The organism is Arthrobacter globiformis NBRC 12137 (genome assembly GCF_000238915.1).
In the GTDB taxonomy this organism is placed as follows: Bacteria; Actinomycetota; Actinomycetes; order Actinomycetales; family Micrococcaceae; genus Arthrobacter; species Arthrobacter globiformis.
The window spans coordinates 1-57498 of sequence record NZ_BAEG01000039.1; the positions used below are offsets into that span (position 1 = coordinate 1).

52 protein-coding genes and 2 pseudogenes (1 of these 54 only partly in view) are annotated in these 57498 nt (G+C 67.1%); 37 read left to right on the top strand and 17 right to left on the bottom strand.

Features of this window, described 5'->3' with window-relative positions; translation table 11 throughout:
• Positions 1-621 (top strand): lipoate--protein ligase family protein (locus ARGLB_RS07245; protein WP_003800640.1); only part of this gene is annotated, 621 nt, incomplete at its 5' end.
• A 78-nt stretch (positions 622-699) separates the two neighbouring features.
• Here the strand turns inward: ARGLB_RS07245 and ARGLB_RS07250 are convergent.
• Complete coding sequence (locus ARGLB_RS07250) at positions 700-1062, bottom strand: VOC family protein (protein ID WP_003800642.1); 363 nt, start codon at positions 1060-1062, stop codon at positions 700-702.
• Between the two features lie 277 nt (positions 1063-1339).
• Between ARGLB_RS07250 and ARGLB_RS23570 the strand changes: the two genes are divergently transcribed.
• A complete protein-coding gene (locus tag ARGLB_RS23570; protein WP_175304973.1) occupies positions 1340-1489 on the top strand; it encodes a hypothetical protein in 150 nt (49 codons plus the stop codon).
• Between the two features lie 87 nt (positions 1490-1576).
• Here ARGLB_RS23570 and ARGLB_RS07260 read toward each other — a convergent pair whose 3' ends face one another.
• Positions 1577-1834 (bottom strand): mycoredoxin, encoded by a 258-nt coding sequence (locus tag ARGLB_RS07260; RefSeq protein WP_003800646.1) that lies wholly within the window; start codon positions 1832-1834, stop codon positions 1577-1579.
• 102 nt (positions 1835-1936) lie between these two features.
• Between ARGLB_RS07260 and ARGLB_RS07265 the strand changes: the two genes are divergently transcribed.
• On the top strand, positions 1937-2686 hold the full coding sequence (locus ARGLB_RS07265) for an SOS response-associated peptidase (RefSeq protein ID WP_083839618.1): 750 nt from the start codon (positions 1937-1939) through the stop codon (positions 2684-2686).
• Positions 2687-2754: 68 nt separating this feature from the next.
• Here ARGLB_RS07265 and ARGLB_RS07270 read toward each other — a convergent pair whose 3' ends face one another.
• The gene (locus ARGLB_RS07270) at positions 2755-3177 is read right to left on the bottom strand and encodes a VOC family protein (protein ID WP_043418322.1); all 423 of its coding nucleotides are present in this window, start codon (positions 3175-3177) and stop codon (positions 2755-2757) included.
• 14 nt (positions 3178-3191) lie between these two features.
• Here ARGLB_RS07270 and ARGLB_RS07275 point away from each other — a divergent pair, with 14 nt between their 5' ends.
• Positions 3192-3518, top strand: a complete 327-nt coding sequence (locus ARGLB_RS07275) for a chorismate mutase (RefSeq protein WP_003800652.1) — start codon at positions 3192-3194, stop codon at positions 3516-3518.
• Between the two features lie 99 nt (positions 3519-3617).
• Here ARGLB_RS07275 and ARGLB_RS07280 read toward each other — a convergent pair whose 3' ends face one another.
• Positions 3618-4004, bottom strand: coding sequence for a hypothetical protein (locus ARGLB_RS07280; protein WP_003800653.1), 387 nt, complete (start codon positions 4002-4004; stop codon positions 3618-3620).
• 143 nt (positions 4005-4147) lie between these two features.
• Here ARGLB_RS07280 and ARGLB_RS07285 point away from each other — a divergent pair, with 143 nt between their 5' ends.
• From ARGLB_RS07285 to pdxS, 6 genes are all read left to right on the top strand, one after another.
• Positions 4148-4513: a hypothetical protein gene (locus ARGLB_RS07285; protein ID WP_003800655.1), complete on the top strand. Its 366-nt coding sequence runs from the start codon at positions 4148-4150 to the stop codon at positions 4511-4513.
• Complete coding sequence (locus ARGLB_RS07290; protein WP_003800656.1) at positions 4510-8136, top strand: DNA polymerase III subunit alpha; 3627 nt, start codon at positions 4510-4512, stop codon at positions 8134-8136. Before ARGLB_RS07285 ends, ARGLB_RS07290 begins: the two co-directional genes overlap by 4 nt.
• 193 nt (positions 8137-8329) lie before the next feature.
• Positions 8330-10294, top strand: coding sequence for a threonine--tRNA ligase (gene thrS / locus ARGLB_RS07295; RefSeq protein WP_373279098.1), 1965 nt, complete (start codon positions 8330-8332; stop codon positions 10292-10294).
• Between the two features lie 19 nt (positions 10295-10313).
• Positions 10314-10901 carry an HIT family protein gene (locus ARGLB_RS07300; protein ID WP_003800660.1) on the top strand — a complete coding sequence of 196 codons (588 nt, stop codon included), beginning with the start codon at positions 10314-10316 and terminating at the stop codon, positions 10899-10901.
• Positions 10891-11511 (top strand): phosphatidylinositol phosphate synthase, encoded by a 621-nt coding sequence (pgsA, locus tag ARGLB_RS07305; protein WP_003800662.1) that lies wholly within the window; start codon positions 10891-10893, stop codon positions 11509-11511. The genes ARGLB_RS07300 and pgsA overlap by 11 nt, the downstream gene beginning before the upstream one ends.
• Before the next feature lie 138 nt (positions 11512-11649).
• Positions 11650-12576 (top strand): pyridoxal 5'-phosphate synthase lyase subunit PdxS, encoded by a 927-nt coding sequence (pdxS, locus tag ARGLB_RS07310; RefSeq protein ID WP_003800663.1) that lies wholly within the window; start codon positions 11650-11652, stop codon positions 12574-12576.
• A gap of 68 nt (positions 12577-12644) precedes the next feature.
• Here pdxS and ARGLB_RS07315 read toward each other — a convergent pair whose 3' ends face one another.
• Positions 12645-14657 carry a M3 family metallopeptidase gene (locus ARGLB_RS07315; protein WP_003800666.1) on the bottom strand — a complete coding sequence of 671 codons (2013 nt, stop codon included), beginning with the start codon at positions 14655-14657 and terminating at the stop codon, positions 12645-12647.
• A gap of 99 nt (positions 14658-14756) precedes the next feature.
• Here ARGLB_RS07315 and ARGLB_RS07320 point away from each other — a divergent pair, with 99 nt between their 5' ends.
• On the top strand, positions 14757-16049 hold the full coding sequence (locus ARGLB_RS07320; RefSeq protein WP_003800668.1) for a CapA family protein: 1293 nt from the start codon (positions 14757-14759) through the stop codon (positions 16047-16049).
• Between the two features lie 16 nt (positions 16050-16065).
• Here the strand turns inward: ARGLB_RS07320 and ARGLB_RS07325 are convergent, their stop codons facing one another.
• Both ARGLB_RS07325 and ARGLB_RS07330 read right to left on the bottom strand, forming a co-directional pair.
• A complete protein-coding gene (locus ARGLB_RS07325; protein ID WP_003800669.1) occupies positions 16066-16818 on the bottom strand; it encodes a type 1 glutamine amidotransferase in 753 nt (250 codons plus the stop codon).
• Positions 16815-18104: a Mur ligase family protein gene (locus ARGLB_RS07330; RefSeq protein ID WP_003800671.1), complete on the bottom strand. Its 1290-nt coding sequence runs from the start codon at positions 18102-18104 to the stop codon at positions 16815-16817. The genes ARGLB_RS07325 and ARGLB_RS07330 overlap by 4 nt, the downstream gene beginning before the upstream one ends.
• 91 nt (positions 18105-18195) lie before the next feature.
• Here ARGLB_RS07330 and pdxT point away from each other — a divergent pair, with 91 nt between their 5' ends.
• The 9 genes from pdxT to ARGLB_RS07375 all read left to right on the top strand — a co-directional run bounded on the left by pdxT (position 18196) and on the right by ARGLB_RS07375 (position 28250).
• On the top strand, positions 18196-18927 hold the full coding sequence (gene pdxT, locus ARGLB_RS07335; RefSeq protein WP_003800673.1) for a pyridoxal 5'-phosphate synthase glutaminase subunit PdxT: 732 nt from the start codon (positions 18196-18198) through the stop codon (positions 18925-18927).
• Between the two features lie 3 nt (positions 18928-18930).
• Positions 18931-19686 (top strand): YebC/PmpR family DNA-binding transcriptional regulator, encoded by a 756-nt coding sequence (locus ARGLB_RS07340; RefSeq protein ID WP_003800675.1) that lies wholly within the window; start codon positions 18931-18933, stop codon positions 19684-19686.
• A 31-nt stretch (positions 19687-19717) separates the two neighbouring features.
• Positions 19718-20296, top strand: coding sequence for a crossover junction endodeoxyribonuclease RuvC (gene ruvC / locus ARGLB_RS07345; RefSeq protein ID WP_003800677.1), 579 nt, complete (start codon positions 19718-19720; stop codon positions 20294-20296).
• An 80-nt stretch (positions 20297-20376) separates the two neighbouring features.
• The gene (ruvA, locus tag ARGLB_RS07350) at positions 20377-21024 is read left to right on the top strand and encodes a Holliday junction branch migration protein RuvA (protein ID WP_003800678.1); all 648 of its coding nucleotides are present in this window, start codon (positions 20377-20379) and stop codon (positions 21022-21024) included.
• Positions 21017-22105 carry a Holliday junction branch migration DNA helicase RuvB gene (ruvB, locus tag ARGLB_RS07355; protein WP_003800680.1) on the top strand — a complete coding sequence of 363 codons (1089 nt, stop codon included), beginning with the start codon at positions 21017-21019 and terminating at the stop codon, positions 22103-22105. The genes ruvA and ruvB overlap by 8 nt, the downstream gene beginning before the upstream one ends.
• A gap of 234 nt (positions 22106-22339) precedes the next feature.
• Positions 22340-22735 (top strand): preprotein translocase subunit YajC, encoded by a 396-nt coding sequence (yajC, locus tag ARGLB_RS07360; RefSeq protein ID WP_043418359.1) that lies wholly within the window; start codon positions 22340-22342, stop codon positions 22733-22735.
• A 100-nt stretch (positions 22736-22835) separates the two neighbouring features.
• A complete protein-coding gene (gene secD / locus ARGLB_RS07365; RefSeq protein ID WP_003800685.1) occupies positions 22836-24593 on the top strand; it encodes a protein translocase subunit SecD in 1758 nt (585 codons plus the stop codon).
• Positions 24593-25609: a protein translocase subunit SecF gene (gene secF / locus ARGLB_RS07370; protein WP_003800686.1), complete on the top strand. Its 1017-nt coding sequence runs from the start codon at positions 24593-24595 to the stop codon at positions 25607-25609. The genes secD and secF overlap by 1 nt, the downstream gene beginning before the upstream one ends.
• Before the next feature lie 247 nt (positions 25610-25856).
• The gene (locus ARGLB_RS07375) at positions 25857-28250 is read left to right on the top strand and encodes a RelA/SpoT family protein (protein ID WP_043418325.1); all 2394 of its coding nucleotides are present in this window, start codon (positions 25857-25859) and stop codon (positions 28248-28250) included.
• On the opposite strand, the gene ARGLB_RS22725 is transcribed toward ARGLB_RS07375, so the two are convergent.
• From ARGLB_RS22725 to ARGLB_RS07385, 3 genes are all read right to left on the bottom strand, one after another.
• On the bottom strand, positions 28131-28910 hold the full coding sequence (locus tag ARGLB_RS22725; RefSeq protein WP_003800689.1) for a type IV toxin-antitoxin system AbiEi family antitoxin: 780 nt from the start codon (positions 28908-28910) through the stop codon (positions 28131-28133). The genes ARGLB_RS07375 and ARGLB_RS22725 overlap by 120 nt on opposite strands.
• A 106-nt stretch (positions 28911-29016) precedes the next feature.
• Positions 29017-30666, bottom strand: a complete 1650-nt coding sequence (locus tag ARGLB_RS07380) for a DUF349 domain-containing protein (protein WP_003800691.1) — start codon at positions 30664-30666, stop codon at positions 29017-29019.
• A gap of 72 nt (positions 30667-30738) precedes the next feature.
• Positions 30739-31557 carry a peptidylprolyl isomerase gene (locus ARGLB_RS07385; RefSeq protein ID WP_003800692.1) on the bottom strand — a complete coding sequence of 273 codons (819 nt, stop codon included), beginning with the start codon at positions 31555-31557 and terminating at the stop codon, positions 30739-30741.
• A gap of 273 nt (positions 31558-31830) precedes the next feature.
• On the opposite strand from ARGLB_RS07385, the gene hisS reads away from it, so the two are divergent.
• A complete protein-coding gene (gene hisS / locus ARGLB_RS07390) occupies positions 31831-33183 on the top strand; it encodes a histidine--tRNA ligase (RefSeq protein ID WP_003800694.1) in 1353 nt (450 codons plus the stop codon).
• 16 nt (positions 33184-33199) lie between these two features.
• Here the strand turns inward: hisS and ARGLB_RS07395 are convergent, their stop codons facing one another.
• Entirely contained in the window at positions 33200-34471 is a 1272-nt protein-coding gene (locus ARGLB_RS07395; protein WP_003800696.1) for an APC family permease, read from the bottom strand.
• Positions 34472-34571: 100 nt separating this feature from the next.
• Here ARGLB_RS07395 and aspS point away from each other — a divergent pair, with 100 nt between their 5' ends.
• Together aspS and ARGLB_RS07405 are read left to right on the top strand one after the other, a co-directional pair.
• On the top strand, positions 34572-36377 hold the full coding sequence (gene aspS, locus ARGLB_RS07400) for an aspartate--tRNA ligase (protein WP_003800698.1): 1806 nt from the start codon (positions 34572-34574) through the stop codon (positions 36375-36377).
• 75 nt (positions 36378-36452) lie between these two features.
• Positions 36453-37298, top strand: coding sequence for a GNAT family N-acetyltransferase (locus ARGLB_RS07405; RefSeq protein ID WP_003800700.1), 846 nt, complete (start codon positions 36453-36455; stop codon positions 37296-37298).
• Between the two features lie 36 nt (positions 37299-37334).
• Here ARGLB_RS07405 and ARGLB_RS07410 read toward each other — a convergent pair whose 3' ends face one another.
• From ARGLB_RS07410 to ARGLB_RS07430, 5 genes are all read right to left on the bottom strand, one after another.
• A complete protein-coding gene (locus ARGLB_RS07410; RefSeq protein ID WP_003800702.1) occupies positions 37335-38717 on the bottom strand; it encodes an MFS transporter in 1383 nt (460 codons plus the stop codon).
• A gap of 10 nt (positions 38718-38727) precedes the next feature.
• On the bottom strand, positions 38728-39057 hold the full coding sequence (locus tag ARGLB_RS07415) for a Dabb family protein (protein ID WP_043418329.1): 330 nt from the start codon (positions 39055-39057) through the stop codon (positions 38728-38730).
• A gap of 1 nt (position 39058) precedes the next feature.
• Positions 39059-40738 carry a 4-oxocyclohexanecarboxylate 2-dehydrogenase gene (chcC1, locus tag ARGLB_RS07420; protein WP_003800705.1) on the bottom strand — a complete coding sequence of 560 codons (1680 nt, stop codon included), beginning with the start codon at positions 40736-40738 and terminating at the stop codon, positions 39059-39061.
• Positions 40739-40808: 70 nt separating this feature from the next.
• Positions 40809-41570: an SDR family NAD(P)-dependent oxidoreductase gene (locus ARGLB_RS07425; RefSeq protein ID WP_003800707.1), complete on the bottom strand. Its 762-nt coding sequence runs from the start codon at positions 41568-41570 to the stop codon at positions 40809-40811.
• Positions 41571-41649: 79 nt separating this feature from the next.
• On the bottom strand, positions 41650-42462 hold the full coding sequence (locus tag ARGLB_RS07430) for an IclR family transcriptional regulator (RefSeq protein WP_003800709.1): 813 nt from the start codon (positions 42460-42462) through the stop codon (positions 41650-41652).
• Between the two features lie 133 nt (positions 42463-42595).
• Here ARGLB_RS07430 and chcC2 point away from each other — a divergent pair, with 133 nt between their 5' ends.
• The 6 genes and pseudogenes from chcC2 to ARGLB_RS07455 all read left to right on the top strand — a co-directional run bounded on the left by chcC2 (position 42596) and on the right by ARGLB_RS07455 (position 48236).
• A complete protein-coding gene (gene chcC2, locus ARGLB_RS07435) occupies positions 42596-44332 on the top strand; it encodes a 4-oxocyclohex-2-ene-1-carboxylate 5-dehydrogenase (RefSeq protein WP_003800711.1) in 1737 nt (578 codons plus the stop codon).
• A 20-nt stretch (positions 44333-44352) separates the two neighbouring features.
• Positions 44353-44520, top strand: a pseudogene (locus ARGLB_RS24420) (helix-turn-helix domain-containing protein); the annotation flags it as partial.
• 42 nt (positions 44521-44562) lie between these two features.
• Positions 44563-45072: pseudogene (locus tag ARGLB_RS24425) on the top strand (IclR family transcriptional regulator); the annotation flags it as partial.
• A 177-nt stretch (positions 45073-45249) separates the two neighbouring features.
• Positions 45250-46548, top strand: a complete 1299-nt coding sequence (locus ARGLB_RS07445; protein WP_003800715.1) for a cytochrome P450 — start codon at positions 45250-45252, stop codon at positions 46546-46548.
• Entirely contained in the window at positions 46541-47875 is a 1335-nt protein-coding gene (locus ARGLB_RS07450) for an NAD(P)/FAD-dependent oxidoreductase (RefSeq protein ID WP_003800717.1), read from the top strand. Before ARGLB_RS07445 ends, ARGLB_RS07450 begins: the two co-directional genes overlap by 8 nt.
• A gap of 10 nt (positions 47876-47885) precedes the next feature.
• Entirely contained in the window at positions 47886-48236 is a 351-nt protein-coding gene (locus tag ARGLB_RS07455) for a 2Fe-2S iron-sulfur cluster-binding protein (protein WP_003800719.1), read from the top strand.
• A 27-nt stretch (positions 48237-48263) separates the two neighbouring features.
• Here the strand turns inward: ARGLB_RS07455 and ARGLB_RS07460 are convergent, their stop codons facing one another.
• On the bottom strand, positions 48264-48938 hold the full coding sequence (locus ARGLB_RS07460) for an acVLRF1 family peptidyl-tRNA hydrolase (protein WP_003800721.1): 675 nt from the start codon (positions 48936-48938) through the stop codon (positions 48264-48266).
• Positions 48939-48999: 61 nt separating this feature from the next.
• Between ARGLB_RS07460 and ARGLB_RS07465 the strand changes: the two genes are divergently transcribed.
• The 8 genes from ARGLB_RS07465 to ARGLB_RS07500 form a co-directional block, all read left to right on the top strand.
• A complete protein-coding gene (locus ARGLB_RS07465; RefSeq protein WP_003800722.1) occupies positions 49000-50499 on the top strand; it encodes a replication-associated recombination protein A in 1500 nt (499 codons plus the stop codon).
• A 171-nt stretch (positions 50500-50670) separates the two neighbouring features.
• Positions 50671-51297 (top strand): 30S ribosomal protein S4, encoded by a 627-nt coding sequence (rpsD, locus tag ARGLB_RS07470; RefSeq protein WP_003800725.1) that lies wholly within the window; start codon positions 50671-50673, stop codon positions 51295-51297.
• A 145-nt stretch (positions 51298-51442) separates the two neighbouring features.
• On the top strand, positions 51443-51817 hold the full coding sequence (locus ARGLB_RS07475; protein WP_003800727.1) for a DUF948 domain-containing protein: 375 nt from the start codon (positions 51443-51445) through the stop codon (positions 51815-51817).
• Between the two features lie 19 nt (positions 51818-51836).
• Positions 51837-52067, top strand: a complete 231-nt coding sequence (locus ARGLB_RS07480; protein WP_003800729.1) for a DUF6167 family protein — start codon at positions 51837-51839, stop codon at positions 52065-52067.
• 106 nt (positions 52068-52173) lie between these two features.
• Positions 52174-54852 (top strand): alanine--tRNA ligase, encoded by a 2679-nt coding sequence (gene alaS / locus ARGLB_RS07485; protein ID WP_003800731.1) that lies wholly within the window; start codon positions 52174-52176, stop codon positions 54850-54852.
• Between the two features lie 6 nt (positions 54853-54858).
• Positions 54859-55458, top strand: a complete 600-nt coding sequence (ruvX, locus tag ARGLB_RS07490; RefSeq protein WP_003800732.1) for a Holliday junction resolvase RuvX — start codon at positions 54859-54861, stop codon at positions 55456-55458.
• Positions 55455-57167 (top strand): endolytic transglycosylase MltG, encoded by a 1713-nt coding sequence (mltG, locus tag ARGLB_RS07495; protein WP_043418334.1) that lies wholly within the window; start codon positions 55455-55457, stop codon positions 57165-57167. The genes ruvX and mltG overlap by 4 nt, the downstream gene beginning before the upstream one ends.
• On the top strand, positions 57164-57498 hold the start of the coding sequence (locus ARGLB_RS07500; RefSeq protein WP_003800740.1) for a shikimate dehydrogenase. Its footprint extends 526 nt past the window's final position; the window shows 335 of its 861 coding nt (coding positions 1-335); it begins with the start codon at positions 57164-57166; its stop codon lies off the right edge, out of view. The genes mltG and ARGLB_RS07500 overlap by 4 nt, the downstream gene beginning before the upstream one ends.

Genomic DNA, 57498 nt, shown 5'->3' on the forward strand with positions numbered 1-57498 from the left:
ACCCTTCGGCTGTACCGGCCCGCACCGACTGTGGCCTTCGGCCAGCGCGACACCCGCCTGCCCGGCTTCGGCGCCGCCGCCCAGGCCTGCCGCGACCTGGGGTTCGAACCGCTGATCCGCAAGGCCGGAGGCCGCGCCGCCGCCTACCATGAGGGCACCTTGATCATCGATCACGTGGAGCCGCACAGTGACGCGATCGCCGGAGCCAAGGGCCGTTTCGCATTTTTCGGCGAGATGCTCGCGGGGGCACTCCAAAGCGTTGGCGTGCACGCCGCCGTCGGCGAGATCCCGGGGGAGTACTGCCCGGGTGAATACAGCGTCCACGGCTTCGCGGATGAGGCTCCGGGCCGCCGGGTCAAGCTGGTGGGTACAGCCCAGCGCGTGGTGTCCGGCGCCTGGCTGTTCAGCTCCGTCGTCGTGGTGGAGGACTCGGCGCCGATCCGCGAGGTGCTGACGGCCAGCTATGCGGCCCTGGGGCTGGACTGGGATCCGGCGACTGCCGGCGCGGTCAACGACCTTGTGCCCGGCCTTGACGTGCAGGCCATCGAGGAGGCTGTGGTCCGCACCTACGCGGAGTACGCCACGCTGGGCCAGGCGGACTTCAGCAGTCTCCGCGCCTGACTCTGCGCTGTGACACCGGCGCCGCCAAGCTTCGGTCCGCCGGGGTGCGGCTCTTCGGCCCGTTCTGTTGAGTGGCTGCTATTCGGTGGCCGGGGGGATTTGGCAGATCATGAGGACGTTTCCGTCCGGGTCCCGGAAGTTGAACCACTGGTCATCGTTGACGTCGGTGAGTTCCACGCCCCGGGTTTTCATGAACACGTGGGCCGCATGGATGTCGGCGGTGTTGAAGTGGAACGCAGGAACCTGGAAAACCGCGCCAGGGGAGTAGATCCTGCTGTCCAGGACGAGGCCGGCCCCCTCCATGGGGAGTATGTACAGATGGTCCAGCAGGACCTTGTCGTCTGCGGGCACGCCCAGCATGCCGCAGTACCAGTCGCGGGCTTCCTCGATATCGCTGACGGGGACGAAGACGGTGCCGATCTGCGGGGAAACTGGATTCACAGCAATCCTTTGGAACGCGGGAAGGAACTCGAACTGTAACGCGCCGGACTGGCAATCGCCAGATGCGTCGCCGGGTCCGGAATTTTCGTACCCAGACCTGTCGATTTCAAACGCAGACGAGAGGACGATTAAGGGACAGCCGCTGAGAAGGAGGTCGGTGATGTGCTATTCATCGCGGGCGGATTTTGGCTGGGACACCCGAAAGGATACCGTCCGAACGCCTGAGGCGCACCGGGCCCCGGTACCGACGGAAGCTGCGCCCGGGAACCCGCTGCCTGTGGACCATCCGCAACCCCGGACCCACGCGGACGACACCAGGCTGTGGGCCTTCCTGGCCCGCCGCAAGGAACCCCGCCGCCAGGAAGCCCGCCGCCAGGAAGCCCGCGCGCCCAGGCCGATCCAGGACCGGATCGGCGAAAAGGTCTGATCCTGGGGACCAGAAACAGCAAATGGAAACAGTAAAGGCACCGGTCTTCCGGTGCCTTTACTGTTTGAACGTAGTGCGGCGTCAGCCTTAAGCGGCGAGCCTGTTCTTGACCTCTGCTGCGGACGGGTTCGTGGCAGCCGTGCCGTCCGGGAAGAGGACGGTGGGGACGGTGCGGTTGCCGCCGTTGATCTGCTCCACGAGCTCGGCCGTGCCGTCGACCTCTTCGATGTTGATCTCGGTGTAGCCGATGCCCTGGGCGTCCAGCTGCTTCTTCAGCCGGTTGCAGTAGCCGCACCAGGTGGTCGAGAACATGGTGATGGTGCCGTCTTCGGGGGTAAAGTCCACGGGCTCTCCTCTGATTGATATGGTCCTGTCGGTTTCCCTCCCCACAACCGTAACCCGGGCACCGGTATTCCCCAGCCTCTGTTGCAATGGCATGCTGGTGCCATGTGTGGACGTTACGTCATGGCCCGGGCAGTGGGGGATCTGCTGGCCGAATTCGACGCCGAACTTGAGAACGAAACCGAAATCCCGCCGTCGTGGAACGTTGCGCCCACCGACGGCGCGCCCATTGTGCTTGAACGGCTGATCGACGGCGACACGGTCCGCCAGCTGCACGTCGCCCGCTGGGGTCTGGTGCCATCCTGGGCGAAAAGCCCGGGCATCGGAGCGAAGATGATCAATGCCCGGAGTGAGTCGGTCCTTGAGAAGCCGGCGTTCCGCAAGGCCGTGCAGTCGAGGCGCTGCGCGGTCCCTGCGGACGGATACTACGAGTGGAAGCAGGGCGAGGGCCGCAGCAAGCAGCCCTATTACGTCCACCCCCGGGACGAGTCCGCCATGGCCTTCGCCGGACTCTACGAGTGGTGGAAGGATCCGACCCTGCCGCCGGGCGAACCCGCGCAGTGGATGCTGTCGATGTCCATCATGACGGCGGACTCGCCGCCGGCGGGAACTGAAGGCACGGTGTTCGCCGAACTCACAGCGCTCCACGACCGCGTCCCGCTGCCCATGAGCCGCGACACCATGGCTGCCTGGCTCGACCCCCAGGCGGACGACGCCGCCGGCCTGGTGGACCTCGTCCGGTCAGGCGTCAAGGACGTAGCCGCCGGCTGGCGGGTGGATTCCGTGGGCAAGGCGGTGGGCAACGTCCGCAACAACTCCCCGGAGCTCATCGAGCCTGTGGAGGCACTCTTCTGAGTTAGCCTCCTGGATAAGCGGACCCGGGCCGAACCAGACCCAAGCCCGCAATCGGACGGGTCCTGCAATCAGACGGTGACCTGGCCGCCGTCGTCCACTGTCCAGGTGGGGTTGAACGCAATTTCCCAGCGGAAGCCGTCCGGATCGGCGAAGTATCCGGTGTAGCCGCCCCAGGGCTGGGTCTTGGCAGGGGCCACGACGGCGGCGCCGGCAGACTCTGCCTGCGCCATCACCTGGTCCACCTGCTCGGCGCTGCCGACGTTGTGGCTGAGCGTGATGCAGGGAACGGCAGCGGGAGCGTCGACGGCGGCTTCGGCCTGCATCTGCCCGGCATCCCACAAGGAGAGAATCAGGCCGTGGTTGGCCTGGATGAAGACCACCTCGTCGGGAACCTCCCGGTGGACCGGCCAGCCCAGGCCGTCCACGTAGAAGCGCCGGGAGGCGGCCACGCTGCGCACTCCCAATGAAATAAAATCGACTCTGGGCTGCATGGTTCGATACTGTCATGACCATGCCCACAAATCACGGAGACGAGAAAAACGCCCAGGCTGACCGGGAACAGCTCGCTGCCGTGCGGGTTGCGGTGGATGAGGTGGACGAGCAGATCGTCACGCTGATCGCCCGGCGCGAGCGCCTGATCCGCATCGCGGGAACCCTGAAGGGTGACGACGCCGAAGTGCGGGCGCCGGGGCGCGTGGAGCGGGTCATCGAGCATGTGCGCTCGGCCGCCGAGAAAAAAGAAATAGACCCGGACATCGTGGAAAGCACGTACCGGGCCATGATCTCGAAGTTCATCGAGCTTGAGATGAAAATCCACAACGACAACAGCTGAGCTGTTGTTAGGCACGCCCGGCTGTTGTCAGGCGCGCCGCGGCGCAGGGTCGGCTGTCCCGGGCTGGTGCCCGGTGCAGCTCGCGGGGGCGCTGACCCTTTAAAGCTTCTCCTCGACGGGCACGCCGGACTGGAATTCCCGCCCGTCGGCCTCACTGAACGCAGACATGAGGTGGCTCTTGTCCAGTCCCAGTACCGTGCTCATGGGGAAGTTGCCCGTGATGGTGTTGCCCGAGTGTTCAACGCTGCTGAGGTCGAAATTCTCCTCCGTGCCGTCATGGCTGAAGGAGTAGATCGAAACCGCCTCGCCGTTCATGAACTCGATTCCCAGCCTCCGTTGATGTGAATAATCCGGAGTGGCAGCCACGAGCCCCACAACAAAGGCGCCCGATGCTGGAATGTTGCCGTCGATATCGAACTTGGCCACCAATGTGCTTTCTTTGGCGGCGATGCTTACCTGCTTCAGGAGCGCGTCATTGGAACTCATGGGACCATCCTGCCCTGTGAGCCGCCGTCCGTCCACACCCATCTAGGTTTTGTCGCCCGCCCGGCGTAAACTGGAATCATTCGAATACATATTCGAATGACTGCGGATTTTCTGCAGAATCAGATTGGTATCCGGAGGCACCCATGGGAACGTTCAGCGAGTCTGTTGACGTCGTCTGCGCACCTGCCGGTGAGCCGGCGGAGCTTCGGTGGGGCGGCAGGGACTACCTGGTCTGCGCTGAACCCCTGCGCTGGTACGAACGCCGCCAGTGGTGGGCCGAAGAGCGGCGTGCTCCGCTCGGAAGCGGCCCCGGGCTTGTGGACCATGAGATCTGGCGGGTGCAGGTCCTGCCTGCCGGCCGAAGCAGTCCGCCGGAAACTCCGGCTGCAGAACCGACTGAACCTCTAACCCTTGACCTGGTGCGGCACGCCGGCAGCGGACGCTGGCGGCTGATCCGGATCCACGACGCCCTCCGGCCCAAAGACGCACTCCAGCACAAATCAGCATGAGCTTCACTCACCTTCACGTGTCCACCGCCTTCAGCGCCCACTATGGTGTCTCCTGGCCGGATGAACTCGCCCAGGCAGCCGCTGCCCAGGGGGCAACCGCCCTCGGCTGCACGGACCGCGACGGCCTGTACGGCACCGTAAAACACCTCAAGGCCTGCATGGCTGCCGGAATTGATCCTGTGGTCGGCGTGGATCTGTCAGTGTTCGACGACGAGGGGGACCACGATCCCGGGGTGGCCGGTGCACGGGTTTCCAAAACCCGGTTTTCTGCTTCCCGCGTCACCGGGCGCGTCGTGATCCTTGCGCATGGCCACAACAACGGTGCGGGATACAAAGCACTGTGCCGGCTGATCTCCGACGCGCATGCCCGCACCACGGGCAAGGCCGGGGGAACGGTGCCCGTTGCTGTCACCAGGGCTGAACTGGCCTCACGCGTCCTGGATCCGGAAACCCTGAAACCGGTGCTCACCGTGCTGTTGGGCCCGGATTCCGACGTCGGCACCGCGCTGGGCGGGCGGCGGTACCTTCGGCCCCGCACCCTTTTCAAGGCCTGGCTGGACGCCATGCCGGCCGGAAGCGTCGCGGCAGAGATCGTCACCCACCTCAGTGCTCCGGGGGAGCCGTTAAGCACCGCCCATGCGGTCCGCATGCTCAAGCTGGCGCAGGAATACGGCGTGCCGGCGGTGCTCACCAACGCAGTACGCTACTGCGAGGAGGACGGGGCGGCCACCGCCGATGTCCTGGATTCGGCCCGCACCCTGAAGTCGCTTCCCGAACTGTCCGCCGCCCCGCTGCTTCAGCCCAACGGGCAGGGCTGGCTGAAAACCCCGGACCAAATGGTGGAACTGGGCAAGGAAGTCATCCATGCTGCCGGTTACGGGGCCGCAGATCTCCAGGTGCTGCTCGCGCAGACCGAGGCGCTCGCGGACCGTTGCCGCATGGATCCCGTGTCTGACATGGGCTGGAAGCAGCCGGTGGTGCCTGAAGCTGCCGTCATCGGCATTGAAGGGGATCCGCTGGCGGAACTGGCCCAGCGCTGCGAAGCCGGAATCACGCGGCGGTTCCCCGGCATCTCCGGGCAGGCGGAAGCGGACATGCGGGCACGGCTGCAGCATGAACTGAAGATCATTGCCCGCCTCGGCTTTGCCTCCTACTTCCTCACCGTGGCCGAGGTTTCCCGCATGATCCTGGACATGGGGGTGAGGGCGGCAGCCCGGGGATCGGGGGCTTCCAGCCTGGTGAACTACCTGATCGACATCAGCCAGGTGAACCCCCTCCAGCATGACCTGATCTTCGAACGGTTCCTCTCCGGCGACCGGTCAACGCTGCCTGACATCGACATCGACGTTGAAAGCGCTGAGCGGCACAACGTCTACCGGAAGATCTTTGACCGGTTCGGCTCCCAGCGCGTCACGCTGATGAGCATGCAGAACGGCTACCGCGCTCGCGGTGCGGTGCGGGACGCCGGCATGGCATTGGGGATGGACGACGGCGATGTCGGCGAGATTGCCAAGCAGCTGTGGCGCTTTTCGGCACGGAAGTTCCGGGAGGCACTGGAGGAAAAGCCGGAACTTCGCGAGTTCGCCGGACGGGTGGAACAGCGGAACTTCTCGGAGAACCAGCAGCTGGACCTGCTGGTGGACCTCACCGAACGGCTGGACCGGCTTCCGCGCCACATCTCCATGCACCCCTGCGGGGTGATCCTCGGTGATGCCACCCTGCTGGACCGGACACCCGTCCAGCCCAGCGGCCTTGGCCTGCCCATGAGCCAGTTCGACAAACACGACATGGACCCCATGGGCATGCTGAAGCTGGATGTCCTGGGAGTCAGGATGCAAAGCGCCATGGCCTTTGCCGTGCGGGAGATCATCCGCATCCATCCCTCCAAGGCTGAAGTGGTGGCAGCCGGAGCCCACCCCGTTGCCACAGATGGCAGCGGTCCGGACTACATTGCCGAGGACGGCCTGATCGATCTCAATGCCGTGCCCCTGGATGATGAGCCGACGTATGAGCTGATCAGAAGCACCCACACACTGGGGTGCTTCCAGATCGAATCACCGGGCCAGCGGGAGCTGGTGGGCAAGATGGCCCCGCGCGAATTCAACGACCTCATCATCGACATCTCACTGTTCCGTCCGGGGCCCATGAAATCTGACATGGTCAGGCCCTTCCTGGAACACCGGCACGGCTTCGCGCCAGAAACTTATCCGCACCCGGACCTGAAGCCGGTACTTCAGGAAACCCACGGGGTGACGGTCTTCCATGAGCAGATCCTGCGGACCTTTGACGTGATGACCGGCTGCGGGCTGGCAAAGGCCGACGAATTCCGCAGGGCGTTGAGCAATGACGTCTTGGAAGGGCAGGTTGAGGAGTTTTTCCGCCGCGAGGCCAAAGCCAGGGGATATCAGCCGGACGTTGTGGACAAGGTGTGGGGCACCCTGAAATCGTTCGCCAGTTTCGGGTTCTGCAAAGCCCACGGCGCAGCCTTTGCCGTGCCCACGTACCAGTCGGCCTGGCTGAAGGCCCACCATCCGGAAGCGTTCCTCGCCGGCCTGTGGGAACACGATCCCGGAATGTACCCCAAGCGCCTCCTTGTGGCCGAAGCACGTCGCATGGGCATCCCCATTCTTCCGCTGGACATCAACCGCAGCGGCGCGGAGTACCGGGTGGAGCGCGTCGCGGAAGGCCCGGACCGGGGAAAGCTGGGCATCCGGCTGAGCCTCAACGGCATCTTCGGGCTTTCCGGTGCTGAGCTGAAGCGGATCGTTGCAGGCCAGCCCTATGACTCGCTGGCGGATCTGAGGGCACGCTCCAGGCTGAGCAAGCCCAGCATCAAGCGGCTCGCCCAACTGGGTGCCTTTGACACCCTGCACCGGGAATCCGGCGGGACAGCGAACCGGGCAGACCTTGTCCACCACCTGCAAAGCCTGCAGAGCAAGCCGGCAAAGAAAGGCGCCGACATCATTGAGGGGCAGCTCGCGTTGCCGCTGGGGGATGTCGAGTTGCGGAATGTCAAGGCCGGGCTGCCGGAGCCCACCATGGTGGAGAACGTCCGGGCGGAACTTGACCTGATGGCTGTTGATGTCAGTGAACACCTGATGTCCAGCCACCGCCCGCTCCTGGACCGGCTTGGCGTCACCACGGCGGACAAGCTGCTAGGGCTGCGCAACGGCACGGAGGTCCTGGTTGCCGGTGTCCGCATCGCCACCCAGACCCCGCCCATGCGCGGCGGCAGGCGGGTGGTCTTCATCAGCATCGATGACGGCACCGGGTGCGTGGATTCCGTGTTCTTCCACGAGGCGCAGGAGCACGCCGGCCCGCTGCTGTTCGGCACCCGGCTGCTGCTTATCCGGGGAACCACCCGGCGGACCGGCCCGCGCGGCATCAGCCTCAGCGCCAGCATGGCCTGGGACCTCAGCCGGGTGGACACCCTGCCGTTCCCTGAACGGGATGCCGCTGAACGGGATACCGCTGAACGGGATACCGCTGAACGGGGCAACGGCGAAGCGGGAAACCGTGACCCGGGGACCGGCGAACCAGGAAGCATCGAACTGGAGTTCAGGCAGCCGGGGCCGCTGGAAGGCATCAGCAGGAACCTGGCCATCACCGGCCTGGGGAGCTGACCCGCCCCATCTGTTTTCCAATCGTTCCGGCTGGGTGCCGCCGTGGCGCTTTGGCTCGCCTCTTCCGCAACAGATAACATTGACGAGGCTGGCTGTGGTCCCCGTACGCCACAAGCTACGAAGCCTGAACTTTGAATAGGAGACACCCGTGTCAGATGCCCAGCAGATCACCCTCATCGTCGATGGCGAAGAAATGAAGGTGACTACCGGGACCACCGGCGCGGAACTCTTCTTTGAGCGCCGCGACGTCGTTGTGGCCCGTGTCGACGGCGAGCTCAAGGACCTGGACCAGCCACTTCCCGAGGGTGCCGAGGTTGAGGGCGTCACCATCGATTCCCCCGACGGGCTCAATGTGCTGCGCCACTCCACCGCCCACGTCATGGCCCAGGCCGTGCAGCAGTTGCGCCCGGACGCCAAGCTTGGCATCGGTCCGTACATCACGGACGGGTTCTACTTCGACTTCGACGTCGCCGAGCCCTTCACCCCGGAAGACCTGAAGACCCTGGAAAAGATGATGCTCAAGATCATCAACCAGAACCAGAAGTTCGTCCGCCGCGTCGTCTCCGAGGACGAGGCCCGCGAGGCCATGAAGAACGAGCCCTACAAGCTCGAACTGCTGGGCAAGAAGAACGACGCCGCGGACGCCGGCGAAGGCGTCAACGTCGAAGTCGGCGCCGGGGACATCACCATCTACGACAACGTCGACCGAAAGAGCGGGGACAGCGTCTGGTGCGACCTGTGCCGCGGCCCCCACCTGCCCAACACCAAGCTCATCTCCAACGCCTTTGCCCTGACCCGGTCCTCGGCCGCGTACTGGCTGGGCAACCAGAACAACCAGCAGCTGCAGCGCATCTACGGCACCGCGTGGCCCACCAAGGATGCCCTGAAGGCGTACCAGGAACGCATCGCCGAGGCCGAGCGCCGCGACCACCGGAAGCTTGGCGCCGAGCTTGACCTGTTCTCCTTCCCTGACGAGCTGGGATCGGGCCTGCCCGTGTTCCACCCCAAGGGCGGCATCATCCGCAAGGCCATGGAGGACTACTCCCGGCAGCGCCACGTGGACGCCGGCTACGAGTTCGTCTACACCCCCCACATCACCAAGGGGCACTTGTACGAGGTCTCCGGCCACCTGGACTGGTACAAGGACGGCATGTTCCCCGCGATGCACATCGACGCGGAACTGAACGAGGACGGCACCGTCCGCAAGCCCGGCCAGGACTACTACCTGAAGCCGATGAACTGCCCCATGCACAACCTCATCTTCCGCTCGCGCGGCCGGTCCTACCGTGAACTGCCGCTGCGGCTCTTCGAATTCGGCTCGGTCTACCGCTACGAAAAGTCCGGCGTGGTCCACGGACTGACCCGCGTGCGGGGCATGACACAGGACGATGCCCACATCTACTGCACTCGCGAGCAGATGAAGGACGAGCTCACCACCACACTGAACTTCGTCCTCGGCCTGCTCAAGGACTACGGCCTGGACGACTTCTACCTCGAGCTGTCCACCAAGAACGAGGACAAGTTCGTCGGCGACGACGCCACCTGGGAGGAAGCCACCCGCACCCTGGCCGAAGTTGCCGAGGCCTCCGGGCTGGAGCTCGTTCCGGACCCGGGCGGAGCTGCGTTCTACGGGCCCAAGATCTCGGTCCAGGCAAAGGATGCCCTGGGCCGCACCTGGCAGATGTCCACGATCCAGCTGGACTTCAACCTGCCTGAGCGTTTCGAACTCGAGTTCCAGGCCGCCGACGGCACCCGCCAGCGTCCCGTCATGATCCACCGGGCCCTGTTCGGCTCGGTGGAGCGGTTCATGGGCGTCCTCACTGAGCACTACGCCGGCGCCTTCCCGGCCTGGCTCGCTCCCGTGCAGGTGGTGGGCATCCCCGTCGCGGAGGCCTTCAACGACTACATGTTCGACGTCGTCGACAAGCTCAAGGCTGCCGGTATCCGCGCCGAGGTGGACATCTCCTCGGACCGATTCCCGAAGAAGATCCGCACGGCCAGCAAGGACAAGATCCCGTTCGTGCTGATTGCCGGCGGTGAGGACGCGGAGGCGGGCGCTGTCTCCTTCCGGTTCCGGGACGGCAGCCAGGACAACGGCGTGCCCGTGGCCGAGGCTGTCCAGCGGATCGTGGACGCCGTCCGCAACCGGACCAGCTAGCCGCGGCGGAGGGGAACACGTGCAGGACAACACAGGGTCGGGCTATCCGGGCGACGCGGAAGTGACGGACGATTTCGGCCTCGCCGGAGTTCCGGATGCCTTCCAGCGGCTGTGGACTCCGCACCGCATGGCCTACATCAAGGGCGGCCAGCACCAGTTCAAGAACGCGGACGACTGCCCGTTCTGCATCGCGCCGGCGCGCACCGATGAGGAGTCGCTCATCGTGTACCGGGGGCGCACGAGCTACGTGGTGCTCAACCTGTTCCCCTACAACCCCGGCCACCTGCTGGTGTGCCCCTACCGCCACGTCCCCGATTACACGGACCTGACGGTGGAGGAGACCGCCGAATTCGCCGACCTGACGCAGACCGCCATGCGCGTGCTGCGGAAGGTGGCCAATCCCGGCGGCTTCAACCTGGGCATGAACCAGGGTGTCGTCGGCGGGGCCGGCATCGCGGGGCACCTGCATCAGCACATCGTTCCGCGCTGGGGCGGGGACGGAAACTTCTTCCCGATCATCGCCCAGACCAAGGCGATCACGCAGACGCTCGACGAGGTCCGCCAGCAGGTTGCCGACGCCTGGCCCGGGGAGACGCATGCTGAATAGGCATGCCCGCGGGTTCTTCACCGCGCTGTTTACCCCGCTTGCACGCTGGCTGCTGAAAATTGGCGTTTCGCCGGACGCCATCACCATTGTGGGGACTGCCGGCGTGGTGGTCGGGGCCCTGGTGTTCTATCCGCTGGGCCAGCTGTTCTGGGGGACCGTCTTCATCACGGCGTTCATCTTTTCCGACGTCATCGACGGCATCATGGCCCGGATGCAGAACCTCGGCGGCCGCTGGGGCAATTTCCTGGACTCCAGCCTGGACCGGCTGGCTGACGGTGCCCTCTTTGCCGGCCTGGCCATCTGGTTTTTCACCGGCGGAGCAGACACACCCATAGCCATTGCCGCCGTCGTCTGCCTGGTTCTTGGCATGGTGGTTTCCTATGTCCGGGCGAAGGCCGAATCCCTTGGTTTCCAGGCGAACGTGGGCATAGCCGAGCGTGCTGAACGGCTGGTTTCGGTCCTGGTGATTACCGGCCTGACCGGTGTTGGGCTGCCGCCCGTGGTGCTGCTGGCGACTCTGGTGCTGCTGGCCGCGGCGAGCCTTGTCACGGTGGTCCAGCGCGTCCTGGCCGTGCGCGTCCAGTCGCTGGAAGACTCCGAACAAACCTGATTAAGCCGGGCTGCCGCGGTGGGACTAGTATTAGGACTGCCCGGTCAATGGATCCGGTAATCCGGTGTGTGCAAAAACGGCATGTCCTTGCCGCCTGCACTGCCGGCGAAGGTCATCTAGCTACCCATAGGGGTTTTTGTGTCTACACCTGATGTAAGCAACGAAGCCGGCTCGTCCGCCAACAGCGTGACGGGCAGCAACCGCGTGAAGCGCGGCATGGCAGAGATGCTCAAGGGCGGCGTCATCATGGACGTCGTCAACGTCGAGCAGGCCCGCATCGCCGAAGATGCCGGTGCTGTTGCCGTTATGGCGCTCGAGCGCGTCCCGGCCGACATCCGCGCCCAGGGCGGCGTGTCCCGCATGTCCGATCCGGACATGATCGACCAGATCATCGACGCCGTGTCCATCCCGGTCATGGCCAAGGCCCGCATCGGGCACTTCGTCGAGGCCCAGGTCCTGCAGTCCCTCGGGGTGGACTACATCGACGAGTCCGAGGTCCTGACCCCGGCCGACTACACCAACCACATCGACAAGTGGAACTTCACCGTTCCCTTCGTCTGCGGTTCCACCAACCTCGGTGAGGCGCTGCGCCGCATCAACGAGGGTGCGGCCATGATCCGTTCCAAGGGCGAGGCCGGCACCGGCGACGTCTCCAACGCCACCACGCACATGCGCCAGATCCGCGCCGAGATCAAGAAGCTTGCCTCGCTGCCCGAGGACGAGCTGTACGTCGCGGCCAAGGAACTGCAGGCCCCGTACGAACTGGTCAAGGAAGTTGCCGCCACCGGCAAGCTTCCGGTGGTGCTGTTCACCGCCGGCGGCATCGCCACCCCGGCCGACGCCGCGATGATGATGCAGCTCGGTGCCGACGGCGTGTTCGTGGGCTCCGGTATCTTCAAGTCCGGCAACCCGGCCCAGCGTGCGGCCGCCGTCGTGAAGGCCACCACCTTCTTCGACGACCCGGACGTCATCGCCAAGGCCTCCCGCGGCCTGGGCGAGGCCATGGTCGGCATCAACGTCGACGAGATCCCGCAGCCGCACCGCCTCGCCGAGCGCGGCTGGTAACAGCTCCAAAGCAGTTCGACGCCGGCCGGTCACCTTTTGGTGACCGGCCGGCGTCGTCGTTTTTTGGGTTACTCCAGGCCGCGGCGCTTGAGCAGGGGCTCGAGGGCGGCGTCGCGGCCGCGCAGCGTGCGGAATGACTCGAGCGGGTCCCGGCTGTTGCCGCGGGAGAGGAGTTCGGCGCGGAAACGCTCGCCGTTGGCCCGGCTGAGCCCGCCGTTCTCGGTGAACCAGTCCACGGTCTCGGCGTCCAGCACTTCGCTCCAGATGTAGGAGTAGTAGCCCGCAGCGTAGCCGTCGCCTGCGAAGATGTGCTGGAAGTAGCCCGTCCGGTACCGCGGGGGAATGAGGGGATGTGCCACTCCTGCGGCGGCCAGTGCTTTCGCCTCGAACTCGAGGACGTCCTCCGGAACGCCGTCGGCTTCCAGGACATGCCAGGCCAGATCCAGCAGCGCGGCGCCGAGGTACTCCGCGGTGGCGAACCCCTCGCCCCACAGGCGGGACTCGTTGAGCCGGTCGACGACGTCCTGGGCCAGGGGCTCCCCGGTGGCGTGGTGGCGGGCATAGTTGGCCAGCACCTCCGGCCACATGATCCACATCTCGTTGACCTGGGACGGGTACTCCACGAAGTCCCGCGGCACAGACGTGCCCGAGAACCGCGGGTAGGTGACATTGGAAAACAGGCCGTGCAGTGCGTGGCCGAACTCGTGGAACGCGGTGCGCACCTCATCGAGCGTGAGCAGCGTGGGCTCACCTGCGGGCGGCTTGGAGATGTTCAGGTTGTTGATGACCACCGGCCTGGTGCCCAGGAGCGCCGACTGGTCCACGAGCGAGTTCATCCATGCGCCGCCCCGTTTGGTTTCGCGGGTGTAGTAGTCGCCCAGGAACAGGCCCAGCCCGGTTCCGTCAGCGTCCCGGACCTCCCAGACCCGGACGTCCTCGTGGTAGCCGGCCAGGTCCTTGCGCTCATGGAAGGTGATGCCGAAGAGCGACGTGGCGGCAAAGAACACGCCGTCCGCCAGTACCCGGTCCAGCTCGAAGTACGGCCTGAGCGCCTGCTCGTCCACGGTGTAGCGTTCCCGCCGCACCTTGGCGGAGTAGTAGGCCCAGTCCCAGGCCTCCAGCGGGTGGCCGGCGCTCTCGGCCAGGGCGGCCGCCTCCGCGTCCGCGTTCCGCACGGCGGCGGGCGCCAGCCGGTTCAGCATGGTCCGCACGGCGCCGAGGTCCGGGGCCGTCTGCCGGTCCACCACGAGTTCGGCATAGTTGGCGAAGCCCAGCAGGGCGGCCTTTTCGGCGCGGAGCCGGACCATGGATTTCACGAGGTCGAGGACGTCGAGGTCTCCGCCGGAGCTGCCGCGGGCCACGGACGCCTCAAAGAGCCGCCGGCGCACGTCCCTGTTGTCCAGTGACGCCAGGGCGGGCTGGTTGCTGGGCTGGATGAGCGTCAGGAGGAACTTGCCCTCATGTCCGGCAACGCGGGCTGCTTCCGCGGCGCTGGCGACCTCGTCCCCGGGAAGGCCGGCGAGGTCATCGGCGCTGTCCAGCAGCAGGGCGGCGGACTTCATCGCTTCCTTGACGCGCTGGCCGAATTCCGTGCCCAGCCGGGACAGCTCGGCGTTCAGGGAACGGAGCCGGTCCTGGCCGGCGTCGTCCAGCTGAACGCCTGACTGGCGGAACTCTTTGAGGTACTCCTCGACGAGCCTGGCCGATTCGGCGTCCAGGCCCCCGGTATCCACGGCGTCGAACCGCTCATAGAGCGCCCGGTTAAGATAGACGGCGTCCTGATGGGCGGCGAAGCGGGGCGACAGTTCGGTTTCGAGCTTCCTGATTGCCTCGGAGGCGTCGGCGGATACCAGCGTGAAGAACGAGGCGGCGGCGCGATCCAGCAGGCGGCCGGACCTTTCCATGGCCATTGCGGTGTTCTCGAACGTGGCCGGCTCGGGGTTGTCCACGATGGCCTGGATCTCGGCCAGGTGTTCGGCGAGCCCGGCGTCAACCGCCCCGGCATAGTGGGCGTCGTCGATGTCGGCAAACGGCGGCAGTCCGAAGGGCAGGGCGCTGGGGGACAGGAGGGGATTGGTCATGAAGCAACCCTTTCATGCAGCTCTGCGGCGCACAATGTTTTGGCGGGCTCTGCGCACCGGTTGCCTGCCGTCGGCGAGCCCCGGACTTAGGCTGGGGTCATGGGGAACAAGAACGTGTCCGGCCGTGTGCGACCGATGGCCGCCGCCGCACTGCTGATGGTTGCGCTGACGTCCTGCGGCGTGATCGCCGAGCAGGCCCAGCCACAATCCGGCGGCCAGCCTTCGAGTGCGGCCGGCCAGCCGTCCGCCCCGGCGGCGCAGCCGGGCGCCGGTGACACTGCAGGCCAAACGCCGACGGCGGCCCCCACCCCGAGCGCCGAAATGACGCCCACGCCGGGTGCCGGCCCCGCGTGCAAGGCGGTCCGCTGCACGTCCGTCCTGGTCACCGGTGACATGCTGGTCCACACCCAGCTGTGGCAGCAGGCCCACGAGGACGCTGTGGCCGGCGGCGTCAAGGGACTCGACTTCGGTCCGCTGCTGGAAGGCCAGCGGCGCTACATCGAACAGAGCGACCTCGCCATTTGCCACCAGGAAACGCCGGTGGCCCTGCCCGGTGGCCCCTTCTCCGCGTATCCTTCCTTCAACGTCCCGCCGCAGATCGCCGCTGCCGCCAAGGCGGTCGGCTACCGGGCCTGCACCACGGCCAGCAACCACACCGTCGACCAGGGCCCTGAGGGCCTCGCCCGGACACTGGATGTGCTGGATGCCGCAGGGCTGGAGCACACCGGCTCCTACCGGACGCAGGCCGAGTCCCGGGGCATCCTCATCCTGCAGACGGACGCCGCCCGGATAGCGGTCATTGCAGGCACCTACGGACTCAACGGGCAGGTCCCGGAACAGCCGTGGCAGGTGGACATGCTCGACGCCCCCGCCATGATCGCCAAAGCCAAGGCGGCCAGGGAGCAGGGCGCGGACATCGTGCTGGCCGCCATGCACGCGGGGGACGAATACTCCAGCGCCCCCAACGCCCAGCAGCTGGAGGTGGCACACGCGTTGGCGGACAGCGGGGAGTTCACCATGATCTATGGACACCACACGCATTCGGTCCTCCCCATGGAAAAGTACAAGGGGACCTGGATTGCCTACGGGCTGGGCAACGGCGTGACGGAACTGTCGCCCACGTACGTCGTCAACAACGAGGGCCTGCTGCTCCGGGCCCAGTTCAGCCAGGACAGCACCGGCACATGGACTGCAGCCGACGTCGCCTGGGCGCCGTCAGTCATCGTCAGCGGCCCCTACCGCTGGTGCTCCGTGGCCGCGGACGCCCCGCAGGGCGTCTGCACCAGTCCCGCGGCCGACGCCGACACCCGGCTGCGGACCGAACAGGTGGTGGAGTCCATGAGTGCGGCGCAGGCCGGAGCCCACGAGCTGCTGGTCACCAAGGAGCGGTGATCTGGTCCGTTCGCTTCTAGCGCGGCCGGCGGGCCGCGTGCTCGCGGGCCAGGACGGCGTAGCGGTCATCCGGTTCGCCGGGAGTGAAGGTTCCGTACTTGCGTTCGACGGCGGTCCGGATCAGGAAGTCGGCGATCGCCGGGTTCTTGGGCAGCAGGGAACCATGCAGGTAGCTGGCCACGATATTGCGGTACCGGGCGCCCTCCTGGCCGTCGCTGCTGTTGTTGCCAGTGCCCTTCGCCACCGTCCCCAACGGTGCAACGCCGGGGCCAAGTGTGGTCTGGCCGCTGTGGTTTTCGTACCCCAGCACCTCGCCGAATTCGGCGGTGGTGACCTTGACGTTGCCGATCAGCCGCTCATCCGTGCCGTGGGTCTCCACGTCCAGAACACCAATGCCGGGAATGACCGGGCCCGAGCGGGTCTTGAAGAAGCGGCCGAACAGCTGGTAAAGCCCACAGATGAGCAGCATGGGGGTGCCGTCCTCGGCCATCCCCTTGAGGAGGCTGGCCCGTGACTGGAGGTCGTCCTGGATGACGAGCTGGCCGCTGTCCTGCCCGCCGCCGCCCAGGATGATGTCCACGCCCTCCGGGAACTCGTCGCCCACGTTGTACTCGAGCAGTTCCGGCGTGTAACCGTGCCATTTCAGGCGCTGCTGCAGCACCAGGGCATTGCCCCAGTCGCCGTAGATGTTCATCTCCCGCGGGTACAGCTGCAGGACCCGGATGGTCCCCTTTGACGCGCTGGTACCGGTGCCTGAATCGGGGGTCAAGAGACCACCTCCACTGTGGTGATTTTGGACAGCTCACGGCGGATGGCGAGCATCGCGGTGTAGGTGCAGAAGACCCGCTTCGGCTTGCCATTGCCCTTGCGGATGAAGTCGGCCAGGGCGGCCGGGATGTCAGTGCCCACCGCCCCGATCTGCACTTCGTCGTACTGGAGGCGCAGGGCCATGTCATACGCGCGGGAGCCGGTGACCTGGTCCACGCCTTCCGCGCGCAGGGAGTCAAAATCAACGTCCCACAGCCAGGACATGTCGCGGCCGTCGGCGTAGTTGTCGTTGATGGCAATCATGGTGGCGTAGCCGCCCGAGGGGAACGACTTGAGGCCCAGCCGGAAGCCGCTCGGGTTCTTGACCAGGACCAGATCCAGCGGGAGCCCGTCCACCGTGAGGCTTTCGCCGCGCCCGAACGCCGGGGCCACCTCGGACAGGGCCTTCAGCAGGGTGCTGTGGTCCGCCGTGGCGGCGCCGCTGCCACAGATGCTGCGGGCCAGGGCCAGCGCAGCCGCGGCGTTGAAGATGTTGTAGACGCCGCGGAGCTTCATCCCGGTGGTGACAGTGGCGCCGTCGTACTCAAAATCGGCGTCATCGGCACCCACCCGGCGAAGGACGACGTCGGCCTGCGGCCGGTCCGGCACCGCAGGCACGGGGCTGCCCGGCCCGGCCCGGAGTTCATCGTCGCTGGGGAAGGTGCCCAGCAGGGAGTCGTCCAGGCCGAAGTAGAGGACCTCGGGACCATGCAGCGTGTCGGCGATCCGGGCCACCCGCGGGTCCTCGCGGTTTAGCACCACAGTCCCCGTGGTCTTGGAAGCGATGTGCTGCAGGAGCTGGGCGGTCTTGTCGATCTCACCGAAACGGTCCAGCTGGTCGCGGAGGACGTTCAGCAGCAGACTGTAGCGCGGCGGGACGCGGTTGACGAAGTGCACGGCGTGGGCCTCGTCGAGTTCCAGCACGGCGATATCGGCATCGAGCCGTCCGCGCCAGTCGACGTCGCCGAGCAGTGCAGCGGCCACGCCCCGGGTGAAGTTGCTTCCGGTGCGGTTGGTGAACACCTTCAAACCCTGGCTTTCCAGCAGTTCCACCACCATCTTCGTGGTGGTGGTTTTGCCGTTGGTGCCGCTGACCACGGCGACGCCATGGGGGAGGGTGGACAGGGTCCGCTGCATGAAGCCGGGGTCGATTTTTTCGACCACCAGGCCGGGTAGTGCAGAGCCTCCGCCCCTGAGCCGGGAAACCCGGCGAACAAATTTGCCGAGCGGAACGCTGAGGGAAAACATGCTCTGTAATATATCCCAGCAACGGCATGCAATGTGGCGGACGGCCGGCGGCGGGAGCGGCTGCCCGTTGTCGGGACACTATGCTGTTTAGATGACCAATTCCCTTTCCAGCGCCCTTCCGCGCCCGGCCGGCGTGCCCCAAAAGCCCGGCACTGGGCTGCGCATCGGCGTTCTGGCGCTGCAGGGCGACTTCCGTGAGCACCTCCGGGCCGTCGAGACGGCAGGCGCCGCGGGCGTGGGTGTCCGCCGCCCCGCCGAGCTCGAAGGACTCGACGGACTCATCATCCCCGGCGGCGAGTCGACGGCCATCGACAAGCTTGCGCGCGCCTTCGACCTCGCCGGGCCGCTGCGCCAGCGGATCGCCGACGGCCTCCCGGTGTATGGCTCCTGCGCGGGCATGATCCTGCTGGCGCACGACATCGCCGACCCGGCCGCAGACCTCGCCGGCAACCCCCAGCAGACGTTCGGCGGCCTGGACATCACGGTGCGCCGCAACGCCTTCGGCCGGCAGCGCGAGTCCTTCGAGACCGACCTCGACTTCAAGGGCCTGGAGTTCAGCGCCACCGAAGACGGCGTCGCGCCGGTTCACGCGGTGTTCATCCGCGGCCCCTGGGTGGAGCGCGTCGGGCCCGGCGTTGAAGTCCTGGCGCAGGTGGAGCCGGCCGACCAGGAGCACGCCTCCCACGCGGCCGATCTGCAGGGGACAGCTAGAATTGTTGCAGTGCGTTCCGGCCAATTGCTGGCCACCTCCTTCCATCCGGAAGTGACAGGGGAGAAGCGCGTGCATGAACTTTTTATCCGCATGATCAGAGGAGAAGCGTAAAGCATGTCAGGCCACTCCAAATGGGCAACGACCAAGCACAAGAAGGCCATCATTGATAGCCGCCGGGCAAAGTCGTTCGCCAAGCTGATCAAGAACATCGAAGTCGCGGCCCGCATGGGCGGCCCGGACCTCGCGGGCAACCCCGGCCTCGAACTCGCCGTCACCAAGGCCAAGAAGACGTCGGTTCCGAATGACAACATCGACCGCGCCATCAAGCGCGGCGCCGGGCTCACCGGCGAGGTCGTGGACTACACGGAGATCATGTACGAATGCCGCGGCCCGCAGGGCTCCGCGCTGCTGATCGAGTGCCTCACCGACAACAAGAACCGGGCCGCATCCGAGGTCCGGCTGGCCATCTCCCGCAACGGCGGCACCATTGCCGACCCCGGTTCCGTGAGCTACCTCTTCACCCGCAAGGGCGTTGTCACCCTGCCCAAGAACGACCTTACCGAGGACGACGTCCTCATGGCCGTGCTGGATGCCGGCGCTGAGGAAGTCAAGGACAACGGGGACACCTTCGAGATCCACTCGGACCCGAAGGACCTGCAGGCTGTCCGCGATGCGCTCAAGGAAGCCGGCATTGACTACGACACCGACGAGGCCGAGTTCGTGCCCTCCATGGAGGTGCCGCTGGACCTTGACGCCGCCAAGAAGTTCATGAAGCTCGTTGACGCCCTCGAGGACCTCGACGACGTCCAGAACGTCTACAGCAACGCCGACCTCAGCGACGAAGTTCAGGCAGCCCTGGAAGCCGAGTGATATTCCGCGTGGCGGACCCGGGCGGTTGCACGTGACGCTGCGCGTACTGGGAATCGACCCCGGGCTGACCCGCTGCGGCATCGGCGTAGTGGACGTCGAAAAGAACCGCCGGGCCACCATGGTTGCCGTCGGCGTGGTGGGAACGTCCCCCGAGGAAACGCTCGACCAGCGGCTGCTGGTGATCGCCCTCGCCATCGACGACTGGCTCGACCGCTACGAGCCGCACGTGCTCGCGGTGGAACGGGTCTTCTCGCAGCTCAATGTCAGCACGGTCATGGGCGTTGCCCAGGCCTCCGGCGTCGTGATTGCCGCAGCGGCGAGGCGCGGCATTCCCGTGGCTTTGCACACGCCGTCGGAGGTCAAGGCGGCGGTGACGGGCAGCGGATCCTCGAACAAGGAAGCCGTCACCAAGCTGGTCACCAAGATTCTCCGGCTCGATGCTCCGCCGCGTCCCGCGGACGCGGCGGACGCCCTGGCCCTCGCCATCACGCACGCGTGGCGGGCAGGCAGCGGCGCGAGCGTAGCCACCACCGGTCCCGGCAGCCAGTCACTGACCCCGGCCCAGCGCGCCTGGGCCGAGGCTGAGGCGAAGGCGCGCCGCGCACGCTGAATGTCCCCCGGCCTTGCTAGGGTATTCGTAGATATGTTCGGATAGTCGGTTTTTGCCGGCGCAAGTTCAGGAGCCCGGCCTTGATTAGTTTTCTCCGCGGAACCGTGGCGCACGTCGGACTGTCCACCGCCGTCATCGACCTCAACGGCGCGGGCATGAGCGTCTACGCGACGCCCCAGACGCTCAGCAAGCTGCGGACCGGCGAAGAGGGGAAGCTTTTCACCTCCCTGATCGTCCGCGAGGACTCCCTGACCCTCTTCGGCTTCGCGAGCGACGACGAGCGGGAAGTTTTCGACGTTCTGCTCAGTGTCAGCGGTGTGGGACCGCGGCTCGCCCTCGCCGTCCTCGCGGTGCACGATCCCGAGGCCATCCGGGTCGCGGCGCACACCGGCGACAGCAAGACGTTCACCAAGGTCCCGGGCATCGGCCCGAAGGTTGCCGGGCGCATCGTGCTGGAACTCGCCGGAAAACTGGTTCCGCACGGCACGGCGGCGCCCGCGGGAGCGCCTGCTGCGTCATCGGAAGGCGTCTGGAAGCCGCAGGTTGTGGCCGCCATGACCAGCCTGGGCTGGTCCGAAAAGGACGCCACGGGCAGCATCGACAAGGCCTTGGCAGATGCGCCGGAACTTGCCGGCGAAGGCAACGTTGCCGAGATCCTGCGCACCACGCTGCGCTGGCTGGGGCAGGACGGCGCCCGGGCGGGCAACAGGGTAGGCAGCCGTGGCTGAGCCGTCCCTTGTCGCCGGGGGAGAAGAGCCGGAGGAGCGGGCCATCGAGGCGGCGCTCCGGCCCAAGAACCTCGACGACTTCGTGGGCCAGCACAGGGTCCGCAAACAGCTCTCCCTCGTGTTGAAGGCATCCCGGATGCGCGGGCGCAGCGCAGACCACGTCCTTTTTTCCGGACCCCCCGGCCTCGGCAAAACCACGCTCGCCATGATTGTCGCGGCCGAGATGAATGCGCCACTGCGGATCAGCAGCGGCCCGGCCATCCAGCACGCCGGCGATCTCGCCGCCATACTTTCCTCGCTGTCCGAGGGTGAAGTCCTCTTCCTGGACGAAATCCACCGGATGTCCCGTCCGGCCGAGGAAATGCTCTACATGGCCATGGAGGACTTCCGCGTTGACATCGTGGTGGGCAAGGGCGCCGGCGCCACGGCCATTCCGCTGGAGCTGCCGCCCTTCACGCTGGTGGGTGCCACCACGCGTGCCGGACTCCTGCCCGGTCCGCTCCGGGACCGGTTCGGGTTCACGGGCCACCTGGAGTTTTATTCGGTGGAGGAACTGGAGCTGGTGCTGCGCAGGTCCGCCGGCCTCCTGGACCTGAAGGTGAACTCGGCCGGATTCACCGAGATCGCCGGACGGTCACGCGGCACCCCCCGCATCGCCAACCGGCTGCTGCGGCGGGTCCGGGACTGGGCGCTGGTCCACGGGATCGACCAGATTGACGCCCGTTCGGCCTCCGCCGCGCTGGACATGTACGAAGTGGACAAGCGCGGGCTGGACCGGCTGGACCGGTCAGTGCTGGAGGCGCTGATTACCAAATTCGGCGGCGGCCCCGTGGGCCTGTCAACCCTGGCCATCGCCGTGGGGGAGGAACCGGAGACCGTGGAGACGGTCGCCGAGCCGTACCTGGTCCGGGAGGGGCTGCTGGGCAGGACGCCGAGGGGCCGGATCGCCATGGCACCGGCCTGGACCCACCTGGGGCTGGCCGTACCGGCGGGGGTCTTTGGCCAGGAAACCCTGGACCTTTTCGAGGCCGGGCCGGACGACGAAGAAACGTCATCCGAATGGGTTTCCAGCACCCAATAGCAGCGCCTTCCCAGCTTTTCCCTCTAGACTGGAAAGACGCTCGGCACGTCCGGGCTTTGTTTCCGTGTCCCGCTACGGCGGGCCGCCTGCGGCCGGTCTCCCGCGTCTGGGCGGGCAGCGCGGCGCAAAGCGGACGTCGCTGTCAACCAGCTACGCAAGTACAGAACGGAACTTCACTTGTTCGGACATATTAGTGCCCAGGCCCAGCCGCAGGCCGGCGGCGGCATCGACATCATGACCATTCTGCTGTTCGTCATGCTCGGCGTTTTCATCTTCATGATGTTCCGCCGCAACAAGAAGACCCAGCAGCAGCAGGCCAAGCTGCAGTCGGAGTTCGCTCCCGGCATCGAGGTCATGACCAGCTTCGGACTGTTCGGCCGCATCGTGTCGATTGATGAGGCGGAGAACAAGGTTGTCCTGGAGCTCTCGCCCGGCAACCTGGCCACCGTCCACCGCCAGGCGGTGAACAAGATCGTGGAACCCGCCGCCGAAACCCATGCCGTTCCCGACGACGCGTCAGCACTGACGGCCGAGGAACCGCTGGCCCCTGAGGCCAAGGCCGGCACGGCCGATGAGACTCCGGACGAAACCCTCAGGCGCCTCAATGACGAGGGCAAGAAGGACATCTAGTCCGCCGCTTCCGCGCAGCACAGCTGTCTACGGCTGCGGAGCCGCCGGGTGCGACAAGGCTCGCTCCGGCGGCCCTCCGCAATTAATAGAAAGATAGGCAATGGCACGAACTGGCCGCAATAAACCATCCCTTCGGGTGCTGGTCTGGCTTGGCGTAATCCTGGCTGCCATGACGGCCGTCCTTGCGGGCGGCACAATGTCCGGGGTTGCCAGCTGGAGCCCGAAGCTTGCCCTGGACCTGGAGGGCGGCACCCAGATGATCCTTGCACCCAAGGTTGAGGGTGGCTCGGACATCAACGAGGAACAGCTCAACCAGGCGGTGGCCATCATCCGCCAGCGTGTGGACGGCTCAGGTGTCGCTGAGGCTGAGATCAGCACGCAGTCCGGCCGCAACGTGGTGGTGAGCCTTCCCGGCACGCCGTCCACGGAGACCCGCGCCCTCATCCAGGCCTCTGCGGACATGAACTTCCGCCCGGTCCTGGTCACGGGCGCCGGGGCAGCGGTTCCCGCTGCCGAGCGGACACCTGCTGCCCAGCTGCCGAAGCCGACGGCCAAGCCGACGAACGCCAGCGATACGAACTGGATTACCGCGGACGTCCAGAAGCAGTTCGAAGCCCTTGACTGTGACAACCCGGCCCAGGACAAGCAGGAACGATCCGACCCGGCCAAGCCGCTGGTCACCTGCGAGCCTGCCACGGACCAGACACCCGCCATCAAGTACATCCTGGGCCCGGTCGAGGTCAAGGGCGTGGAGATCCAGGGCTCGACGTTCCAGCTCCAGCAGGGCGCCCAAGGTGCCGTCACCAACGAGTGGGCTGTGAACATCCAGTTCAACGCTGAGGGGACGGCCAAGTTCAAGACGGTCACCGAACGCCTCAACCAGTTCTATGTTGCCGCAGGCGGTGAGACCGGCAGCGATCCCAAGTCGCAGTTCGCCATCGTCCTGGATGACCAGGTCATTTCGGCCCCCCGGTCCCAGGCCGTGATCACTGACGGCCGCCCGCAGATCACCGGCGGCTTCACGGAACAGTCCGCCAAGGCGCTGTCCGACCAGCTTCGGTTCGGTGCCCTGCCCATCAGCTTCGACATCCAGAGCGAGCAGCAAATCTCCGCCACCCTCGGCGGCGAGCAGCTCCGGATGGGCCTCCTCGCCGGCCTTATCGGCCTGCTGCTGGTGGTTGTCTACTCGCTGTTCCAATACCGGGCGCTGGGCTTCGTCACCATTCTTTCGCTCGTGGTGGCCGGTGCGCTGACGTACCTGGCGATTGCCATTCTGGGCTGGACCGAAAACTACCGGCTGTCCCTCGCCGGTGTTGCCGGCCTCATCGTGGCCATCGGCCAGACAGCGGACTCGTTCATCGTGTACTTCGAACGCATCCGTGATGAGCTCCGCGAAGGCCGGGGCCTGGTGTCGGCGGTGGAGAACGGCTGGAAGCGGGCCAAGCGGACGGTTCTGGCATCCAAGGCGGTCAACCTCCTGGCTGCACTGGTGCTGTACTTCGTGGCCGTCGGCAACGTGCGGGGCTTTGCCTTCACGCTCGGCCTCACCGCCATCGCCGACCTCATCGTCGTCTTCATGTTCACCCACCCCACGCTGCAGCAGCTGGCCAGGACCCGGTTCTTTGGCGAAGGCCACAAATTCTCCGGTCTTGACCCTGAGCGCCTTGGCGCGGTGCCGCTCTACCGCGGCGCCGGCAGGCTCCGCAGTCCCGAGGACAAGCCGTCAGTGGTGCGCGCCAAGAACACCGGCGCCGCAGCTGAGGCTGAGCGCCGGATGACCATCGCTGAACGCCGCCGCGCGGAGCAGCAGGAGCAGCTCGCCGGTTCCTCCAAGGGCCCGGCCAAGGAGGGCAAGTAATGTCCAGTTTCGCGAAATTCGGTAACGAGCTCTACACGGGCAAGCGTTCCTACGACTTTGTCGGGGCCAAGAAGATATGGTTCGCCGTGGCCGCTGTGCTGGTTGCGCTGTCCATCCTGATCCCGGCGGTCAAGGGCGGCTTCAACCTCGGCATTGAGTTCCGCGGCGGTTCCGAGTTCACGGTGTCCAACGTCAAGACCACCGAAGCAGCCGTCGGCGAGAAGGCTGTCCACGACGTCGTTCCCGGCAGCGTGCCGCGCGTCGCCAACGTCGCCGGAACCACCATGCGTATCCAGACGGACAAGCTCTCCGATGACGAGACCCTCAAGATCAAGGAGGGCCTCACCAAGGCCTACGGCGTGACTGACAACGAGGTGACCTCCACCTTCGTCGGACCCACGTGGGGAGCTGACGTCACCAAGCAGGCCCTGATTGGCCTGGTGGTCTTCGTTGCCCTCGCGACGGTCCTGATGGCCCTGTACTTCCGGACCTGGAAGATGTCCCTCTCGGCGATCGTGGGCATGCTCGTCACGATGTTTATTACGGCCGGCGTCTACGCCCTGAGCGACTTCGAGGTCACGCCGTCGGCGATCATCGGGTTCCTGACGGTGCTTAGCTACTCGCTGTATGACACCGTGGTGGTGTTCGACAAGATCCGTGAGAACACGGCCGACATCGACTCCTCCACGCGCCGGACGTTCGGCGAGGAAGTCAACCTGGCCGTCAACCAGACCCTGGTCCGTTCCATCAACACCATGATGGTGGCCATCCTTCCGGTCGGGGCGATCCTGTTTATCGGGGCCGGCCTGCTGGGCGCGGGTACCCTGCGCGACCTTTCGCTGGCCCTGTTCGTCGGGATCCTGATCGGCACGGCTGCGACGATCTTCATCGCGGCCCCGATGTATGCCTGGCTGCGCCAAGGTGAGGCGCCGCTGGTCAAGCAGGCCCAGCGTGTCAGGCAGCGCCGCGCTGACGCTGCCGCCAAGGCTGCGGCAGCTGAGCCCGCGAAGGCCTAGGGTCCCGCGAAAGCCTGGGACCTTGTAGTGCCCGGGGCGCCCGCGAAAGCGCAGAGCCCCGCCCTGGACCGGATGCCGTCACCGCGACGGCGTCCGGTCCCTGTGTTTGGCACCGGTCCTGGTCGGGTGGGGCCGTCCGGGTGGCGTGCTGTGGACCCGGCTGCGCTTTGGTGACGGACGCGGTTATCGGTCGGGCGCGGAGCGGGAATAGACTGGGATAATTAAACGGGTCGTGAGGGGTACTTCATTGGAAGAAGGTTCGACGTCGGCGCCAGCGGCAGCCGGAGGCAACGGTCCGGGCCAGGGACAGCAGACTGGTCTGGTGGCTGCAGGGCGCCCGGCGCCCGGCGTTCCCGTGGACAACTCCGGCGTCCGGCCCACTTTCCCGGGCCGGCGTGAGCGCACGCGATCTCGCCTGGCTCGCCTGACGGGCCGCAGCACCGCGACGTACTCGCCCATCCTGGAGCCGCTGCTGCGGACCGTCCGGGCGAACAACCCCAAGGAGGACTTCGACCTCATCCAGCGAGCCTTCGTGGTCGCGGAGCAGAGTCACCGCGGGCAGAAACGCAAGAGCGGCGACCCCTACATCACCCATCCCGTCGCCGTCGCGACGATCCTCGCCGAGCTGGGACTGAGCGGCACCACGCTGGCGGCGGCACTGCTGCACGACACCGTGGAGGACACGCCGTACACCCTTGAGGACCTCCGGGCAGACTTCGGTCCTGAAGTCGCCATGCTGGTTGACGGGGTCACCAAGCTGGACAAGGTCAGCTTCGGCGAGGCGGCCCAGTCCGAGACCGTCCGCAAGATGGTCGTGGCCATGGCCAAGGACATCCGGGTCCTCATGATCAAACTTGCGGACAGGCTGCACAACGCGCGCACGTGGCGGTTCGTGTCTGCCGAGTCCTCGGCCCGCAAAGCCCGGGAAACCCTGGAAATCTTTGCACCGCTGGCGCACCGGCTCGGTATGAACACGATCAAGTGGGAGCTCGAGGACCTGTCCTTCGCGGCGCTCTATCCCAAGGTGTACGAGGAAATCGTCCGCATGGTGGGGGACCGCACGCCGGAGCGCGAAAAGAGCCTCAGCGTGATCCGGAACCAGATCGCCGACGATCTGCGCACGGCACGGATCAAGGCCACCATCACCGGCCGGCCAAAGCACTATTACTCGATTTACCAAAAGATGATCGTCCGGGACAAGGACTTCGACGACATCAACGACCTCATGGGCGTCCGGGTCCTGGTGGACTCGGTCCGAGACTGTTACGCCGCCCTGGGCACCCTGCATTCGCGCTGGAACCCGCTGCCTGGCCGGTTCAAGGACTACATCGCGATGCCGAAGTTCAACATGTACCAGTCCCTGCACACCACGGTGATCGGCCCCGGCGGCAAGCCGGTTGAGATCCAGATCCGCACGCACGAGATGCACCGCCGTGCCGAGTACGGCGTGGCCGCGCACTGGAAGTACAAGGACCAGCCGAACCGGACCGCCACCGGACCCGGCAGCCCGCGCGACGGCGACATGGGCTGGCTCCGTTCCTTGGTGGACTGGCAGCAGGAGACCTCCGATCCGGGCGAGTTCCTCGACTCGCTCCGGTTCGAGATCAACGCCCGCGAAGTTTTCGTGTTCACCCCCAAGGGCGAGGTCATGGCTCTGCCGGCCGGCTCCACGCCGGTGGACTTCGCCTATGCCGTGCACACCGAGGTGGGCCACCGCACCATCGGAGCCCGGGTCAACGGCAAGCTCGTGCCGCTCAACAGCGAACTCAACCACGGCGACTGGGTGGAGATCTTCACCTCGAAGGCCGAGGGCGCCGGACCGAGCCAGGACTGGCAGCACTTCGTCAAGAGCGCCCGGGCACGCAACAAGATCCGGCAGTGGTTCAGCAAGGAACGCCGCGAAGAGGCGATAGACCGCGGCAAGGAGCTGCTGACCCGCGCGATGCGGAAGCAGAACCTTCCGCTGCAGCGCCTGATGACGCACGACGCGCTGGCCGCCGTGGCCGAGGACTTCAAGTACGTCGACATTTCCGGGCTGTACGCCGGAGTGGGTGACGGCCATACCTCCGCGCAGTCCGTCATGGAAAAGCTCGTGGAGAGCCTGGGCGGCAATGAAACACCCGATGACGACCTCACCGAAGTCAGCATTCCCACCCAGGTCAGCAAGGCCCGGTTCTCGGATTCGGGCGTGGTGGTTCGCGGTGTGGGCGACGTCTGGGTGAAGCTGGCCCGCTGCTGCACGCCGGTCCCGCCGGACCCGATCCTCGGCTTCGTCACGCGCGGCTCGGGCGTGTCGGTGCACCGGACGGACTGCACCAACGTGGCGGGCCTGAAGGACCAGCCTGATCGGATCGTCGATGTCGACTGGGCGCCGACGCAGTCAAGCGTTTTCCTCGTCGAGATCCAGGTGGAGGCACTGGACCGGAAGTCCCTCCTGTCCGACGTGACGCGGGTGCTCTCCGAGAACCACGTGAACATCCTGGCCGCGAGTGTGCACACGTCCACGGACCGCGTGGCCATCTCAAAGTTCGCCTTCGAGATGGGCGACCCCAAGTACCTCAGCCACGTGCTCAGTGCTGTACGGCGGATCGACGGGGTGTTCGACGTCTACCGGACCACGGGCAACCGCCGGAGAAGCTAGCAGCGCGAGCTTCTCCAGGGCGGCGTTCTTGTGCGGCAGCCGGGGCATCGCCTCGACCGCCAGCACGAGGAGCCGGAGCCTGACGTCGAGCTCGGGCTTCGCCAGGAGCAGCCGCAGGGCCGGAACTGCTCTCTCAGTGTCCACATGCAGGGCGATGTCCAGTGCTGTCCGGAGCGGACTCGAGACCATCAGGCCGCCCAGGCTGACGACGTCGAACGGGCCCAGCCGGACCTCGTGGAGCGTACAGCCGCGGGTGGAGCGAAGGCTGGAAACCCGGCGTTTGGCGTCCACCAAAAGGGCCAGCCGGTCCGGCTCGCGGGCGCAGCCGTAAATCCAGGCCGCCGTCATCCTGCCCGCGACCACGCGCCGCCGGACCGGGGCCGGAACCCCGTGGGCCGCGGCACGTGCCCGCAGCTGCGGGGAGGCTGCAGTCCCTGGAACCGTGTAGCCGTGCTGGTACAGCTGGGTGAGCACGCCGTCGGCCGCCATGGACTGGAGCTCGGGCCAGGTGAAGGGCAGCCCCGGCGAATAGAGCTCCAGCAGTTGTGCGGGGGAGTCCGGAGGCGGGGCATCGCCCCGGACTTGGGAGGCGTGGGCCTGAAATGCAGATGTCTGCGAAACAGGCGTCTCCGAAACAGGGGGCTGCGAGAACGGTGCCATTCCGTCATCCTGCCGGAAGCGGCCTTAACGGGTAAGGCCCCGTGCCGGCTATGTGGATAACCGGAAAGGGGCCTTTCCTCGTGCTGCTGAGGAGAGCAGATCCTGCCTAGGAGAGCTCGCTCGCTGACCGCTGGATCTGGTCCAGCCATGCCTGGCGGGCTTCAAGGGCTTCCCGTGCGGCCTTGATCTTGCGCTGGTCGCCTGCCTTCTCGGCGTCGGCCAGGTCATCCTTCAGGCCGGCGATGGCGGATTCGAGCTGGCTCAAGGCGCTGTTGGTGCGCGCCTTGGTCTCCGGGTTGGAGCGCTGCCACTTCTCGTCCTCGGCCTGGCGGACTGCATCCTCGATCCGGCGCAGCCCGGCCTCGATCCGGCCCATGTCCGCACGCGGAACCTTGCCCGCCTCTTCCCAGCGGTCGTGGATGGACTGCAGGGCCTTCTTGGCGGCAGTGATGTCCTTGACCGGAAGGATGGAGGATGCCTCCTCGAGGAGCGCCTCCTTGACCTTAAGGTTGGCGGCGTACTCCTGGTCGATCTCGTCGTTGGCAGCCTGGCGCGAGCTGAAGAACACGTCCTGCGCCGCGCGGAACCGGGCCCACAGTGCGTCGTCATCCTTGCGGCTGGCACGCGGTGAGGCCTTCCACTCATCCATCAGCCGGCGGTATTCGCCGGCGGCGAAGCCCCAGTCGGTGGACGTCGACAGTGCCTCGGCCTCCGCAATCAGCTTCTCCTTTGCAGCCTTCGCCGCGGAGTTGTTGCTGTCCAGCTGGGAGAAGTAGGCCCGGCGGTGCCGGTCAAAGACGGTCCGGGCGGCACGGAAACGCTTCCACAGCGCGTCCTCGTTGCTGCGGCCCAGCCGTACGCCGCTCTTCTGCGCGGCCTTCCAGCTTTCAAACAGCTCGTTCATGCGGGCGCTGGACGTCTTCCACTGCACCTGGGCCGGATCCGTGCCGGAGATGGCCTCGGCCTCGGCCACGATGGCCTCACGGGCGGCCAGCTCGGCGGCACGAACGGCGTCGTGCTGTGCCTTTTCCGCCTTCTCCAGCTCGGTGATCTGGGTGGACAGGGTGTCCAGGCGGCCCTCCGCGGAACGGATGTCGCCCACCATGTTCCGTTCAGCGAGCTGCTCGCGCAGGTGCGTCACGGTCTTCTGCATGTCCGTGGTGGGGGCCTTCGAGGCCACGCGCTGTTCCAGCAGGACAATCTGGGCGACGACGTCGTCATACTTCCGTGCGAAGTAGGCCAGGGCCTCGTCGTTGCTGACGTCCGGGTACTGGCCGACCGGGTGCTCTTCGCCGTCGATGGTCAGGAACACGTGGCCGTCGCCCTCAACGCGGCCCCAGCGGGCGGCCTCGGCCAGCGACGTGGCGGGCGGTGCCTGCACCGGCGCCACGGTGGCAGCAGGACCGGCCTTGGGCCGGGCAGCAAACGCAGCCGGCGTCGGCGCGGGCCGGGGTGCCGGAGACGGACGCGGTGACGGGCTGGGTGCCGGTGCTTCCTGCGCGGCTTCCGGCTGCGGGCTTTCCTGCGTTGCCTCGGGCTGCGCAGCCACCTCCGGCGCAGCCTCTGCCGGCGCACCCTCTTCGGGCTGCGGGGCGTCGGCCTGCGCCTCACCCGCCGGCTCGGTTGCCTCAGCAGGCTCGGCCGCCTCCACAGGCTCGGCCGTTTCCACGGACTGAGCCGTTTCCACGGATTCGGGGGAAGCCTGGACCTCGGTCACTTCGGCTGCTGTTTCGTCGGATTTCTGACTGTCTGTCACCGCTAAAAGTCTTTCGCTTGGAGGAAGATACTCATTCATAGGTCGCCCGTGGCGGCTGGCGCCACAAGGTTCCTACTTCAGAGAAAATGAGTCTATCGTGACTGCTTCCGCAGGTGCGCCGTCCGTGTCGCTTTCGCCGGTCTTAAGACCGGCAGCCGCAATCTTCGTCACGACATCCAGGCCCGACGTCACCTTGCCCACAATGGTGTAGCCGCCGGCGGAGTCGGCCGGAATGACGGTGTCCTTGTAGACGATGAAGAACTGCGTGCCGTTGCCGTAGGCGTTATTGCCCGTGCGGGCCACCGCAATGGTGCCGGCAGGGTACTTGTTGTCTGCCGGCGTGTTCTCCAGCGGCCCCCAGGTGTAGTTGGGGTCGCCCTGGCCGTCGCCGGTCTTGGAACCGCACTGCAGGACGCCGAAGTTCTCAGCGGTGGTGAGCCGGTGGCAGCTGATGCCCTTGTAGTAGTTCTGGTCGGCCAGCGACTTGAACACGGCGGCTGCCTGCGGGGCCTTGGTGCCGTCCAGCTGCACACCCAAGGTGCCGCTATTCAGCTTCAGTTCGCCGGTGAACGTCTTGCCGGCCGCCGTAGCGGGCTTGGGGATGTTCGCCGCGTTGGTCTGCGCGGCAGTCGGCGTGGCGGATGCGGAAGGGGAAGCTGACGGCGTGTTCAGGCCAGCCTCGGCAGCGGCAAATTCCTCTTCGGTGGGGTTCCCGGCAAACACCGTCAGTTGAAGCACGACGGCGAGCACCACCGCCGCGGCCGCTGCGCCTCCCGCCACCAGGTTGTCCCGCCTGCGGCGCTTCTCCTGGTCACGCCGAAGCTCGCGTTTGGCTTCCATCTGCTGGATGCGCCTCTTGGCTTCGCGTGTTTCGCGTGGACTGGCCGCCACGGGTCCTCCTCTTCGATCGGACTGCCCGGGCAGGCCCCTGAAGGCATCCCCGGCTGCAGATTGCGCTGCTGCAGATTTGAACTGCGGCAGCCCGCCATCGCCCGGTCACCCGCATTAGAGATGCAGGCGCCGAAAGCATAAACTGACTGCCGCACATAAGTTTATGCAGAACAGGCTGGACTCCCGCCGCTGCCGCAGCTGTTTGATTCAAATAGCGACGCGGAACATGGCGCAGCGGCTCCGGCCTTCGTTTACCTGAGGAGAAACTCCACCATGGCACGCACCGCCTCCCTGTCCGGATTCCCCGAGTGGCTTCCCGAGGAGCGGCTGGTGGAGCAGCATGTCCTGGACTCGCTGCGCCGCACGTTCGAGTTGCACGGTTTCGGCTCCATCGAGACCCGCGCCGTGGAAACGGTGGGCCAGCTGCTGCGCAAAGGCGAGATCGACAAGGAGGTCTACGGCCTGAGCCGGCTCCAGGACGATGAGGGGGAGGAAGCGAAGGGCAAACACGATCCGCACGCCCTGGCCCTGCACTTCGACCTCACCGTGCCCTTCGCCCGGTACGTCGTGGAAAACGCCGGCTACCTGGCCTTCCCGTTCCGCCGCTACCAGATCCAGAAGGTCTGGCGCGGGGAACGGCCACAGGAAGGCCGCGCCCGCGAGTTCACCCAGGCGGACATCGACGTGGTGGGCGACGGCGAGCTGCCCTTCCGCTACGACGTCGAGATCGCCCTGGTCATCGCCGAGGCGCTGGGTGCCCTCCCGATTCCGGAGTTCCGGCTGCGCATCAACAACAGGAAGCTGGCCGAGGGCTTCTACCGCGGCATCGGCCTGCCCGATACCGCCGGAGTCCTGCGCAGCATCGACAAGCTGGAGAAAATCGGCCCGGACAAGGTGGCTGAACTCCTCAAGTCCGAGCTCGGCGCCACCGACGAGCAGGCGCAGGCGGCCCTGAAGCTGGCCGGCATCAAGACCGAGGACACGTCCTTCGTTGCGCAGGTCCGCTCGCTCGGGGTCAGCAACGACCTTCTGGAAGAGGGCCTGAACGAACTCGAACAGGTGATCGAGGCCGCCGTGAAGCGCGTCCCGGGCAAGGTCATCGCGGACCTCAGCATTGCCCGCGGACTGGACTACTACACCGGAACTGTCGTGGAAACCGTCCTGGTGGGCCACGAGCAGCTTGGCTCGATCTGCTCCGGCGGCCGCTACGACGCCCTGGCAAGCAAGGGCAACCGGAAGTTCCCCGGCGTCGGGCTGTCCATCGGGGTGACCCGGCTTGTCTCGCGCATCCTCAGCCAGGACCTGGCCAAGGCTTCCCGTGCCGTGCCCACGGCGGTGTTCGTGGCGCTCACCTCGGATGAGAGCTGGGGCGAGGCCCAGGACGTGGCCACCGAGCTGCGCAGCCGCGGCATCGCCGCCGAGGTGGCCGCCAAGGCGGAGAAGTTCGGCAAGCAGATCAAGTTCGCGGACCGGCGCGGCATCCCCTTCGTCTGGTTCACGGACGAGGACGGCAAGCACCAGGTCAAGGACATCCGCTCCGGCGTGCAGGTGGACGCCGATCCGGCGACGTGGACGCCGTCGGACGAGGACATCCACGTCCAGGTCGTCGCCGCGCCCGCTTCCTGAGTGCCGGTTTCCTGAGTTAACGCTTCCCGGGCCGCCGCAGCCGCCGCTTCCGGAACGCCAGGACGGCGGCGCGGCCGGCGAGTCCGGCGGCCATCACCGCCGCCATGCCGAGGGCAGAGGCCGGCGGCAGGGTGAATGCCAGGACCAGGCACCCGGCCAGCCCTGCGGCGTTCAGCCACCTGGGCGCGTGCCGGGGCCGGTCCCCGAGCGTGAACGCGGCGGCGTTCGTCACGGCGTAATACACCAGGACCCCGAAGCTGGAAAAGCCGACCACCGTCAGCACGTCGGTGGTCAGCAACAACAGAACGACGACGGCGGCCACCGCCAGTTCGGCGGTTGCCGGCACCGGATGGCGCCCGCCCACCCTGGCCAGGGGGCCCGGGAGGTCGCGTTCGCGGGCCATCGCCATGGCCGTGCGCCCCACCCCGGTGATGAGGGCGAGCAGGGCGCCGAGCGAGGCCGCGGCGGCACCTGCCTGCACCGCCGGCGCTCCGGCCGCCAGCCGGGACTGTTCCACCGCGTCCAGCAGCGGCGCCGTGGAGGAGGCCAGCACGTGCACCGGAAGATGCGCCAGGAGCAGCGCCCCCAGCAGCAGGTAGATCACCAGGGCGCCGGCCAGGGCACCGAGGATGGCGCGCGGAATGACCCGCGCCGGGTCCTTCACCTCCTCACCCAGCGTGGCGATGCGCGCGTACCCGGCAAAGGCGAAAAACACGAGGCCCGCGGCGGGCAGGATGCCCCAGCCGCTGCCGGCCTGTCCGGAAACCGTCCCGCCGTCGGGTACGTGCGGTCCCAGCAGGCTCGCGGCGGCCACGACGGCGAGGGTGGCCAGGACCACTGCCAGCAGGATGCGGGTCAGGAACGCGGTCCGGGTGATGCCCAGCAGGTTCACGCCGGTCAGGGCGGCGACCGCTGCGATGGCCACAGGAGTGGCGTGCCCCGGCGCGACGTACTGGCCGAAGGTCAGGGCCATGGCCGCACAGGAGGCCGACTTGCCGGTGACGAAACCCCAGCCGGCGAGGAAGCCGGGCCACTCACCGAGTTGGTTCCGCCCGTAGACGTACGTCCCGCCGCTTTGCGGATACTTTGCCGCGAGCTGGGCCGAGGCGACGGCGTTGCAGTAGGCCACGGCGCCGGCCAGGGCTATGGCCACGAGGAGCAGCTCTCCGGCCAGCCGGGCAGCCGGTGCGAAGACGACAAAAACGCCGGCCCCGAGCATGGATCCGAGCCCGATGGCTGTTGCGTCGGCCACACCGAGCCTCCGTTGCAGTTGCCGGTGCTTGGTCATGGCGGGGCAGGAACCTTTCAAACGGGTAAACTCGGACGGGATCGTTTCCGCAACGATCGTATTTTGAACTTCATTCTGTCTTCCTTCTGAAAGGAATGCTGTGCTGCGCACACATGACCTCGGATCCCTTCGCTCCGAGCACATTGGACAAACCGTAACCCTGGCTGGCTGGGTTGGCCGCCGTCGTGATCACGGTGGTGTCGCATTCGTCGATCTGCGTGACGCCTCGGGCGTGGCGCAGGTGGTGGTCCGCGAGGAAGAGGTCTTCCACGGGCTGCGCAACGAATACGTGCTCCAGGTGACCGGTACGGTCTCCAAGCGCCCGGAAGGCAACGAGAACGCTGCCCTGGCCACGGGCGAGGTGGAGGTCATGGCGGACAAGGTGGTCATCCTCAACACCGCCGACGCCCTGCCCTTCCAGATTGATGAGCACGTGGAAGTGGGCGAGGAAGCACGGCTCAAGCACCGCTACCTGGACCTGCGCCGCCCCGGCCCCAGCCGCAACATCCGCCTCCGCTCCGAGGCTAACCGCGTGGCCCGCGAGCTGCTGCACGAAGAGGGCTTCGTTGAGATCGAGACGCCGACCCTGACGCGTTCGACGCCGGAAGGCGCCCGTGACTTCCTGGTCCCCGCACGCCTGGCGCCGGGTTCCTGGTACGCGCTGCCGCAGTCGCCGCAGCTGTTCAAGCAGCTCCTGCAGGTGGGCGGCTTCGAGAAGTACTACCAGATCGCCCGCTGCTACCGCGATGAGGACTTCCGCGCCGACCGCCAGCCCGAATTCACCCAGCTCGACATCGAGGCCAGCTTCGTCGAGCAGGACGACATCATCCGGCTCGGCGAGAACATCGTCAAGGCTGTCTGGAACCTGATCGACGTCGAAATCCCGACGCCGATCCAGCGCATCACCTACGCCGACGCCATGGCCCGGTTCGGGTCGGACAAGCCCGACCTGCGGTTCGGCCAGGAGCTGACCGAACTGACCGAGTTCTTCAAGGACACCAACTTCGGCGTTTTCAAGGCTCCCTACGTCGGCGCCGTCGTCATGCCCGGCGGTGCCTCGCAGGCCCGCCGCGCACTTGATGCCTGGCAGGAATGGGCCAAGCAGCGCGGCGCCAAGGGCCTGGCCTACGTCCTCTACAAGGAGGACGGCGAGCTCGCGGGCCCCGTGGCCAAGAACCTTACCGAGACCGAACGCGCCGGCCTGGCCGACGCCGTTGGCGCCAAGCCGGGCGACTGCATCTTCTTCGCTGCCGGCGAGAAGACCCCGTCCCGGGCGCTGCTGGGTGCTGCCCGCGTTGAGATCGGGCACCGCACCGGCCTGATCGACCCCAACGCGTGGGCCTTCTGCTGGGTGGTGGACGCCCCCATGTTCGAACCCGCCGCTGCCGCGGTGGCATCGGGCGACCTGGCTGTGGGCGCCGGCCAGTGGACCGCCGTGCACCACGCCTTCACCTCGCCGAAGCCGGAGTTCCTGGACACCTTTGACCAGGACCCGGAGGCCGCCCTCTCCTACGCCTACGACATCGTGTGCAACGGAAACGAGATCGGTGGCGGATCCATCCGTATCCACGAGCGAGAAGTCCAGGAGCGCGTCTTTGAGCTCATGGGCCTGGACAAGGCCGATGCCCAGACGAAGTTCGGCTTCCTGCTGGAGGGCTTCAAGTACGGCGCCCCGCCGCACGGCGGCATCGCCTTCGGCTGGGACCGCGTGGTGGCGCTGCTGGCGGGCGTGGACTCGATCCGCGACGTCATCGCCTTCCCGAAGTCCGGTGGCGGCCACGACCCGCTGACCGACGCCCCGGCCCCCATCACCGTGCAGCAGCGCAAGGAGGCCGGCGTCGACTTCAAGCCCGAGGCCAAGAAGGCCGAGCCTGCGCCCCAACGGGCCGAGGACGCAGCCAAGTAGAGTGACCTGACCGACAGCAAAGGCTCCCCGGGGAACCGGGGAGCCTTTGCTGTCCCAGGCCGGAAGGAGAGTCCGATGGACCGTGAGGCAATCCCCGAGCTGGATGTGTTGATGGATGCAGCCTGGCCGGCGCCGGACCGGGAGCTGTCCGGCGGCTGGGTTCTCCGCGCCGCCGCCGGGGTGACCCAGCGAGCCAACTCCATCTGGCCGCGTTCGGAGCCACTGGGCAGGCGGGATGAACGGCCCGCTGCAATGCGGGCTGCCCGGGCCTGGTACCGGGCCCGCCGGCTGCCGGTGATCTTCCAGGTCTTCGACACTCCCGGCAGTTCTGCGCTGAACGCCGTCCTGGATGAGGAAGGCTTCACCCGGCAAGCCGAGACGCTGGTCATGGTGCGGACCGCTGACGTAGCCGTTGCAGCCGGCGGGGATGCCCCGGAACCCGGCGCCGGCGTCGAAATCACTGAGTATCCGTCGGCGGAATGGCTGGACCTGTGGTGGTCTGTTGAGGGCCGCGGCGGCGCCGCGGAACTGGAGACTGCGCGTGCCATCCTCACCGGCTGCCCGGCGCTGTACGCCCTGGTGAGGGACGACGACGGCGGGCCGGCCGCCGTCGGACGCCTTGCTGTTGTTCCCGGCGGGGCAGCTGATTCTGGCGGCACTGCCGTTCCCGGCGCGGCGGGCAGCTGGGGTGGGCTGTACTGCATGGCCACCCGGCCCGATGCCCGGCGCCGCGGCTACGCCAGCCGGGTCCAGCAGGCACTGTTCAGCGCAGGTGCGGCGCGGGGACTGGCCGGTTACTGGCTGCTGGTGATGGCCTCGAACACCGCCGCCCGGGAGCTGTACTCCCGGGCAGGTTTCTGTGAAGTGTCCAGATATTATTACCGGCAGGAACGGCCGCGGCGTTCGCTGACCGGCTGCTGAGCTGCGCCTTCACCCCGCCGGAAGCCGGGCGTGGGCTCAGCGGTGCTCGAGGGCGGGCTGCTGTGCCTCGGCCTGCCGCCGGCGTGCGGTGCCGGCCAGGTACGGTCCGCCGAGTTCGCCGATGGGCGTGGCGGCAGTCTCCCGGGACCAGAACGCGGATCCTGCGGCGATGAGCATGCATACGGTGCCAAAGACGGCCACGGGCACCCAGCCCCAGGCTCCGGGGGCCAGCAGCATCCCGGCGATCATTGGGCCGAAGCCGGCGAGAACCAGGCCGAACTGGTTGCCCAATGCCATGCCGGAGTAGCGGACGGGCGCTGCGAACTGTTCGGCGAAGAACGCCGGCCAGACGCCGTTGAAGCCCGAGTACAGCACCGTCATGTTCAGGAACGCGGCCAGGAACACCAGCCCAATGTTGCCGGAGGAGAGGGCCAGGAAGTACAGGAAGATCGTGGCGGAGCAGCCGATCGCGGCGGTCAGCAGGAGGGGGCGGCGGCCGATCCGGTCGGACAGCCTGGCTGCCAGCGGCATGGCGAACATGGACAGGCCGATGGCCACGGCGTTCACGGTCAGGATGGACGCCCGGTCGAAGCCGGCGCCGGACGTGGCGTAGGCGAGTCCGAACACCGTGAAGATGGTCTGCATCACGGACATGATGGACATTCCCGCCACCCGCAGCACATCCGGGGCCTGGAACCGGAGCACTTCCTTGAGGGGCATCGGGGCCACCTGGCGGCGTTCCTGGGCCTCCTCGAAAACCGGGGTCTCGTCCAGGTGCGTGCGGACCCAGTAGGCGATGGCGAGGACCACGATGGAAAGCCAGAACGGGATGCGCCAGCCCCAGCTCATCATGGCCTCCCGGGGCAGTGACGTAACCGGAATGAAGACCAGGGTGGCCAGCACCATGCCGGAGGCGTAGCCCGTCATTACGAAGCTGGTGAAGAACCCGCGACTGCCTTCGGGCGAGTGTTCCAGTGTCAGCGTGGAGGCACCCGCCGATTCCGCACCGGCGGAGAAGCCCTGCGCCAGCCGGCCCGCCACCAGCAGGATGGGAGCCCAGACGCCGAGCTGCTCGTAGGTGGGCAGGAAACCGATGCCAAGGGATGCCAGGCCCATGATGCCGAGGGTCAGGAGCAGGATCCTCTTACGGCCCAGTTTGTCGCCGAAATGGCCCATCACCAGTCCGCCAACAGGCCGCGCCACGTACGCGACGCCGAAGGTGGCGAAGGCGCCGATCAGCCCGATGGCCGGGTCCGCGGAGGGGAAGAACAGGTGGGGGAACACCAGGGCTGCCGCGGTGCCGTAGATGAAGAAGTCGTAGTACTCCAGCGTGCTGCCGAGGAAGGACGCCAGGGCGGCCTTGCGCGGCGTTTTCCGCGGTGCCTGCGGGGGAACCTGCGGTGATGGGGTGGTGGTCACGGTAATCTCCTTAAGACTGCGTAGTCTCGATGGGGGCCGGCGTGGTGTCCGGGAGGTGGAAGTCCACCGCGAGGATCTGCCGGCTGTTGGGGAACGAGTACGCCTTCAGCGGCTCGTGGAGTGGATGCGTGTTGTACACGGCGATGTCCTCGACGCTTTCAAAGTCGGCCACGATCGCGTAGTCGAAGGAGCGTTCGGTGTTCAGGACGTCCGGGCCGTGGCTGAGGCTCACCATGCCGGGGATCTTTCCGGCCATGTTGTTGAGCCCGTCAATCCAGGCCTGCCGGTCGGCCGGCGGGAAGCCGGGCTTGAACTGGAAGAGCACGGTGTGGCGGATCATCTCAGGCACCGGTACCGACAAGCTCGACCACCGGTGACGGCGCGGCAGAAACATATTCGGGGCACTGGCCGGCAAGGGTCCGGCCGGCGAGGTAGCCCATGGTCATGATGGGCCCAAGGGTGGCGCCGGCTCCGGGATAGCCTGCCGCGTAGGCGTTCTCGGCGGTGTTCCCGGCGGCGAACAGGCCCGGGATGGGGCGGCTGTCGACGTCGAGCACGCGGGCCGACCCGTCGGTGGCAACGCCGCCGTTGGTGCCGAAGGCGCCGTTCACCACTTCCAGCGCGTAGAAGGGGCCGGACTCGAGCGGGCCCAGCGAGGGGTTCGGCCACGGGCAGTCGGCGTCGCCCCAGTACTTGTCGTAGGCGCTTTCGCCGCGGCCGAAGTCGGGGTCCTGCCCCCTTGCTGCGAACTCGTTGAACCGGGCCACTGTGGCTTCCAGGTTTTCCGCCGGAACATTGATCTTCGCGGCGAGTTCAGCCAGCGTGGGCGCCTCGATCAGATAGTCCGGCGTCGGCTGGCCTGCGCGGTGGGCCAGGATGCCGTAGCGCTCCAGGTAGCCGTGGTCCACGATCACGTGCGCCGGGGTGTTCAGCGTGCGGTTGGCGGCGGAGTCCCAGGACTGCAGGCTGCGGGCGAGGTCGTTGTAGTTCTGCGACTCGTTGGCGAAGCGGCGGCCGCGGCGGTTGACCATGATGGACCCCGGGCCCTGGCGTTCGAACCGCAGCAGGGTGCCGACCGCCTGCCCGTCGCGGGTGTCGCCGGTGACGGACATCGGCGCCCACCAGGCTTCCCGGGTGCCGCGGGTCTGGCCGCCGATGCGCTGCGACATCCGCAGCCCGTCGCCGGTGTTGGAGGGCGGCGAGCACATCGTGTAGAGCCGGGACGCGAGCATCGAATCGGCCAGGGCCTTGTCCCATTCGAAGCCGCCGGTGGCGAGCACCACGCCGTCGCGGGCATGGAACGCCTCACCGGTTTCCAGTTCGACGCCGGTCACCCGGCCGCCGTCCGTGAGCAGCCGGTGCCCGCGCGCCCCGGTGACAAGCGCGGCGCCGTCCCGCACCAGGCTGGCGAGCAGCATGGAAACGAGGGCCTGTCCCTTGGCCACGAGGCCGTCGTCCTGGCGGCCGGCCAGGTCGTCCCACGGGAATTTGGTGAAGGCGCCCCACTCCTCGTATTCCTGCATGGTGAAGGGGGCCCGGCCGTCACTGCGCACGTGCGCCCGGAGGGCGCCCAGGGCCTCGGCGCTGTTGAACAGCTCGGGCTCCACGGTGCGGCCGCCCGTCACGGCACCGGGGAGATCCTGCCGGTAATCGGGGAAGTTGTCGAGGAAGATGAAGCGGACGCCGCACTCCGCCTCGACGAAGCGGAGCATCTGGTCGCCGTAGTCCAGCGCGGCGTCCAGCAGTTCGTCCCGGCCCCTGCCGCGGGCGACGGCCCGTACATACTCCCCGGCCGCTGCCTTGGAGTCGGTGATCCCGGCCTTCCGTGCGTGGTGGTTATCCGCCACCCACAGCATGCCGCCGGACACGGCGGAGGTCCCGCCCAGGAGGTCACTCTTTTCGAGGACGACGACGGACTTGCCGGCCCGGGCGGCGGTGGCCGCCGCGGTGAGTGCGCCCGCACCGGAACCGACGACGACGACGTCGTAAGTGTCCGCGGAGGTACCGTTGACGAATTTCATGGGTGTTGCCTTTCGCAGTGAAGCTGATGGGTGCTGCTGAAGCTGGGGTGATGCTGGGTGGGGGGCGGCGTCAGACGGCCGTGTAGCCGCCGTCGATGACGAGCTCGGAACCGGTGGTGAAGCGCGACTCGTCCGAGGCCAGGTAGAGCACGCCGTACGCGATCTCGTCCGGTTCGCCCTGGCGGGGCAACGGGTTGGAGCCCACCAGTTGCTTGTAGTAGGCCTCGGGTCCGATGTCGGACTGCTCGGCGGAGCGGCGGCTCATTCTGGTGTTCATGGACCCGGGATGGATGGAGTTGACCCGGATGCCGTAGCCGCCATAGGCCGCCGCGTCCGACTTGCTCAGCAGCCGTACTGCACCTTTGGTGGCGTGGTACAGCGGAACGTTCCGGCCACCGGTGAGCCCGTGGATGGAGGAGAAGTTGACGATGCTGCCGGCGCCTTGTTCGATCATGCCGGGGACCACGTGCTTGGTCATCAGCCAAACGCCCTTGACGTTGACGTTGAAAATCGTGTCGAAGTCGGCCGTCGAGGCGGTGTGGGAGGCTCCTGCCGGGCCGATGATGCCAGCGGCGTTGACCAGGATGTCCGGGGTGCCCAGTTCGTCGCGGACCCGGCCGACAGCTTCGGCGACGCTGGCCTCGCTGGTGACGTCGACGTCGTACTCAGTGATGTTTGCGTGCGCCGCTGCGGCCGGGATGCCGGCAACGTCCAGGCTGGCAACCTTCGCGCCGTGTTCGGCAAGGAGGGCGGCAGTGGCGCTGCCCAGGTCTCCGCGGCCCCCGGTGACAACGGCGGTCTTTCCGGCCACGCGCTTCTGGATGGGATTCATGTGGTGCTCCTCGTGATCCTGCAGCCTCGTCGCTGCTTCCAGCCAGCGTGGCAGGGGACCTGTGAGCGGAACCACATGATTACCGATGAACGGCAAAGAGGGCTTTCAGTGGCTTTGCCGGAGCGTCCCCTTCAGCTCGCCGCGCCAGCCCCAGGGCACGGGAGATCCCGCGTGCTGCCGCCATCAGGACGGGCACCCGGGCAGGCGCGTTCTCCTCGTTGCGCGGCACCACCACGCTGAGGGCGGCACGGATGGTGTTGTCCGGACCGAAAACCGGCACGGCGATGCCGCTGGACTCCGGCACGATCACCCCGGGCATGGCTGCGAAGCCGCGCTGCCGGATCTCGGCCAGGTGGCGCCGGAGCGCGGCCGGCTCGGTCAGGGTCGTCTCGGTGAACTTTGTCAGTGGCCGGGCCAGGAAGGCGTCCTGGTACGCGGCGGGGGAGTGGGCCAGCAGCACCAGTCCCGAGGACGTGGCGTGGACGGGGAGCCTGCCGGCGATTTTGGTGATATCCACGATGGTCCTGTCCGAGCCGAGGCGCTCGATGTACAGCACCTCGTCCGAATCGAGGATGCCCAGCGTGGTGGAGTGCTGCACCACGGCCTGGACGTCCTCCATGAAAGGCAGGGCGGCCTCGCGCAGACCCAGCATCTTGGAGCCCCGGGAAGCCAGTTCCCACATCCGCGTGCCGATGTGGATGTCGCCGCCGGGCTCGCGTTCCAGCAGCCGCTCGAGCAGCAGGTCGTTGACCAGCCGGTACGTGGTGGTCACCGGCAGGCCGGTGCGGCGTCCGAGCTCGGCAACGCTCATGGCGGGGTGCCGGTCATCGAAGGCGCTCACGATTTTCACGACGCGGCCGATGATCGACTCGCCGGATGCGGAGTTGGCCACGCTTCCTCCTGTCGGTTCCCGCTCAATGGTAATCCTCCTCCCGGGCGGCCGTGCTCCCGGATCTACTGGGGGTTTGTCAGTCAACGCCTGCCGCCGCAAAGGAGTGGCCGGCAGGCAGAACGGAGCAGGAACCATGACAGAAACTGCAACGACGGCGGTCTGTGACGTCCTCGTCATCGGATCGGGCGTTGCCGGGATGGCCGCAGCACTGAAGGCCGCTTCGCAGGGATTGAGCGTGATCGTCGCGGAAAAGGAGCAGTACTTCGGCGGGACCACCGCCATTTCCGCGGGATGGGCCTGGGTCCCCGGCAACCAGTACGGCATTGCGCAGGGCGATACCCGCGAGGACGCCGAGACCTACCTGAAGAACCTGGCACCGGAGACGTTCAACGAAGCGGGAGTCCGGAACTTCCTGGACACCGTGCCCGAGGCCATATCGTTTTTCGAAAACGAAACCGACGTGAAGTTCACCTACCCGGAGAAGGCCCCGGACTACCAGATGGACCTGCCCGGGGCGAGGCTGTCCGGCCGGGCCATCCTGCCGCAGGACGTGGACGCGCGGGTCCTCGGGAACAAGCGGCTCCTGATGCAGCCGTACATGAGCTCCTATACAGTCTTCGGCTACATGCCGCAGGTGGGGCCGGACATCAACGAGTTTTTCCACGTGAACCAGTCGGTCAAGTCCTTCAGCTACGTTGCCAAGAAACTGCTGCGCACCTGGGCAGACGCCGCCCGCTACAAGCGTCCGGTCCTGCGCTCCAACGGCAACGCCCTGATGACCCGGATGGTCAAGAGTGCGGACGACCTGGGCGTCCGGCTGTGGAAGGCCTCACCGGCGCTGTCGCTCACCGTGGACGACGACGGAACCGTCACCGGCGCGGTCATCGGGGGAGAGCACGCGGTCACCGTCACAGCGCGCGCCGGCGTCATTTTGGCCGCCGGCGGATTCTCCGGGAACAGGGAACTGCGGCGGCGCTATTTCCCGCATGACGCCGGCGGCGACGACCACTTCACTCCCACCGTGGGCCACGGCGGGGACGCCGCCACCCTGGCGATGGGCGCCGGCGGCTACATCGACGATTCCGTGTTCAGCGTCGGCTCCTGGGCGCCCGTGACCGTGTTCAGGTACCTCGGCGGCGAACAGCGTCTCTTTCCGCACCTGCGGGCCATCGGCCTGCCCGGGCTGATCGCCGTCGACCGCCACGGCAGGCGCTTCGGCAATGAGGCCCTCAGCTACCACGACTTCGGCGGTGCCATGATCGGGCACAACAAGGACGAGGACAGGACGTTCGGCTACGTGATCGGCGACGCGAAGACGATGCATAAATACGGCATCGGCTATGCCAAGCCCTGGCCCATGCCGCGCGGTTACTTCTACCGGACCGGTTACCTGGTCAGGGCGAACACCCTTGCTGAGCTGGCCGGCAAGCTCGGCATCGATGCCGCGGGCCTGGAAGCCACCGTCGCTGACTTCAACCCGGCAGCGGAGCGCGGCGAGGACCCCGCCTTCGGCCGCGGCTCCACCCAGTACAACCACTTCCGGGGCGACCTCGAGCACAAACCGAACCCGAACCTCGCGCCTGTGGGCAAGGGCCCGTACTACGCGGCGAAGATCCAGATGGGCGATCTGGGCACCTTCGCCGGCCTCGGCGTCAACGAACACTCCGAAGTGGTCACGGCTGAGGGATCGGTCGTCCCCGGGCTCCTGGCCGTGGGCGCGGCTGCGGTGAGCGTCTTCGGCGGCGGTTACCCCGGCTACGGCTCCCACATTGGCCCGGCGTTGGTGTTCGGTTACCGTGCCGGACGGGACATCGCCAGGCTTGCCGGGGAGCGGAACGCGTCCCGTCAGGCCAACGTGGCGGGCCGCTAGGCGCCGGGCCGGAGACCGCCATGGCCAACTCTCCCTCGGGGGAATCGGTGATCAGCCGCGTGGTGCGGCTCATGAGCGCCTTCGACCGGGACCTGCCGGCCATGACGCTCTCCGGCCTCGCCCGCCGCGCCGGCCTGCCGCTGACCACCGCGCACCGGCTCGTGGACGACCTGGTCCTCCACGGCCTGATTGAGCGGCTGCCGGACGGGAACCTGTGCTCCGGGATGCGCATGTGGGAGCTCGCTGCCCGGGGCTCCCGTGCACTGAACCTTCGTGAGCTGGCGCTGCCGTTCATGGAGGATGTCCAGGCAGCCGTCCACCAGCACACCACCCTCGCCGTGCTGGACCACGGCACGGTGCTGTACGTGGAGCGCCTTTCCTCGCCGCACTCCAGCCTGGATGCCGCCCACATTGCCCAGCGGATGCCCATCCACGCTGCCTCGTCCGGCCTGGTGCTGCTGGCGTTCTCGCCGCCCGCCGTCCAGGCCGAGGTGCTCGCAAAGCCCCTCAAGGCTGTGACCCCCGAAACCATCACCGGTCCTGCCCTCATCCGCAAGCACCTGGCCGAAATCAGGCAGCGCGGCTACGTGGCCCTGCCCGGCATCGGCGTCACCGAATGGACGGGCATCGCCGTGCCCGTCTTCGGGCCCGGCAACTCGGCAGCGGCGGCGCTCAACGCCATCGTGCCGCGGCAGGAAGCGGCGGTTCCGCTGATCGTCCCCGCCCTGCTGACCGCTGCGCACGGGATCTCACGCGCGCTGAAATCCGCCCAGCCTGAAGGGCAGGCGGACTTTCGCAACCGATGAACGGAAGACCTGTGGGGGCGGCCACGGCGCATCCCGCAAGGTGGAGTGAGAGGCGGATCACACCGGATTGCGCCGCACCCACCGGAAAGAAGGACGATGATGTCTTGCCCGATGACAGCAACACCCCCGGTCTCCACGCACGTCAGCACCGGCGGAAGCGCAGGCGAAGGCACCGCACTGCCGCCCTACTCGCATGAACTGGACTGGCCGGACGGCATGGCGCCGTTCAAGGTGGTGGACGACGGGACCCAGGGTGATCCCTACCGCCACTACCAGTGGATGCGCCAGAACGCGCCGGTGCTCCATGCGCACTCACCCGTTTCGGATGTCTGGTTCATTTCGCGGTACGACGACGTCCGCCGGGCCATGCGGGCACCGAAAGTCTTCTCCTCGCAGGTTGTGGACCCGGTCCCGCTGACCTTCCTGACGCTGTTCGACGCACCCAACCACACCCGGCTCCGCCAGGTGGTGGCGCAGGCCTTCATCCCCAAGGCCATCGCCCGCTTCGAGGACCGGGTGCGGGAGAACGCCGAAAAGTACCTGGCACCGATGCTCGCCGCCGGCGGCGGGGACGCCGTGGACGACTACGCCATCCCGCTCAGCATGTCCACCATCAGCGCCTTGCTCGACGTTCCGGCCGAGGACTTCGAGAAGATGAAATTCTGGTCCGACGAGACCTTCAGCTACTTCGGCCGGCTCGCCCGGAACGCCCAGGGCACCGGCACCGACGAGCAGAGCACCCTCGAGTTTTTCGCCTACCTGAAAGACACCATGGAGCGCCTGTACCGTGAGGAGAGCGACTCTGTCGGCGGACACATCGCCAGGATGTGGAAGGAAGGACTGCTCAGCGAGAAGGAAGCCAAGGAACTCTGCGCCTTTGTCTTCGTCGCCGGCCATGACACCACCACCATCCTGCTGGCCAACGCGTTCCGGACCTTCAGTGAACACCCCGACCTGCTGGACCGCATCCGCCGGAATCCGGACGACGCCAACCTCTTCGTCGAGGAACTGGCCCGCTACCGCGGCACCGTCCAGCGGGCCAGCCGGATCACCATGGAGGCGGTGGAGGTTGCCGGCGTGACGATTCCCGCCGGCGCCATCGTCCGCCTGCTGCCCGCCGCAGCCAACCGGGACAGCAGCAAGTATCCGGACGGCGAGCGCTTCGACATTGACCGCAACACCGACGGCCACCTCGGCTTCGGGCACGGGGTCCACAGCTGCCTCGGCGCACCCCTGGCCAGGCTTGAGGTCCTGGTCACAGTGCAACTCCTGGCGGAGAAGCTCGCGTCGCTCACGCTGGATCCGGACAAACCCATCGAATACGTGCGCGGCAACAACCTGACGAACTCGGGCCCGGAGCACCTCCACGTGATGCTGCAGCAGGTCAACGCAGGGCAGACCAATGCGTAGCGGGACAGGCGCCGCAGCAGCGGCATCGACCCAGGACCCGGTGGGCATTCAGGACCCGGTGGTAACTAAGGACCCGGTGGTCATCGTCGGTTCCGGACACTCCGGCGTCGCAGTCGCCGCAGGCCTCCGCACACGCGGCTGGGAAGGCAACATTCTGCTCATCGACGCGGAGAACGAACTGCCCTATGAGCGGCCGCCGCTGTCCAAGGAATTCCTGAAGGACGGCGCCCCGGATGAGCCAGCCGTGCTCCGCAAGGAGAAGTTCTATGCGGACAAGGGCATCGGCCGGCTCGCCGGGGTCACCGCGGAATCCATCGACAGGAACGGCCGGACAGTGCTGCTGTCCAACGGGACGCGGCAGGCCTATCACCGGCTGGTCATCGCCACAGGTTCGCGGGCGCGGCCCCTCACCGTGCCGGGTGCCGGCCTTGCGGGAGTCAGATCCCTGCGGACCCGGGGCGACGCCCTCGAACTCAGGCGGCTGCTGGTTCCGGGATCCCGAGTGGCCATCATCGGTGCCGGGTACATCGGGCTGGAAGTGGCCGCGGCTGCAGCCGCGAAGGGCTGCGAGGTCACCGTGCTCGAATTCCAGGACCGCGTGATGAGCCGGGTAACGTCGGCCCCCGTCTCGCGCCACTTCGAGCAGCTCCACGAGCGGAACGGGGTGCGGTTTGTCTTCGGCGCCGCGGTCACCTCGATCGACGGCGGACAACGGGCCGAACGCGTGACCGTCGCCGACGGCACGGTCTTTCCTGCCGACGTCGTGCTCGCCGGCATCGGCGTCATACCCAACCAGGAGCTGGCCGCGCGCGCCGGCATCGACTGCCGGGACGGCATCCTCGTGGACGGGGACGGCAGGACTTCCGATCCCGCCATCTACGCCAGCGGGGACGTCACGCGGTTCACCAGTCCCATCGACAATGCCAGCCAGCGGCTCGAATGCATCCAGAACGCGCTGGCACAGGCAGACCGCGTGGCCGCGCACATTGCCGGCCAGACGGCCGCTGAACCGGAAATCCCCTGGTTCTGGACCGTCCAGCACGGTATCCGGCTGCAGACTGCAGGCGTCCGCCATCCGGAAGACCGGGTGATAGTCCGAGGCGAACCCTCCGGCGGCAAATTCTCCGTGGTCTACCTCCGCGACGGCCGCCTCGCGGCCGTCGACACCATCGCCAACCTGTCCGACTTCCGCACGGCCAAACGGCTGATCGGCCAGGGAGCACGGATCGATCCGCTGCTGGCCGCGGACCCCCGCGTCCCCCTCGCCGAAGCCATTTCCGGCGCAACCAACCACTCCCACGCTGACCTCACGGCAGCGCGATCCTAAGGAAACCAACATGAGCAGCACCAGCATCAGCAACACCGCCATCAGCACCAAACTGACCGTCGTCGACCGCGAAGGCGCCACCCATGACCTCGAATGGGAGCCGGGCCAGAGCATGATGGAGGCCCTCCGGGACAACGACCTGCCCGTACTGGCATCGTGCGGCGGCACCGCCTCCTGTGCCACCTGCCATGTGTTCCTGGAGCAGGAGGTCTTCGACACGCTGGAGGACCGCAGCGAGGACGAACTCGAGCTGCTCGTCGAGGCCGAGGGCTACCGGGAATGCGGCTCACGGCTCTCCTGCCAGGTGGGCTTCAGCCGGGACCTCGACGGGGTGACCGTGACGCTGGCCCCCGAGGAGTGAAGGCAGCCCGCGGCCCGGGTCAGGGAGTTAGCTCCCGGGCGGGTCAGTCACCGTGACCCGCACCGCGCAGGCGTCCGCGGCGGCCTTCTTCAGGACAGCCGCACGGGGATCGGGAACATCGAGGTAGGCAAGTCGCGGCAGGCCTGCCCAGGGCTTCAGGGCGGGCAGTGCCAGGACGTCCTCGGCCAGGCCGCGGTCACCGCCCGGGAGGATGTACTCGAAGGCGTGGCCGGCAAAAACCAGCCGCGCCTGCTCCGCCACCGCCTCGGCCATCGCGTCCGCCTGGTTGGCGCGGCGCCGGGCGAACCGCTGCTGCGACTGGCCGCCGGCGGCGGTGCGGGACTGCACATACTTGGAACCGGTCTTGGCGGCGAGGATGATCCCCTCGCTGGCGACGGCCACCCCGTACCCTCCGCGGCGGACCAGGACAAGGCCGACCGTGCGCGGCTGGGAAGCCAGGGAAGCCAGCCGTTCCACGAGGCCGGATCCCCGCCCCGGCCGGCCGTCGTCGGGCCAGGGCCCCACCAGCAGGGCGGTGGCACCGTCCGCCGCAGCCAGCCGTACGCCGTCGTCGTGGTCCTCATATTCAAGGTCACCGTGGCTGGCGGCAAACCGGTCCACCCAGCCGGCCAGCCGTGCGCCGGGGACGAACGCGGTCCTGGTGGACGCCGGACGTCCCTGCGTCGGACGGCTGCCTGGCATTGCCGATTCCCTGCTTTCGTGGCCGGACTTTTCCTGCTGAATCTAGAAGTAGCCTATCTATGTGGATGATCTTTTTGGTTCGGCGGCCCAGGACAGCGACGACGGTGAGAACGACGACGACGGCGACGTCGCCGATTCGGCCCAGTCCCGTTCCGCCCAGTCCCGTTCCGCGCCACGCAGCCCGCTGGCCGTCCGGATGCGCCCCCGGACGCTCGACGAGGTGGTGGGCCAGCAGCACCTCCTGGGCCAGGGGTCCCCGCTGCGGCAGCTGGCGGCAGGTGCCGACGCCGCCGGTCCTGCCGGCCCCAGCTCGCTGATCCTTTGGGGGCCGCCGGGCACCGGAAAAACCACGCTGGCCCACGTAATCGCACGCGGGCCCGGGCGTAAGTTCGTGGAGCTCTCAGCCATCACCTCCGGGGTCAAGGATGTCCGCCGCGTCATGGACGACGCCCTGACCGCCCGTGACCTGTACAAGACCACCACCGTCCTGTTCCTCGACGAGATCCACCGCTTCAACAAGGCACAGCAGGATGCACTGCTGCCCGGTGTCGAAAAGGGCTGGGTCGTCCTGGTCGCGGCAACCACGGAAAATCCGTCGTTTTCGGTGGTCTCCCCGCTGCTGTCCCGCTCCCTGCTGCTGACGCTCAAGCCGCTCACCGACGCGGACATCGAGGGCCTGCTGGTGCGGGCCGTCGAGGACCCCCGCGGCCTCAACGGCAACGTCCGGCTCAGCGACGAGGCCCTCGAACACCTCGTCCGGCTTTCCGGCGGCGACGCACGCCGGGCACTGACCGCGCTGGAAGCCGCTGCCGGCGTTGCGTTCGGTGACGCGGACGACGTCGGACATTCCGGTGCGGGGGACGGTGACACCGATGCGGACGGCGCAGTTGCCAACGGCGCAGGCCAGCCGGTCGCCGTCGAACCGGTCACGGTAGGGCTCCGGCACACCGAGCGTGCCCTGGACGCCGCAGCCGTCCGCTACGACCGCGCCGGGGACCAGCACTACGACGTGGCCAGCGCATTCATCAAGTCCATCCGCGGGTCTGACGTGGACGCAGCCCTGCACTACCTCGCGCGGATGCTGGAGGCGGGGGAGGATCCGCGCTTCGTGGCCCGGCGCATCGTGATCTCGGCCGCGGAGGACGTGGGCATGGCGGATCCGACGGCCCTGCAGACGGCCGTGGCCGCGGCGCAGGCCGTGCAGCTCATCGGAATGCCCGAGGGCCGCATCGTGCTCGCCGAAGCGGTGGTCCACCTGGCCACGGCACCAAAGTCCAACGCCGCCTACATGGGCATCAACAAGGCCATCGCGGACGTGCGGGCGGGCCTGGGCAACGGGATCCCCGCGCACCTGCGCGATGCGCACTATCCTGGGTCAAAGCAGCTGGGCCACGGAGTGGGCTATAAGTACGCCCATGATGCCCCGCACTCGGTGGCCGCCCAGCAGTACCCGCCGGACGACCTCGTGGGCCGCGACTACTACGAGCCCACCGCAAACGGTGCCGAGCGGGACATCGCCGTCCGGCTTGAACGGCTGCGCAAGATCGTCCGGGGCAAGTGACCGCCATGGTAGGATGGATGCTTGTCTGGCAAGGCACGGACGCACAATCCACCGAATTTTAGTTCGACGGAGCTGTGCCCTGTGCCCAGTAGCAAAAGGCAGCGGTTGGCCGATGCTCTCCATCGTGGAGGCCAGTAACACTGACACACCGCAGATATTGGAAGGACACAAGTGGCTAACAACACTCGTGCTCGCCGTCAGGCCCGCCTCTCGCGGTCCCTCGGCATCGCTCTGACCCCCAAGGCCGCCAAGTACATGGAGCGCCGCCCGTACGGCCCCGGTGAGCACGGCCGTGCCCGCAAGAAGCAGGACTCCGACTACGCCGTACGTCTGCGCGAAAAGCAGCGTCTGCGCGCCCAGTACGGCATCCGTGAAGCCCAGATGACCCGTGCCTTCGAAGAAGCACGCCGCACCAAGGGCCTGACCGGTGAAAACCTCATCGAACTGCTCGAAATGCGCCTCGACGCCCTCGTGCTGCGTGCCGGCTTCGCCCGCACCATCGCACAGGCCCGCCAGCTGGTTGTGCACCGCCACATCCTGGTTGACGGCATCCGCGTTGACCGCCCGTCCTTCCGCGTCGGCGAGGGCCAGCTGGTCCACGTTCACAGCCGCAGCGAAACCATGCCTCCGTTCCAGGTTGCAGCAGCCGGCGCACACCGCGACGTCCTGCCCCAGGTTCCGGCCTACCTGGACGTCAAGCTGGACGCCCTGCAGGCCCGCCTGGTTCGCCGCCCGAAGCGCGCCGAGGTCCCCGTGACCTGCGAAGAGCAGCTCGTCGTCGAATTCTACGCACGCTAAATTCCGGCAGCGTATACAAAGAAGCCCGTGGCAAGCGCCGCGGGCTTCTTTGTATGTAAGGTACTTGGGGGACATTTGCGGCTGCAGCACGTTGGCCGCCGCACGCCCGGTACAGTTCCACGGAATTTCAAGGAGATGAACGTCTATGTCTGGTGGCGATATTGCCGGCCTGATCGCGGCCGGGGTATTTGCGCTCCTGGTCCTGTTGCTGGCTGTGCCCATCCTCAAGCTGGGGCGGGTGTTCGACGAGGTCCGGACATCCATCCGCTCCATCAGCGACGGCGCCACCCCGCTCATGGACGAGGTCACCGCGACGGTCTCCACCACCAACCAGCAGCTGAAGAAAGTGGACGGCATCGCCTCCAACGTTTCGGACGCCTCCGCCAACATCTCCGCGCTGTCCTCCCTCGTGGCCGCGACTGTCGGTTCGCCGCTGATCAAGGTGGCCGCGTTCAGCTACGGCGTCCGTTCCGCTTTCGCCACCCGCAAGAAGCCCGCCACCGGCCGCCGCAGCCGCTAAGCCCACCCGGAGAACTGAAATGAAACGACTTGTCTGGATGGGAATCGGCGTGGCCATCGGGGTCATCGCCTTCCGCAAGGTCACCGAGGCGCAGTCAGCCCTGGGCCCCGAAGGCCTGAACCGGGCCGTGGGCCGGCTTGCCGACGGAGTCTACGACTTCGCCGACGCCGTCCGCGCCGGCATGCGCGAACGGGAAACGGACCTGCGCTCCGCACTGGGTGTTGACTCCCAGGACGTCGTCCGCCGCTAAACGCGCGAGAATTAAAACCTGCAGTGCCGTCCAACATCGGAACTGCCTCTGAATCAAACTGTCACGCGCCAGCATGCGTGAACCAAGAAGGGTAAGTAATCAGCTCATGAAGTCGCAGGAGATCACAAAGCGCTGGGTCGATTTTTTCGTCAGCAAAGGCCACACGGCGGTTCCCTCCGCATCGCTGGTCTCCAGCGACCCCTCCCTGCTGTTCACGGTTGCCGGTATGGTTCCGTTCATCCCGTACCTGACCGCTCGCGAGGAACCGCCCTACACCCGGGCCACCAGCGTCCAGAAGTGCATCCGCACCGGCGACATTGAGGAAGTGGGCAAGACCGCCCGCCACGGCACGTTCTTCCAGATGTGCGGCAACTTCTCCTTCGGGGACTACTTCAAGGAAGACGCCATCAAGTTCGCGTGGGAGCTGCTCACCACGGGCGTCGCCGACGGCGGATACGGACTGCCGCCGGAACTGCTGTGGGTGACCGTCTACGAAGAGGACGACGAAGCCGAGGAACTCTGGCTCAAAAACACCGGAATACCCGCTGAGCGCATCCAGCGCATGGGCAAGTCGGACAACTACTGGTCCACCGGCCAGCCCGGCCCGGCCGGCCCCTGCTCGGAGATTTACTATGACCGCGGCCCGGCCTACGGCGCCGAGGGCGGCCCCATCGCCGACGAGAACCGCTACGTGGAGATCTGGAACCTCGTGTTCATGCAGTACCAGATCGACAATGTCCGCTCGAAGGTCGAGTTCGACATCATGGGCGAACTGCCCCAGAAGAACATCGACACCGGCCTGGGCATGGAACGTCTTGCCATGATCCTGCAGGACGTCGAGAACATGTACGAGACCGACCAGGTCCGTCCCGTCATCGACATGGCCGCCAAGCTCTCGGGCAAGGAATACACTTCCGCCGAGACCGAGGACGATCCGCACCACACCGACGACGTCCGCATGCGCGTCGTCGCCGACCACATCCGCTCGGCCCTGATGCTCATCGCCGACGGCGTCACCCCCTCCAACGAAGGCCGCGGCTACGTGCTGCGCCGCCTCATCCGCCGCGCGGTCCGCTCCATGCGCCTGCTCGGCGTGGAACAGGCCTGCCTTCCGGACCTCCTGCCCGCCTCGCGCGACGCCATGAAGGGCGTCTACCCCATCGTGGACACCGACTTCGACCGCATCAGCCGGATCGCCTACGCCGAAGAAAAGGCGTTCCTGCGCACCATCGCGTCCGGCACGGCCCGCCTCGAGGACGCCGTCAACGAATCCAAAGCCGCAGGCCGCCCCCTTTCCGGCGCCGACGCCTTCACCCTGCACGACACCTACGGGTTCCCCATCGACCTGACGCTCGAAATGGCCGAGGAAGCCGGCCTGAAGGTCGACGAGCCCGAGTTCCGCAAGCTCATGCTCGAGCAGCGCCAGCGCGCCCAGGCCGACGCCAAGGGCAAGAAGGGCGGCCACGCCGACCTCTCTGCCTTCCAGGAGCTGCTGGCAGAGGGCGAAACCGTCTTCACCGGCTACACCGACCTCGAAGGCGAATCCCGGGTCCGCGGCATCCTCAGCGGCGGCAGCAAGGTGTCCCAGGCTGCCACCGGCGACGAAATCGAACTCGTGCTCGCCGAGACCCCCTTCTACGCCGAGGCCGGCGGCCAGGCAGCCGACACCGGTCTCATCACCGGCGACGGCTTCGTCGTCGAGGTTCTCGACGTCCAGCGTCCGCTCAAGGGCCTGAGCGTCCACAAGGCCATCGTCCGCGAAGGCGAGATCGCCTCCGACGCACTCGTCCGCGCCGCTGTGGACCGCGAACGGCGCCACGCAGCTGAGCAGGCCCACACCGGAACGCACATCGTGCACGCGGCACTGCACCAGATCCTCGGCCCGCAGGCCACCCAGCGCGGCTCGTTCAACAAGGCCGGCTACCTGCGCTTCGACTTCGCTTGGGGTGAGGGACTGAGCGCCGCCACCAAGTCCGAAATCGAGGAAGTCTCCAACCTCGCCATCCGGAACAACTTCCACGTGGACACCAAGGTCATGGGCCTCGCCGAGGCCAAGGCCCTGGGCGCCATGGCGCTGTTCGGCGAGAACTACGGCAGCGAGGTCCGGGTCGTGGAGATCGACGGCGCGTGGTCCCGTGAGCTGTGCGGCGGCACCCATGTATCCAACACGTCGCTGATCGGCAGCCTGTCCCTGCTCGGCGAGCAGTCCGTCGGGTCGGGAAACCGCCGCGTCGAGGCGTTCGTCGGCATGGACGCCTTCCGGCACCTGGCCGCAGAGCGTGCCCTCGTGACCGAACTCACCGAAATGCTCAAGGTGCCCTCCGGGCAGCTGGCCGACCGCATCTCCGCGACCCTCGCCAAGCTGAAGGCCACGGAAAAGGAGCTCGAGCGGCTCCGGAAGGAACAGCTCGCCGCCGCTGCCGCCCAGCTCGCCGGCACCGCCGTGGACGCCGCCGGCGTCCGGGTCATCGCGCACGACGCCGGCCAGGTCAGCGGTGCCGATGACATCCGCGGTCTCGCGCTGGACCTCCGCAACCGGCTCGGATCCGTTGCCTCCACGGTTGCCGTGGCCGGCGTCAGCAACGACCGGCCGGTCATCCTGGTGGCCACCAACGAAGCCGCCCGTGAAGCCGGCGTCAAGGCAGGTGCCCTGGTCCGGCTCGCCGCCGGAATCCTCGGCGGCGGCGGCGGCGGCAAGGACGATGTGGCCCAGGGCGGCGGCACCGACGCCTCCAAGGTCGGCGCCGCACTGACCGCCGTCGTCGATGCCGTCACCAGGCGCTAACCAACCGTGACTTCATCCGCTGAGCCGCACGTCCACCCCCGGGGCGTTAAACTGGGGGTGGACGTGGGGACCGTCCGCGTCGGCGTCGCCATTTGTGACCGGGACGAGATCCTGGCCACACCGCTGAAGACGCTGGACCGCAATGCCAAGAAGAACTCGGATGTCAGGGTCATTGCCGCCCTCGCGGCAGACCGGGGAGCCGTGCAGATTTTCGTGGGCCTGCCGCGGACCATGAAGGGCGAGGAACACGCCTCAGCCCGCATGGCCACGGAGTACGCCCAGCTGCTGGCTGACGAACTCGACCGCACAGGTTCGGACGTCCCGGTGCACCTGGTTGACGAGCGGCTCAGCACCGTCACGGCCCACCGGAACCTTCACGAAGCTGGCATGAGCAGCAAAAATCACCGTAAAGTGGTGGATCAGGTTGCGGCTGCAGGAATATTGCAGCACGCCATCGATATGCAAAAAGCCAGGGGAACGGATGTGGGGAGCCGTGTGCGCGCGCTTCCCCGTACGGGGCTGCCCGGTCAAGCCGCCGCAGATACTGCAGAACGGCCTGACCCGGAAAAGGAAACACGATCTTCAGAGGATGGACAGCTACAGTGAGCCCGGTCAATAGCGACGACTCCGCCGGCGACCCCTTCGCGGACGCCGGACGGCCCCTGACACGCAAAGAGATCCGCGCCCGCGAGAAGGCCGTCACCGCCGAATCCGGCGATGCCGTGCCCGAGCAGGCCTACGAGTCCGTCGAAGAGCTGCACGTGAGCGCTGGCGCCGCACAGCGGACCGGGTCATCGGCTTCGGCTTCCGACAGCCTCCGGACGGCGGCAATAGCCACACCTCCGGCTGCCGTGGCAGAGCCTGGTCCGGCCGTCGAAGTTCCCGACGTTCCGCCGGCCCCGCCAACCATCCACGACCCTGCGGAACACGCAGGCCCTGCCCAACATGCGGACCACGCCGAACATGCCGACCCGGCCGTGCATGGGCACGCTGCCGCCGAGGTCCACGGGGACCAGTCTGAGGACGCCCCGCATTTTGCCGAGTTTGCGGACAGCCACGCCGGGCCCCACGCTGACATTCACCACGAAGCTGTGCATCATGACCACGTCCACCATGAGGATGGCCACCCTTATGACGTCCACCACAACGCCGTAGCCCCCGAGCCCTACGAGGAGCATGTGCCCTACGAGCAGCAGGCCGTGGGGCACCAGCTCCTGGCCGGCGCCGAGAACGCAGCCACCGTGACGCGGCCCTCCAAGAAAGTCCGGCGCCGGCGCCGGCTCGTGGCGCTGCTCCTGACCCTCGCGCTCTTCGTCACAGCCACCGTTGTAGGCGCGCAGTTCCTTAAGCCGCTGCTGGGGAACGACAAGCCGGCCGACTATCCCGGCCCCGGCACCGGCCAGGTCAAGGTATCGGTCGTTCCGGGCGAAGGCCCGGTGTCAGTCGCCGCCAAGCTGGAGGACGCGAAGGTCGTGGCCAACGCCGACACCTTCATGGCGGCGCTGTCCGCCTCCGGCGGCACGCTCTCGCCGGGGGAGTACGACTTCAAGCAGGAGATGAAGAACTCCGACGCCGTCTCCGTACTTCTCAACGAGGGACAGGCCAAGGTCATGTACTTTGCCCTCAGCGCCGGCCTGCGGATCGATGAATCGCTGGAGGCGATCTCAGAGGGCTCGGGCCTTTCCCTGGCCCAGCTGAAGACGCTCAGCAACTCGCCCAAGCAGTTCGGGCTGACCTCCAAGGCAAAGAACCTGGAAGGGTTCCTGGCCCCGGGGGAGTACCGCTTCCCGCTGGGCACCACCGCCAAGGAAATCCTCACCAAGCTGGTGAAGAGCACCCAGGATGAACTCAGGGCGCAGGGCGTGACGGACGCCGCCAAACAGTACGACGTCGTGACCGTCGCCAGCATCGTGCAGGCGGAGGGCGGCCAGGCCGAGTACAAGGACGTGGCAGGCGCCATCTACAACCGCCTCAAGCCCACCAACACCGAAACGAACGGCCTGATCCAGTCGGACGCCACCGTCACCTACGGCCTGGGCAAAAAGACCTTCCACATCGATGAGGCCGAAAAGGCGGACAAGTCCAACCCGTACAACACGTACGCCATCCAGGGCCTGCCTGCCGGGCCCATCGGGTCGCCGGGCACGACGGCCATCGACGCGGCAGCCAAGCCGAACAACAACGATTACCTGTACTGGGTGACCATCAACCTCGACACCAAGGAGACGAAGTTCTCCAAGACGCTGGCCGAGCACAACGGCTACGTCGAACAGTACAACGCCTGGTGCGAGGCCAACCCGGGCCGTTGCGTATGAGCCTGCGGGCGGCCGTCCTGGGGCACCCCATCGGCCATTCGAAGTCCCCGGCGCTTCACCTTGCCGCCTACGCGCGGCTCGGAGCGGAGATCGGCTACAGCGCCATCGACGTGACCGAAGAGTCACTGCCGGCGTTCATGGACTCCGTCCGCGCCGAGCCCGGCTGGCGGGGACTGTCCGTCACCATGCCGCTGAAGAAAGCCATGGTCGCCGAGGTGGACGAGGTCCGCGGAGTGGCCCGGGTCCTGGGCGTCATCAACACGGTGGTGTTTGAGGGAGTCGGGGACTCCACCCGGCGGATCGGCTACAACACCGACGTCGCGGGGATCGT

Bases quoted from the DNA above. Each gene is read 5' to 3' on its own strand.
- ARGLB_RS07320 (WP_003800668.1), top strand. From the start codon at position 14,757: ATGGGGAACAAGAACGTGTCCGGCCGTGTGCGACCGATGGCCGCCGCC.
- ARGLB_RS07275 (WP_003800652.1), top strand. From the start codon at position 3,192: ATGACCATGCCCACAAATCACGGAGACGAGAAAAACGCCCAGGCTGAC.
- ARGLB_RS07405 (WP_003800700.1), top strand. From the start codon at position 36,453: ATGGACCGTGAGGCAATCCCCGAGCTGGATGTGTTGATGGATGCAGCC.
- ARGLB_RS07415 (WP_043418329.1), bottom strand. From the start codon at position 39,057: ATGATCCGCCACACCGTGCTCTTCCAGTTCAAGCCCGGCTTCCCGCCG.
- ARGLB_RS07395 (WP_003800696.1), bottom strand. From the start codon at position 34,471: ATGACCAAGCACCGGCAACTGCAACGGAGGCTCGGTGTGGCCGACGCA.
- ARGLB_RS07280 (WP_003800653.1), bottom strand. From the start codon at position 4,004: ATGAGTTCCAATGACGCGCTCCTGAAGCAGGTAAGCATCGCCGCCAAA.
- ARGLB_RS07290 (WP_003800656.1), top strand. From the start codon at position 4,510: ATGAGCTTCACTCACCTTCACGTGTCCACCGCCTTCAGCGCCCACTAT.
- chcC2 (WP_003800711.1), top strand. From the start codon at position 42,596: ATGACAGAAACTGCAACGACGGCGGTCTGTGACGTCCTCGTCATCGGA.
- ARGLB_RS07455 (WP_003800719.1), top strand. From the start codon at position 47,886: ATGAGCAGCACCAGCATCAGCAACACCGCCATCAGCACCAAACTGACC.
- ARGLB_RS07285 (WP_003800655.1), top strand. From the start codon at position 4,148: ATGGGAACGTTCAGCGAGTCTGTTGACGTCGTCTGCGCACCTGCCGGT.
- ARGLB_RS07330 (WP_003800671.1), bottom strand. From the start codon at position 18,104: ATGTTTTCCCTCAGCGTTCCGCTCGGCAAATTTGTTCGCCGGGTTTCC.
- ARGLB_RS07270 (WP_043418322.1), bottom strand. From the start codon at position 3,177: ATGCAGCCCAGAGTCGATTTTATTTCATTGGGAGTGCGCAGCGTGGCC.
- pdxT (WP_003800673.1), top strand. From the start codon at position 18,196: ATGACCAATTCCCTTTCCAGCGCCCTTCCGCGCCCGGCCGGCGTGCCC.
- ARGLB_RS07450 (WP_003800717.1), top strand. From the start codon at position 46,541: ATGCGTAGCGGGACAGGCGCCGCAGCAGCGGCATCGACCCAGGACCCG.
- ARGLB_RS22725 (WP_003800689.1), bottom strand. From the start codon at position 28,910: ATGGCACCGTTCTCGCAGCCCCCTGTTTCGGAGACGCCTGTTTCGCAG.
- thrS (WP_373279098.1), top strand. From the start codon at position 8,330: ATGAAGGTGACTACCGGGACCACCGGCGCGGAACTCTTCTTTGAGCGC.
- yajC (WP_043418359.1), top strand. From the start codon at position 22,340: ATGACCATTCTGCTGTTCGTCATGCTCGGCGTTTTCATCTTCATGATG.
- pgsA (WP_003800662.1), top strand. From the start codon at position 10,891: ATGCTGAATAGGCATGCCCGCGGGTTCTTCACCGCGCTGTTTACCCCG.
- hisS (WP_003800694.1), top strand. From the start codon at position 31,831: ATGGCACGCACCGCCTCCCTGTCCGGATTCCCCGAGTGGCTTCCCGAG.
- ARGLB_RS07445 (WP_003800715.1), top strand. From the start codon at position 45,250: ATGACAGCAACACCCCCGGTCTCCACGCACGTCAGCACCGGCGGAAGC.
- secD (WP_003800685.1), top strand. From the start codon at position 22,836: ATGGCACGAACTGGCCGCAATAAACCATCCCTTCGGGTGCTGGTCTGG.
- chcC1 (WP_003800705.1), bottom strand. From the start codon at position 40,738: ATGAAATTCGTCAACGGTACCTCCGCGGACACTTACGACGTCGTCGTC.
- alaS (WP_003800731.1), top strand. From the start codon at position 52,174: ATGAAGTCGCAGGAGATCACAAAGCGCTGGGTCGATTTTTTCGTCAGC.
- ARGLB_RS07315 (WP_003800666.1), bottom strand. From the start codon at position 14,657: ATGACCAATCCCCTCCTGTCCCCCAGCGCCCTGCCCTTCGGACTGCCG.
- ARGLB_RS07475 (WP_003800727.1), top strand. From the start codon at position 51,443: ATGTCTGGTGGCGATATTGCCGGCCTGATCGCGGCCGGGGTATTTGCG.
- ARGLB_RS07340 (WP_003800675.1), top strand. From the start codon at position 18,931: ATGTCAGGCCACTCCAAATGGGCAACGACCAAGCACAAGAAGGCCATC.
- ARGLB_RS07460 (WP_003800721.1), bottom strand. From the start codon at position 48,938: ATGCCAGGCAGCCGTCCGACGCAGGGACGTCCGGCGTCCACCAGGACC.
- ARGLB_RS07425 (WP_003800707.1), bottom strand. From the start codon at position 41,570: ATGAATCCCATCCAGAAGCGCGTGGCCGGAAAGACCGCCGTTGTCACC.
- secF (WP_003800686.1), top strand. From the start codon at position 24,593: ATGTCCAGTTTCGCGAAATTCGGTAACGAGCTCTACACGGGCAAGCGT.
- ARGLB_RS07480 (WP_003800729.1), top strand. From the start codon at position 51,837: ATGAAACGACTTGTCTGGATGGGAATCGGCGTGGCCATCGGGGTCATC.
- ARGLB_RS07265 (WP_083839618.1), top strand. From the start codon at position 1,937: ATGTGTGGACGTTACGTCATGGCCCGGGCAGTGGGGGATCTGCTGGCC.